Annotated in this window: 52 protein-coding genes and 3 tRNA genes (2 of these 55 only partly in view); 17 read left to right on the forward strand and 38 right to left on the reverse strand. The window is 56.3% G+C overall.

Translation table 11 applies throughout. The features are described from left to right. On the forward strand, nt 1-30 hold the final stretch of the coding sequence (locus RS584_RS18400; RefSeq protein ID WP_223230135.1) for a peptidase. The gene continues 111 nt to the left of window position 1, outside the view; the window shows 30 of its 141 coding nt (coding positions 112-141); its start codon lies beyond the left edge, outside the window; it ends in the stop codon at nt 28-30. Between the two features lie 94 nt (nt 31-124). Here RS584_RS18400 and RS584_RS18405 read toward each other — a convergent pair whose 3' ends face one another. The 11 genes from RS584_RS18405 to cysG form a co-directional block, all read right to left on the reverse strand. After that, the gene (locus tag RS584_RS18405) at nt 125-751 is read right to left on the reverse strand and encodes a protein-L-isoaspartate(D-aspartate) O-methyltransferase (RefSeq protein ID WP_015571709.1); all 627 of its coding nucleotides are present in this window, start codon (nt 749-751) and stop codon (nt 125-127) included. Then, nucleotides 745-1,506 (reverse strand): 5'/3'-nucleotidase SurE, encoded by a 762-nt coding sequence (gene surE / locus RS584_RS18410; RefSeq protein WP_032619144.1) that lies wholly within the window; start codon nt 1,504-1,506, stop codon nt 745-747. The genes RS584_RS18405 and surE overlap by 7 nt, the downstream gene beginning before the upstream one ends. After that, on the reverse strand, nt 1,487-2,536 hold the full coding sequence (gene truD, locus RS584_RS18415) for a tRNA pseudouridine(13) synthase TruD (protein WP_017692760.1): 1,050 nt from the start codon (nt 2,534-2,536) through the stop codon (nt 1,487-1,489). The genes surE and truD overlap by 20 nt, the downstream gene beginning before the upstream one ends. Continuing rightward, nucleotides 2,533-3,012, reverse strand: a complete 480-nt coding sequence (gene ispF, locus RS584_RS18420) for a 2-C-methyl-D-erythritol 2,4-cyclodiphosphate synthase (protein ID WP_015571711.1) — start codon at nt 3,010-3,012, stop codon at nt 2,533-2,535. Before ispF ends, truD begins: the two co-directional genes overlap by 4 nt. After that, nucleotides 3,012-3,722 (reverse strand): 2-C-methyl-D-erythritol 4-phosphate cytidylyltransferase, encoded by a 711-nt coding sequence (gene ispD / locus RS584_RS18425; protein ID WP_045911275.1) that lies wholly within the window; start codon nt 3,720-3,722, stop codon nt 3,012-3,014. The genes ispF and ispD overlap by 1 nt, the downstream gene beginning before the upstream one ends. Nucleotides 3,723-3,741: 19 nt before the next feature. Further along, nucleotides 3,742-4,053, reverse strand: a complete 312-nt coding sequence (ftsB, locus tag RS584_RS18430; protein WP_003862095.1) for a cell division protein FtsB — start codon at nt 4,051-4,053, stop codon at nt 3,742-3,744. 79 nt (nt 4,054-4,132) lie between these two features. Next, nucleotides 4,133-4,459: a DUF3561 family protein gene (locus RS584_RS18435; protein WP_032649313.1), complete on the reverse strand. Its 327-nt coding sequence runs from the start codon at nt 4,457-4,459 to the stop codon at nt 4,133-4,135. A gap of 58 nt (nt 4,460-4,517) precedes the next feature. Next, nucleotides 4,518-5,123 (reverse strand): adenylyl-sulfate kinase, encoded by a 606-nt coding sequence (gene cysC / locus RS584_RS18440; RefSeq protein ID WP_015571713.1) that lies wholly within the window; start codon nt 5,121-5,123, stop codon nt 4,518-4,520. After that, complete coding sequence (cysN, locus tag RS584_RS18445; RefSeq protein ID WP_315748430.1) at nt 5,123-6,547, reverse strand: sulfate adenylyltransferase subunit CysN; 1,425 nt, start codon at nt 6,545-6,547, stop codon at nt 5,123-5,125. Before cysN ends, cysC begins: the two co-directional genes overlap by 1 nt. A 9-nt stretch (nt 6,548-6,556) precedes the next feature. Further along, entirely contained in the window at nt 6,557-7,465 is a 909-nt protein-coding gene (cysD, locus tag RS584_RS18450; protein WP_006811770.1) for a sulfate adenylyltransferase subunit CysD, read from the reverse strand. Nucleotides 7,466-7,474: 9 nt separating this feature from the next. Continuing rightward, nucleotides 7,475-8,833, reverse strand: coding sequence for a siroheme synthase CysG (gene cysG, locus RS584_RS18455; RefSeq protein ID WP_315748431.1), 1,359 nt, complete (start codon nt 8,831-8,833; stop codon nt 7,475-7,477). Nucleotides 8,834-9,070: 237 nt separating this feature from the next. On the opposite strand from cysG, the gene RS584_RS18460 reads away from it, so the two are divergent. Further along, nucleotides 9,071-10,114: an aminopeptidase gene (locus RS584_RS18460; protein ID WP_015571715.1), complete on the forward strand. Its 1,044-nt coding sequence runs from the start codon at nt 9,071-9,073 to the stop codon at nt 10,112-10,114. Between the two features lie 93 nt (nt 10,115-10,207). Here the strand turns inward: RS584_RS18460 and cysH are convergent, their stop codons facing one another. From cysH to cysJ, 3 genes are all read right to left on the reverse strand, one after another. After that, nucleotides 10,208-10,942, reverse strand: a complete 735-nt coding sequence (gene cysH, locus RS584_RS18465; protein WP_193042611.1) for a phosphoadenosine phosphosulfate reductase — start codon at nt 10,940-10,942, stop codon at nt 10,208-10,210. A gap of 76 nt (nt 10,943-11,018) precedes the next feature. Next, nucleotides 11,019-12,731: an assimilatory sulfite reductase (NADPH) hemoprotein subunit gene (cysI, locus tag RS584_RS18470; RefSeq protein WP_315748432.1), complete on the reverse strand. Its 1,713-nt coding sequence runs from the start codon at nt 12,729-12,731 to the stop codon at nt 11,019-11,021. Beyond that, a complete protein-coding gene (gene cysJ, locus RS584_RS18475) occupies nt 12,731-14,536 on the reverse strand; it encodes an NADPH-dependent assimilatory sulfite reductase flavoprotein subunit (RefSeq protein ID WP_032619140.1) in 1,806 nt (601 codons plus the stop codon). The genes cysI and cysJ overlap by 1 nt, the downstream gene beginning before the upstream one ends. 303 nt (nt 14,537-14,839) lie before the next feature. Between cysJ and queD the strand changes: the two genes are divergently transcribed. Then, on the forward strand, nt 14,840-15,205 hold the full coding sequence (queD, locus tag RS584_RS18480) for a 6-carboxytetrahydropterin synthase QueD (protein ID WP_006811776.1): 366 nt from the start codon (nt 14,840-14,842) through the stop codon (nt 15,203-15,205). On the opposite strand, the gene RS584_RS18485 is transcribed toward queD, so the two are convergent. Continuing rightward, nucleotides 15,190-17,544: a helix-turn-helix domain-containing protein gene (locus RS584_RS18485; RefSeq protein ID WP_315748433.1), complete on the reverse strand. Its 2,355-nt coding sequence runs from the start codon at nt 17,542-17,544 to the stop codon at nt 15,190-15,192. The two genes, queD and RS584_RS18485, sit on opposite strands and share 16 nt — an antisense overlap. A gap of 171 nt (nt 17,545-17,715) precedes the next feature. Between RS584_RS18485 and RS584_RS18490 the strand changes: the two genes are divergently transcribed. Beyond that, nucleotides 17,716-18,885, forward strand: coding sequence for a M20 aminoacylase family protein (locus RS584_RS18490; RefSeq protein WP_315748434.1), 1,170 nt, complete (start codon nt 17,716-17,718; stop codon nt 18,883-18,885). A 27-nt stretch (nt 18,886-18,912) separates the two neighbouring features. After that, a complete protein-coding gene (locus tag RS584_RS18495; RefSeq protein ID WP_315748435.1) occupies nt 18,913-20,310 on the forward strand; it encodes an MFS transporter in 1,398 nt (465 codons plus the stop codon). 17 nt (nt 20,311-20,327) lie between these two features. Here the strand turns inward: RS584_RS18495 and queE are convergent, their stop codons facing one another. The 3 genes from queE to RS584_RS18510 are packed head-to-tail and all read right to left on the reverse strand — an operon-like array spanning nt 20,328 to nt 23,320. Beyond that, a complete protein-coding gene (gene queE, locus RS584_RS18500; RefSeq protein WP_006811780.1) occupies nt 20,328-20,999 on the reverse strand; it encodes a 7-carboxy-7-deazaguanine synthase QueE in 672 nt (223 codons plus the stop codon). Nucleotides 21,000-21,053: 54 nt separating this feature from the next. After that, nucleotides 21,054-21,761: an N-acetylmannosamine-6-phosphate 2-epimerase gene (locus RS584_RS18505; RefSeq protein WP_315748436.1), complete on the reverse strand. Its 708-nt coding sequence runs from the start codon at nt 21,759-21,761 to the stop codon at nt 21,054-21,056. Beyond that, a complete protein-coding gene (locus tag RS584_RS18510) occupies nt 21,761-23,320 on the reverse strand; it encodes a maltose/glucose-specific PTS transporter subunit IIC (protein WP_017382825.1) in 1,560 nt (519 codons plus the stop codon). The genes RS584_RS18505 and RS584_RS18510 overlap by 1 nt, the downstream gene beginning before the upstream one ends. Nucleotides 23,321-23,486: 166 nt before the next feature. On the opposite strand from RS584_RS18510, the gene RS584_RS18515 reads away from it, so the two are divergent. Then, the gene (locus tag RS584_RS18515) at nt 23,487-24,311 is read left to right on the forward strand and encodes a MurR/RpiR family transcriptional regulator (protein WP_193042445.1); all 825 of its coding nucleotides are present in this window, start codon (nt 23,487-23,489) and stop codon (nt 24,309-24,311) included. A gap of 52 nt (nt 24,312-24,363) precedes the next feature. Here RS584_RS18515 and eno read toward each other — a convergent pair whose 3' ends face one another. The 5 genes from eno to rlmD all read right to left on the reverse strand — a co-directional run bounded on the left by eno (nt 24,364) and on the right by rlmD (nt 32,046). Then, on the reverse strand, nt 24,364-25,662 hold the full coding sequence (gene eno, locus RS584_RS18520) for a phosphopyruvate hydratase (RefSeq protein WP_006811784.1): 1,299 nt from the start codon (nt 25,660-25,662) through the stop codon (nt 24,364-24,366). Between the two features lie 82 nt (nt 25,663-25,744). Then, a complete protein-coding gene (gene pyrG / locus RS584_RS18525; protein ID WP_003862718.1) occupies nt 25,745-27,382 on the reverse strand; it encodes a glutamine hydrolyzing CTP synthase in 1,638 nt (545 codons plus the stop codon). A gap of 223 nt (nt 27,383-27,605) precedes the next feature. After that, nucleotides 27,606-28,397: a nucleoside triphosphate pyrophosphohydrolase gene (mazG, locus tag RS584_RS18530; RefSeq protein ID WP_003862720.1), complete on the reverse strand. Its 792-nt coding sequence runs from the start codon at nt 28,395-28,397 to the stop codon at nt 27,606-27,608. Between the two features lie 67 nt (nt 28,398-28,464). Then, a complete protein-coding gene (gene relA / locus RS584_RS18535) occupies nt 28,465-30,696 on the reverse strand; it encodes a GTP diphosphokinase (protein ID WP_003862722.1) in 2,232 nt (743 codons plus the stop codon). A 51-nt stretch (nt 30,697-30,747) separates the two neighbouring features. Continuing rightward, nucleotides 30,748-32,046 (reverse strand): 23S rRNA (uracil(1939)-C(5))-methyltransferase RlmD, encoded by a 1,299-nt coding sequence (rlmD, locus tag RS584_RS18540; protein WP_219378453.1) that lies wholly within the window; start codon nt 32,044-32,046, stop codon nt 30,748-30,750. A 57-nt stretch (nt 32,047-32,103) separates the two neighbouring features. On the opposite strand from rlmD, the gene barA reads away from it, so the two are divergent. After that, nucleotides 32,104-34,863 (forward strand): two-component sensor histidine kinase BarA, encoded by a 2,760-nt coding sequence (gene barA, locus RS584_RS18545; protein WP_133983167.1) that lies wholly within the window; start codon nt 32,104-32,106, stop codon nt 34,861-34,863. Between the two features lie 50 nt (nt 34,864-34,913). On the opposite strand, the gene RS584_RS18550 is transcribed toward barA, so the two are convergent. From RS584_RS18550 to syd, 8 genes are all read right to left on the reverse strand, one after another. Next, complete coding sequence (locus RS584_RS18550; RefSeq protein WP_039269892.1) at nt 34,914-36,059, reverse strand: glycerate kinase; 1,146 nt, start codon at nt 36,057-36,059, stop codon at nt 34,914-34,916. A 77-nt stretch (nt 36,060-36,136) separates the two neighbouring features. After that, nucleotides 36,137-37,474 carry a glucarate dehydratase gene (gudD, locus tag RS584_RS18555; RefSeq protein WP_032619132.1) on the reverse strand — a complete coding sequence of 446 codons (1,338 nt, stop codon included), beginning with the start codon at nt 37,472-37,474 and terminating at the stop codon, nt 36,137-36,139. A 15-nt stretch (nt 37,475-37,489) separates the two neighbouring features. Then, the gene (locus tag RS584_RS18560) at nt 37,490-38,830 is read right to left on the reverse strand and encodes an enolase C-terminal domain-like protein (protein ID WP_315750011.1); all 1,341 of its coding nucleotides are present in this window, start codon (nt 38,828-38,830) and stop codon (nt 37,490-37,492) included. Continuing rightward, entirely contained in the window at nt 38,830-40,185 is a 1,356-nt protein-coding gene (gene gudP / locus RS584_RS18565; RefSeq protein ID WP_003862734.1) for a galactarate/glucarate/glycerate transporter GudP, read from the reverse strand. Before gudP ends, RS584_RS18560 begins: the two co-directional genes overlap by 1 nt. A 308-nt stretch (nt 40,186-40,493) precedes the next feature. Further along, on the reverse strand, nt 40,494-40,943 hold the full coding sequence (locus RS584_RS18570; protein WP_047734878.1) for a flavodoxin: 450 nt from the start codon (nt 40,941-40,943) through the stop codon (nt 40,494-40,496). A gap of 15 nt (nt 40,944-40,958) precedes the next feature. Beyond that, nucleotides 40,959-41,744 carry a tRNA pseudouridine(65) synthase TruC gene (gene truC, locus RS584_RS18575; RefSeq protein WP_023295347.1) on the reverse strand — a complete coding sequence of 262 codons (786 nt, stop codon included), beginning with the start codon at nt 41,742-41,744 and terminating at the stop codon, nt 40,959-40,961. Next, complete coding sequence (locus RS584_RS18580; RefSeq protein ID WP_315748437.1) at nt 41,741-42,070, reverse strand: YqcC family protein; 330 nt, start codon at nt 42,068-42,070, stop codon at nt 41,741-41,743. Before RS584_RS18580 ends, truC begins: the two co-directional genes overlap by 4 nt. 632 nt (nt 42,071-42,702) lie before the next feature. Continuing rightward, nucleotides 42,703-43,248 (reverse strand): SecY-interacting protein, encoded by a 546-nt coding sequence (gene syd / locus RS584_RS18585; RefSeq protein WP_032669304.1) that lies wholly within the window; start codon nt 43,246-43,248, stop codon nt 42,703-42,705. A gap of 69 nt (nt 43,249-43,317) precedes the next feature. On the opposite strand from syd, the gene queF reads away from it, so the two are divergent. From queF to xni, 5 genes are all read left to right on the forward strand, one after another. Beyond that, nucleotides 43,318-44,160 (forward strand): NADPH-dependent 7-cyano-7-deazaguanine reductase QueF, encoded by an 843-nt coding sequence (queF, locus tag RS584_RS18590; protein WP_032669303.1) that lies wholly within the window; start codon nt 43,318-43,320, stop codon nt 44,158-44,160. A 116-nt stretch (nt 44,161-44,276) separates the two neighbouring features. Beyond that, the gene (gene ppnN / locus RS584_RS18595) at nt 44,277-45,641 is read left to right on the forward strand and encodes a nucleotide 5'-monophosphate nucleosidase PpnN (RefSeq protein WP_003862748.1); all 1,365 of its coding nucleotides are present in this window, start codon (nt 44,277-44,279) and stop codon (nt 45,639-45,641) included. 504 nt (nt 45,642-46,145) lie between these two features. Next, entirely contained in the window at nt 46,146-47,435 is a 1,290-nt protein-coding gene (locus RS584_RS18600; protein WP_003862749.1) for an HAAAP family serine/threonine permease, read from the forward strand. A gap of 62 nt (nt 47,436-47,497) precedes the next feature. Further along, nucleotides 47,498-48,865, forward strand: a complete 1,368-nt coding sequence (locus RS584_RS18605) for an L-serine ammonia-lyase (RefSeq protein WP_015571736.1) — start codon at nt 47,498-47,500, stop codon at nt 48,863-48,865. A 112-nt stretch (nt 48,866-48,977) separates the two neighbouring features. After that, entirely contained in the window at nt 48,978-49,733 is a 756-nt protein-coding gene (xni, locus tag RS584_RS18610; RefSeq protein WP_023295348.1) for a flap endonuclease Xni, read from the forward strand. A 57-nt stretch (nt 49,734-49,790) separates the two neighbouring features. Here xni and rlmM read toward each other — a convergent pair whose 3' ends face one another. The 4 genes from rlmM to RS584_RS18630 all read right to left on the reverse strand — a co-directional run bounded on the left by rlmM (nt 49,791) and on the right by RS584_RS18630 (nt 52,816). Beyond that, nucleotides 49,791-50,891: a 23S rRNA (cytidine(2498)-2'-O)-methyltransferase RlmM gene (gene rlmM / locus RS584_RS18615; RefSeq protein WP_003862754.1), complete on the reverse strand. Its 1,101-nt coding sequence runs from the start codon at nt 50,889-50,891 to the stop codon at nt 49,791-49,793. Then, nucleotides 50,884-51,279, reverse strand: a complete 396-nt coding sequence (locus RS584_RS18620) for a DUF423 domain-containing protein (protein ID WP_003862756.1) — start codon at nt 51,277-51,279, stop codon at nt 50,884-50,886. Before RS584_RS18620 ends, rlmM begins: the two co-directional genes overlap by 8 nt. 39 nt (nt 51,280-51,318) lie before the next feature. Beyond that, nucleotides 51,319-52,236, reverse strand: coding sequence for a glycine cleavage system transcriptional regulator GcvA (gcvA, locus tag RS584_RS18625; RefSeq protein ID WP_003862758.1), 918 nt, complete (start codon nt 52,234-52,236; stop codon nt 51,319-51,321). Nucleotides 52,237-52,588: 352 nt separating this feature from the next. After that, on the reverse strand, nt 52,589-52,816 hold the full coding sequence (locus tag RS584_RS18630; RefSeq protein WP_015571738.1) for a YgdI/YgdR family lipoprotein: 228 nt from the start codon (nt 52,814-52,816) through the stop codon (nt 52,589-52,591). A gap of 191 nt (nt 52,817-53,007) precedes the next feature. Here RS584_RS18630 and csdA point away from each other — a divergent pair, with 191 nt between their 5' ends. Both csdA and csdE read left to right on the forward strand, forming a co-directional pair. Continuing rightward, the gene (gene csdA, locus RS584_RS18635) at nt 53,008-54,213 is read left to right on the forward strand and encodes a cysteine desulfurase CsdA (RefSeq protein ID WP_086626075.1); all 1,206 of its coding nucleotides are present in this window, start codon (nt 53,008-53,010) and stop codon (nt 54,211-54,213) included. Then, entirely contained in the window at nt 54,213-54,659 is a 447-nt protein-coding gene (gene csdE / locus RS584_RS18640; protein WP_193042450.1) for a cysteine desulfurase sulfur acceptor subunit CsdE, read from the forward strand. Before csdA ends, csdE begins: the two co-directional genes overlap by 1 nt. Here the strand turns inward: csdE and tcdA are convergent. Further along, nucleotides 54,650-55,456 carry a tRNA cyclic N6-threonylcarbamoyladenosine(37) synthase TcdA gene (gene tcdA / locus RS584_RS18645; RefSeq protein ID WP_193042451.1) on the reverse strand — a complete coding sequence of 269 codons (807 nt, stop codon included), beginning with the start codon at nt 55,454-55,456 and terminating at the stop codon, nt 54,650-54,652. The two genes, csdE and tcdA, sit on opposite strands and share 10 nt — an antisense overlap. Before the next feature lie 75 nt (nt 55,457-55,531). Then, a complete protein-coding gene (mltA, locus tag RS584_RS18650) occupies nt 55,532-56,629 on the reverse strand; it encodes a murein transglycosylase A (RefSeq protein WP_015571742.1) in 1,098 nt (365 codons plus the stop codon). A gap of 208 nt (nt 56,630-56,837) precedes the next feature. Here mltA and RS584_RS18655 point away from each other — a divergent pair. From RS584_RS18655 to RS584_RS18665, 3 genes are all read left to right on the forward strand, one after another. Then, nucleotides 56,838-56,914 (forward strand) — tRNA-Met (locus tag RS584_RS18655). A 44-nt stretch (nt 56,915-56,958) separates the two neighbouring features. Beyond that, nucleotides 56,959-57,035, forward strand: a tRNA-Met gene (locus RS584_RS18660). Nucleotides 57,036-57,079: 44 nt separating this feature from the next. Beyond that, nucleotides 57,080-57,156: transfer RNA gene (locus tag RS584_RS18665), tRNA-Met, on the forward strand. Between the two features lie 89 nt (nt 57,157-57,245). Here the strand turns inward: RS584_RS18665 and amiC are convergent. After that, nucleotides 57,246-57,671: the final stretch of an N-acetylmuramoyl-L-alanine amidase AmiC gene (gene amiC, locus RS584_RS18670; protein WP_017382840.1), read on the reverse strand. The gene runs 828 nt beyond the window's last position; the window shows 426 of its 1,254 coding nt (coding positions 829-1,254); its start codon lies beyond the right edge, outside the window; it ends in the stop codon at nt 57,246-57,248.

Raw genomic sequence — 57,671 nt, forward strand, 5'->3', positions numbered from 1 at the left:
GCGCTCATTTATCCCCCAGGAATGTGTTAACTACCAGTGACTTAAAAATAACCGTGATGGCACGAACCTATCGCGCCACACCATACGCTGAATTTGCCTCAATAACCCTGGAAAAATCCGAGTCTCAGGCCAGCTCGCCCTTAACCAGGGGCACAAAGCGCACGGCTTCCACGGTATCGATAATAAACTCGCCGCCGCGTCGACGAACGCGCTTTAAAAGCTGCTGCTCATCGCCGACGGGCAAAACTAGAATGCCGCCCTCGTCCAGCTGCGAGAGAAGTGCAGCGGGAATTTCAGGTGGCGCTGCCGTGACTATTATGGCGTCAAACGGGGCGCGAGCCTGCCAACCCTGCCATCCATCGCCGTGGCGTGTCGATACATTATGTAAATCAAGCTGTTTCAGACGACGGCGCGCCTGCCACTGCAAGCCTTTAATCCGTTCCACGGAACAGACATGGTGCACAAGGTGGGCCAGGATCGCGGTCTGATACCCTGAACCGGTGCCAATTTCCAGCACCCGGGAGTCTGGCGTTAACTCCAGAAGCTCCGTCATACGCGCCACCATGTAAGGCTGCGAAATCGTCTGGCCTTGCCCGATGGGCAGCGCCACGTTTTCCCACGCTTTGTGTTCAAACGCCTCATCTACAAACTTCTCACGGGGAACCTGGGCAAGCGCATCCAGCACCTGCTCGTTGGCGATCCCCTGTGCGCGTAATTGTTCCAGAAGAGTTTGTACACGTTTACTTACCATTGCGCGTTCACTCCGACCCGATCTAACCAGTCCGACACCACATCATGCGCGCTATAAGCGGTTAAATCTACGTGCAACGGCGTAACGGAAACGTAACCCTCATCCACCGCAGCGAAGTCGGTGTCTGGCCCGGCATCGCATTTATCTCCCGGCGGGCCGATCCAGTACAGGGTATTGCCGCGCGGATCCTGCTGGGGAATAACCTGATCGGCCGGATGGCGACTGCCGCAGCGCGTCACGCGGATCCCTCTAATCTCGTCCAGCGGGAGATCCGGCACGTTAATATTGAGGATACGTCCGGTACGCAGCGGCTCGCGGCCAAGCGCACGGAGAATGGAGCAGGTCACCGCGGCGGCAGTGTCATAGTGGGTGTGGCCGTTTAACGAGACCGCCAGCGCCGGGAAACCCAGGTGACGCCCCTCCATCGCCGCGGCCACGGTGCCGGAGTAAATCACATCATCGCCAAGATTCGGCCCGGCATTGATGCCGGAGACCACAACATCCGGCCGCGGGCGCATCAGCGCATTTACGCCCAGAAACACGCAGTCGGTCGGCGTCCCCATCTGGACGGCAATATCGCCATTCTCAAAGGTAAAGGTGCGAAGTGAAGACTCCAGCGTCAATGAGTTAGACGCGCCACTGCGGTTACGATCGGGAGCCACGACCTGCACATCCGCAAATTCGCGGAGGTGTTTCGCCAGCGTCTGAATACCTGGCGCATGGATCCCGTCATCGTTACTCAGCAATATTCGCATAATCACCCGACGTGTTGATAAGTTCCCTGACAACACTGGTGGCAAAGCTACCTGCCGGCAGCCAGAAGCGTAACTCGACGGTTACGTCATCCCACCAGTTCCAGCTCAGCTGTTGCGGGTAGAGGAGCATCGCACGGCGCGCCGCCTCGACTTTTTCCCGCACCAGCAATGATTGTAATTCTGGCGCATCCGCCACCGCTGACTGCTCAGCGGCCAGCGCCTCGCCCTGGGTTCCCCAGTCGCCTGAGCCCGGCAAGGCGGCGGTAATCATCAGCGCTTTAGCGTCCACGCGCGACTGGGCATCGGCCATCTCATCGGCCGTTGCCACAAACCAGCTTCCGCGTCCCGCTAATTGTAGCGCATCGCCGACAACAACTTGATTCGCGTCCGGTTTTTTCAGCCGTTCGCTCACAATCTGATTAAACAACGCACTGCGGGCTGCCGACAACCAAAAACTGCGTTTATTCCTGTCGCGTACCGGCGCACTGCTTTGCGCCCAGCGCAGCGCGCCCAGCAGGTTGCTGCCACCAATGCCAAAGCGCTGTGCGCCAAAATAGTTTGGCACGCCGCGTTCGGTAATGGCCTTCAGGCGTTTTTCAACGTCATCGCGGTCGGTCACTTCACGCAGCACCAGCGTGAAATCGTTGCCTTTCAACGCTCCCGGACGCAATTTGCGTTTGTGGCGGGCATACTCCAGTACCTTACAGCCCTCAAGCTCAAATTTGCTTAAATCGGGCATGGCATTGCCGGGCACGCGGGCGCAAAGCCACTGTTCGGTCACGGCATGTTTATCTTTTTGACCGGCAAAGCTCACCTCACGGGCGTGAATTTTGAGGAATTTTGCCAGCGCGTCCGCCACGAAGCGGGTGTTGCAGCCGTTTTTCAGAATGCGCACCAGGATGTGCTCGCCTTCGCCGTCCGGCTCAAAACCCAGATCTTCCACTACCACGAAATCTTCAGGGTTGGCTTTCAGCAGACCCTTGCCCTGCGGTTTACCGTGCAGATACGTCAGGTTGTCGAAATCCGTCATTTGACCGCCTTCACCAGCAGCGCCACGGCTTCACAGGCAATGCCTTCGCCACGACCGGTAAAGCCCAGCTTCTCCGTGGTGGTCGCTTTGACGTTGACGTCGTCCATATGGCAGCCCAGATCTTCAGCGATAAACACGCGCATCTGAGGGATGTGCGGCAGCATCTTCGGTGCCTGAGCAATGATCGTCACATCAACGTTGCCGAGGGTGTAGCCTTTGGCCTGAATACGACGCCAGGCTTCGCGCAGCAGTTCGCGGCTGTCTGCGCCCTTAAAAGCAGGATCGGTGTCCGGGAACAGTTTGCCAATGTCGCCCAGCGCGGCGGCACCCAGCAGCGCGTCGGTCAGCGCATGCAGCGCCACGTCGCCATCAGAATGCGCCAGCAGACCTTTTTCGTAAGGAATGCGCACGCCGCCAATGATAATTGGGCCAACGCCGCCAAAGGCGTGTACATCAAAACCGTGTCCAATACGCATTATGCCTTCTCCTGAGGGGTCGTACGGGTAAGATAAAATTCCGCGAGCTGTAAGTCTTCCGGGCGCGTCACTTTTATATTATCAGCGCGCCCTTCAACAAGCGTTGGGTGGAAACCGCAATACTCCAGCGCCGAGGCTTCGTCCGTAATGGTCGCACCTTCTTTAAGCGCACGCGTTAAGCAGTCGTGGAGTAATTCGCGGGGAAAAAATTGTGGCGTCAGCGCGTGCCATAAATCCACGCGCTCGACGGTGTGGGCAATCGCCGGTTTACCCGGTTCGGCACGCTTCATGGTGTCACGCACCGGGGCGGCCAGAATGCCGCCCACGTTACTGGTTTCACTCAGGGCCAGCAGACGTGACAGATCGTCGTGATGCAGACAGGGACGCGCGGCATCGTGCACCAGCACCCACTGCGCGTTCCCGGCAGCCTGAATGCCCGCCAGAACAGAGTCGGCCCGCTCGGCGCCGCCGTCAACAACGGTAATCTGAGGATGATGTGCCAGCGGGAGCTGCGCAAAACGCGCATCGCCGGGGCTGATGGCAATAACCACGCGTTTCACCCGGGCATGCGCCAGCAGCGCTGCCACGGCGTGCTCGAGGATCGTTTTATCACCAATTGAGAGGTACTGCTTGGGACACTCTGTCTGCATGCGCCGGCCAAAACCTGCGGCCGGCACCACGGCACAGACGTCCGAAAAAGTTGCTGCCATGTCGTAATCCTGGGCCTGATTATCGATTGTTTTGTGCGGAGCCCTGATTGCGTTTAGACGCATCCGGAACCAGGCGATAAAACGTTTCGCCCGGCTTAGTCATACTGAGTTCATTGCGTGCGCGCTCCTCAATCGCCTCCTGGCCGCCATTGAGGTCATCAATTTCAGCAAAAAGTTGATCGTTACGTGCTTTAAGTTTGGCGTTTGTAGCCTGCTGTGCCGCGACGTCATCGCTCACCCGGCTGTAGTCGTGCAGTCCGTTTTTGCCGAACCACAGTGAATATTGCAGCCAGACCAGCAAAGCCAGCAACAGCAGCGTTAGTTTACCCATCCTGCCCCCTGAAAAAACGGCATCATCATCCCATAACTTTCCGCTGGACTCTACTGCGGGGTTTTAATTATGCCGTAAGTTAGCCCATCAGCCATAAAAACAGCAGGCCAAAGATGACCACAACGGTGGCGATAGTGATGAACGTACTATACAGGAGCTTGCCGTTGAAAAGGGAGTGCAGCGCCACGCCCACAACTACCGCAACGGGCATCAGCGCCAGAAAGAAAGGCCAGGTATAGAGGAAGAAAAAGAGGGTGTTACCACCGTAGATCAAAAACGGGATACCCAGCGCCAGTAACCACGACGCGAAGCCGACTATCGCCCCAGGGAAGGACCAGGTCGTCTCGTCGTCGGTCGTTAACGGTTCCGACCCGGTGGTAATCATGTAGTTTTCACTGTTGCGCATAGCTAATCCTGTGACCGTGACTCATCGCTCGGGAAGACAGCTCCCGAACGATACCGTCTCAGGATCTGATAATATCGTCCCGTCTGAGCAGGTCTAATAATTGGCTTACTAAATTTGTTACCAATTGTTGGCCTTCCAGATGAATCTCAGGGGATTCAGGCGCTTCGTAAACCGAGTCAATACCGGTGAAGTTTCGCAGCTCTCCCGCGCGGGCTTTTTTGTACAGCCCTTTTGGATCGCGCGCTTCGCAGATTGCCAGCGGGGTATCCACAAACACTTCAATAAAGCGATTCTGCCCCACGCGCTCACGCACCATCTGACGTTCGGCGCGGTGCGGTGAGATAAACGCCGTTAGCACCACCAGCCCGGCATCCGCCATCAGGCTGGCGACTTCCCCTACCCGACGAATGTTCTCTTTACGGTCTTCATCGCTGAACCCTAAATCGCTGCACAGGCCGTGACGCACGTTGTCGCCGTCCAGCAGGTAGGTGCTCACCCCCTGCTGATGCAGCGCCTCTTCCAGTGCGCCTGCCACCGTGGATTTACCGGAGCCAGACAGCCCGGTAAACCACAGCACAACCCCACGGTGACCGTGGAGCTGTTCGCGCTGGGCGACGGTGACCGGATGAGGATGCCAGACGACGTTCTCATCATGGGCGGCCATCACTTGCCTCCCAGCAGATCGCGTGCGCCCCAGTGCGGGAAGTGCTTACGCACCAGCGCGTTCAGTTCCAGCTCGAAGGCGCTGAACTCAGACGTCACGCTCGCCTGTGCGTCAGGCTCGCGGACCATGCCGGCACCGACGGTGACGTTGGTCAGGCGGTCAATGAAGATCAGCCCGCCCGTCACCGGATTCTGCTGATACGGATCCAGCACCAGCGGCTCGTCGAAGGTCAGATCCACCAGGCCGATGCCGTTCAGCGGCAGCTCGCTCACGTCACGGTGGGTCAGGTTGTTGATGTCCACCTGGAACTGAATGCCGTCCACGCGGGCGCGGGTTTTCTTGCCGGCGATTTTAATGTCATAGCTCTGGCCTGCGGTCAGCGGCTGTTCGGCCATCCACACTACATCCACGGATGCGCCCTGCACCGCCGCCAGCGTTTCCTGCGCGTCGACCAGCAGGTCGCCGCGGCTGATATCAATTTCGTCTTTCAGTACCAGGGTTACCGCTTCACCTGCCCCGGCTTCGTCCAGATCGCCATCAAAGGTGACGATACGGGCGATGGTCGATTCCACGCCGGATGGCAGCACCTTGACGCGCTGACCCACCTTCACGGAGCCTGAAGCGAGAGTACCGGAGAAGCCGCGGAAATCGAGGTTCGGACGGTTCACGTACTGCACCGGGAAGCGCATCGGCTGGGTATCGACCACGCGCTGAATTTCAACGGTTTCCAGCACTTCCAGCAGCGTCGGGCCGCTGTACCACGGCATGTTCGCGCTCTGAGAGGCGACGTTATCCCCTTCCAGCGCCGACAGCGGCACAAAGCGAATATCGAGGTTGCCCGGCAGCTGTTCAGCAAAGGTCAGGTAGCTCTGGCGGATCTCGTCGAAACGCGCTTCGCTGTAGCCCACCAGATCCATTTTGTTCACCGCCACCACCAGATGCTTGATCCCCAGCAGCGTAGAGATAAAGCTGTGACGACGAGTCTGATCCAGCACACCTTTACGGGCGTCGATCAGCAGGATCGCCAGGTCACAGGTGGACGCGCCGGTCGCCATGTTACGGGTGTACTGCTCGTGCCCCGGGGTGTCGGCGATAATAAATTTGCGCTTTTCGGTAGAGAAGTAGCGATAGGCGACATCAATGGTAATGCCCTGCTCGCGCTCCGCCTGCAAGCCGTCCACCAGCAGCGCCAGGTCGAGTTTTTCGCCCTGGGTGCCGTGGCGTTTGCTGTCATTGTGCAGGGAAGAGAGCTGATCTTCGTAGATCTGGCGCGTGTCGTGCAGCAGACGACCAATCAGGGTACTTTTCCCGTCATCCACGCTGCCGCAGGTCAGGAAACGCAGCAGGCTTTTGTACTGTTGGGCGTGCAGATAAGCTTCTACGCCGCCTTCATCGGCAATTTGTTGGGCAATAGTCGTATTCATGGCGGCTCCTTAGAAATAACCCTGACGTTTCTTCAGCTCCATGGAGCCTGCCTGGTCGCGGTCAATCACGCGGCCCTGTCGCTCACTGGTGGTCGACACCAGCATCTCCTCGATGATCTCGGGCAGCGTCTGCGCACTGGATTCCACCGCGCCGGTCAACGGCCAGCAGCCGAGAGTACGGAAACGGACCATCTGTTTTTTGATCACTTCGCCCGGCTGTAAATCAATGCGATCGTCGTCGATCATCATCAGCATGCCGTCGCGCTCCAGCACCGGGCGCTCGGCCGCCAGATACAGCGGAACGATCTCAATATTTTCCAGATAGATGTACTGCCAGATATCCAGCTCGGTCCAGTTGGAGAGCGGGAAGACGCGAATGCTTTCGCCCTTGTTGATCTGGCCGTTGTAGTTGTGCCACAGCTCCGGACGCTGGTTTTTCGGGTCCCAGCGGTGGAAGCGGTCGCGGAAAGAGTAGATACGCTCTTTGGCGCGGGATTTCTCTTCGTCACGTCGCGCGCCGCCGAAGGCCGCATCAAAACCGTATTTATTCAGCGCCTGCTTCAGCCCTTCGGTTTTCATGATGTCGGTATGCTTGGCGCTGCCGTGCACGAACGGGTTGATGCCCATCGCCACCCCTTCCGGGTTTTTGTGCACCAGCAGCTCGCAGCCGTAGGCTTTGGCGGTACGGTCACGAAACTCGTACATCTCGCGGAATTTCCAGCCGGTATCCACGTGTAACAGCGGGAACGGCAGCGTACCCGGATAAAACGCTTTACGCGCCAGGTGCAGCATGACGCTGGAATCTTTACCGATGGAGTACATCATCACCGGGTTAGAAAACTCGGCGGCCACTTCGCGGATAATGTGGATACTTTCCGCTTCGAGCTGCCGCAGGTGAGTAAGTCGTTTTTGGTCCATAACCGTTCCTTAAGCCAAATTTATAACAGAAGCGCCAAAGCCTTCTGTGTCGGTTGTGTGTTGGAACCAGGCGAGCGTGCTGTGCAGCTGCACCACTTCTCCCACCACGATCAGGGCGGGCATTGGGGCGTCTTTCGCCAGGGTTGCAAGGTCTTGTAAGGTGCCGATGGCGACATGCTGATCGACGCGTGTCCCGCGGGAGATCACCGCTACCGGCGTCGTCGCATCGCGACCGTGCTGAATAAGCTGTTCGCTGATGTCAGCCGCTTTCATCGTGCCCATATAAATCGCCAGCGTTTGTCGGCTCTGGGCGAGATGCGACCAGTCAAACGGCGTGCTGTCGGCTTTATAGTGCCCGGTCACAAAGGTCACGCTCTGGGCGTAATCGCGATGGGTCAGCGGAATACCGGCGTAGGCCGTGACGGCAGACGCCGCCGTAATGCCGGGAACCACCTGGAACGGGACGCCCGCTTCGGCTGCCGCCTGCAACTCCTCGCCACCACGACCGAAGATAAACGGGTCGCCCCCTTTCAGGCGCACCACGGTCTTGCCCGCTTTCGCGGCGGCAATCAGCATCTGGTTGGTGTCGTGCTGGGGCACGGAGTGCTCGCCGGCACGTTTGCCGACGCAAATTTGCTCCGCGTCACGGCGGATCAGCTCGCGAATACCGTCGGTGACCAGGTGGTCATAGAACACGACATCCGCATCCTGAAGAACCTGGAGGCCACGCAGCGTGAGCAGCCCGGCATCGCCCGGCCCGGCGCCCACCAGAATGATCTCCCCGCCCGTACTGCCGGGGTTATCCAGTTCGTCTTCGAGAATTTTTTGCGCCGCCGTCTCGTTACCGGCCTGCATCAGGCTGGCAAAGCGGCCGCGAAACACACGCTCCCAGAAGCGACGGCGTTCCGTCACGCTGGTCAGACGCGTTTTCAGGTGGTTGCGCCAGTAGCTGGCCTTCTCCGCCATGCGTCCGAGGCTGGTCGGCAGCAGCGCTTCGATTTTTTCTCTCAGCACGCGCGCCAGCACCGGGGCGGTGCCGCCGGAGGAGATCGCCACCAGCAGCGGCGAGCGGTCGACAATCGACGGGAAGATAAATGAACATAACGGCTGGTCGTCTACCACGTTCACCAGACGGTGACAGGCCTGGGCTGCGTCGGAGATGCGGCGGTTGAGCGCCCGATCTTCGGTTGCCGCAATCACCAGCACCACGCTGTCGATCTGAGACTCTTCAAAATCCGCCTCTGCAACAATCTGCACCTGCGCCCCGGCGCGTTGCAGGAAGGCGATTTTGCGATCGGCAATTTCACCTGTCCCGACAACCAGTACCGGTCGGTCTTTTAAGGTGGCAAAAAGGGGGAGATAGTCCACAGGCAACAACTCACTAACAACCACGAATAAAGGGACTATAGGGGGCGGCTTAGATCGAATGAAATTACGAATTGGAATGAGTAGTTACTCAATGGAATAACGCCGTGGAAAAGCAAATATCAAAAAGTGCTTAACACGCGAAATTTCGGGCATTTAGGAGCAATTCAAATTGTGTCTACCCGATCACAGTTTCATACTATGCGGGTTAAAATTTTGCTCTGTTTTTAAGGACTCACTATGTTTTCCGCAATGCGCCACCGATTCGTTGCCCTGGCGCTCGGCGTTTGCTTTATCCTTCCGGCTCAGGCAAAAAATCAATCTTACGGTGAAATAGCCAGTATGCAGGCGCGGCATATTGCGACGGTCTTTCCGGGCCGTATGACCGGAACCCCAGCCGAGATGCTCTCGGCAGACTATATCCGTCAGCAGTTTGCGGATATGGGCTATGAGAGCGACATTCGCGCTTTCCACAGCCGCTACATCTATACCACACGCAATAAAACGCAAAACTGGCATAACGTAACCGGCAGCACGGTCATTGCCGCGCACGAAGGAAAGGCGGCTGAGCAGATTATTATTATGGCGCACCTTGATACCTACACGCCGTTGAGCGACGCCGATGTCGATAATAACCTCGGCGGGCTGACGCTTCAGGGACTGGATGACAATGCGGCGGGGCTGGGCGTGATGCTTGAGCTGGCCGAACGCCTGAAGAATATTCCGACGAAATACAGCATTCGCTTTGTTGCGACCAGCGGCGAAGAAGAAGGAAAACTCGGCGCTGAGAATCTCCTTAAGCGCATGAGCGCTGAGGAGAAGAAAAATACGTTGCTGGTGATTAACCTCGATAATCTGATCGTGGGGGATAAGCTCTATTTTAATAGCGGACAGAGCACGCCGAGCAGCGTACGTAAACTCACCCGCGACCGCGCGCTGGCGCTTGCCCGCACGCATGGCGTCTATGCCGCGACAAATCCGGGCGGTAACCCGCAGTATCCTAAAGGCACAGGCTGCTGTAATGACGGTGAAGTGTTTGATAAGGCGGGCATTCCGGTGCTGTACGTCGAGGCGACGAACTGGGCGCTGGGCAAAAAAGATGGCTATCAGCAGCGCAGCAAATCGAAAGCCTTTCCGGACGGGACCAGCTGGCATGATGTGCGGCTGGATAATCAGCAGCACATTGATAAAGCGCTGCCGCAGCGGATTGAGCACCGCAGCCGGGATGTCGTGAAAGTGATGCTGCCGCTGGTGAAGGAGCTGGCGAAAGCGGGGAAAGCCTGAGGCAATTAAGCCCGGTGGCGCTGCGCTTACCGGGCCTACAACGGCACGAAACGTAGGCCCGGTAAGGCGTAGCCGCCACCGGGCGAAACGACATTACCCTTCGTGCAGCCCGCACTCGCGCTTCAGCCCAAAGAATCGCGTCTCTTCTTCCGCCATTCCCGGTTCCCATTTACGCGTGGTGTGGGTGTCGCCTACCGACAGGTAGCCTTGATCCCACAGCGGATGGTACTTCAGCCCGTGCTTTTGCAGATACTGGTACACCGTGCGGTTATCCCAGTCGATGATCGGCAGCACTTTGAACACGCCGCGCTGCACCGCCAGCACCGGCAGCGTTGCCCGGCTCCCGGACTGCTCGCGGCGCAGGCCCGCGAACCAGGTCTGAGCGTTCAGCTCTTTCAGCGCCCGGTTCATCGGCTCGACCTTGTTGATCTCATTGTATTTCTCAATGCCCTCAACGCCCTGTTCCCACAGCTTGCCGTAGCGCGCCTCCTGCCAGGCCGCGCTTTCCGTCGCGCGGTAAACTTTGAGGTTCAGCTTGAGCTTGTCCGTCAGCTCGTCAATAAACTGGTAGGTCTCCGGGAACAGATAGCCGGTATCGGTGAGGATCACCGGTATGTCCGGGCGGATCCGATTCACCAGGTGCAGGCTGACCGCCGCCTGGATGCCAAAGCTTGACGACAGCACATAGTCACCCGGCAGGTTTTCCAGCGCCCACGCCACGCGCCCTTCGGCGTCGAGTTTTTCCAGCTGGGCGTTGGTTTCTGCCAGGGCCAGAATGCGTTCGACTTTTGGCTGGTCATTAAGGGCGTTTAGATCGAGTACGGACATAAGAACCTCGTTTGCCTGTTTTGCCGGGCGGCACTGCGTTTGCCCGGCCTACAAAAGCGGTGAAACCGCCGGGATGTTACTCCCAGAAATCCCTTGCGGGATCGAGCACCGGGCGAATGATGCCCGCACGTACCGTAAAGTCGCCGAAGCCTTCATCCGCTTCGCGCTCTTTCGCCCAGCGTCCGATAAGCACGTCGAGGGAATCGAGAATTTCCGGCTCGGTGATGTTCTCGCGGAACATACGCGGAATACGCGTCCCGATACGGTTACCGCCCAGGTGCAGGTTATAGCGACCCGGCGCTTTCCCTACCAGACCGAGTTCGGCCAGCATCGCGCGACCGCAGCCGTTCGGGCAACCCGTCACGCGCATAACAATATGCTCGTCCGGAATACCGTGTTTTTCCAGAATCGCTTCCACTTTATCAGTGAAGGACGGCAGGAAACGCTCCGCTTCGGCCATCGCCAGCGGACAGGTCGGGAACGACACGCAGGCCATCGAGTTTTCGCGCTGCGGTTTGACTGCATTCATCAGCCCATGATCGCGCGCCAGCTTCTCGATTTTAGCCTTCTGGCTTTCCGGCACGCCGGCAATAATCAGGTTCTGGTTGGCGGTAATGCGGAACTCGCCTTTATGGATCTTAGCAATTTCCAGCAGACCGGTTTTCAGCGGGCGGCCCGGATAATCCAGAATACGACCGTTTTCAATAAACAGCGTCAGGTGCCATTTATTATCGATACCTTTCACCCAGCCAATGCGATCGCCGCGACCGGTGAATTCGTAAGGGCGGATCGGCTCAAACTTGATCCCCGCGCGACGCTCCACTTCTTCTTTGAACGTCTCGACGCCTACACGCTCCAGGGTGTATTTGGTTTTCGCGTTTTTACGGTCGGTACGGTTGCCCCAGTCGCGCTGGGTAGTAACCACCGCCTCAGCCACGGCCAGCGTGTGCTCCAGCGGCAGGAAGCCGAACTCGCTCGCGGTGCGGGCGTAGGTTTTCTTGTTCCCATGCTCAATGGACAAACCGCCGCCCACCAGCAGGTTAAAGCCGACCAGCTTGCCATTTTCGGCAATCGCCACGAAGTTCATGTCGTTGGCGTGCAGGTCGATATCGTTCTGCGGCGGGATAACCACCGTGGTCTTGAATTTGCGCGGCAGGTAGGTCTGACCGAGGATCGGCTCTTCGTCCGTGGTCGCGACTTTCTCCTGATCGAGCCAGATTTCCGCATAGGCACGCGTGCGTGGCAGCAGGTGCTCGGAGATCTTCTTCGCCCACTCGTACGCTTCGGCGTGCAGCTCGGACTCATACGGGTTCGAGGTGCAAAGCACGTTACGGTTCATGTCGTTGGCGGTCGCCAGCGCGTCCAGCCCCACGGAGTGCAGCATCTGGTGCACCGGCTTGACGTTCTTCTTCAGAATGCCGTGAAACTGGAAGGTCTGACGGTTGGTCAGACGGATGCTGCCGTAAATCGTGTTTTCACCGGCAAACTTGTCGATCGCCTGCCACTGTTTGGTGGTGATCACCCCGCCCGGCAGGCGGCAGCGCAGCAGCATCGCATGACGCGGCTCCAGCTTCTGTTCGGCACGTTCGGCGCGGATATCGCGGTCGTCCTGCTGGTACATACCGTGGAAACGGATCAGTAGGAAGTTGTCGCCTTTGAAACCGCCGGTCAGGCCGTCATTTAAATCTTCGGCAATGGTACCGCGCAGGTAGTTGCTCTCTACCTTCATGCGCTCGGCATCAGACAGTTTGCCTTCGACCACCAGTGGGCCAGGATGTTTTTCGCTCATTAGTAGACATCTCGCTGATAACGGCGCTCTACGCGCAGCTCACTTAAAAATTCATCCGCCGTTTCGGCATCCATACCGCCGAATTCGGCAATCACTTCCAGCAGTGCCTGCTCAACGTCTTTCGCCATGCGATTGGCGTCGCCGCAGACATAAATGTGGGCGCCGTCATTGATCCAGCGCCACAGCTCTGCGCCCTGTTCGCGCAGTTTGTCTTGTACGTATACTTTTTCTTTCTGATCGCGGGACCAGGCCAGATCGATGCGGGTCAGCACGCCCTCTTTGACGTAGCGCTGCCATTCAACCTGGTAGAGGAAATCTTCAGTAAAATGCGGGTTGCCGAAGAACAGCCAGTTTTTACCCGGTGCCTCGTCCGCTGCACGCTGCTGCATAAAGGCGCGGAACGGTGCGATGCCGGTGCCCGGGCCAATCATGATCACCGGTGTTTCCGGGTTCGCCGGCAGACGGAAGTTGTCATTGTGTTCGATAAAGACGCGCACCTCGCCCTCTTCTTCCACGCGGTCGGCTAGGAAGCCCGACGCCCCACCCGCCCGCGCGCGGCCTTCGATGTCGTAACGCACCACGCCAACGGTGATGTGGACTTCGTTTTCCACTTCCGCCTGCGAGGAGGCGATGGAGTAAAGACGCGGCGTCAGCGGACGCAGCAGGCCGATCAGCGCGTCGGCATCCAGCTGTGCCGGGGAGAAACGCACCATGTCGACAATCGGCGTCGTCGCGGCGTAATGCTGTAACTTCACTTTGTCCCCCACCAGCGGCAGAAGGGACTCGCTGCGCGTTAAGGTGGCGTAGTTTTCAACGATATTGGCGGTGTTCACCGTCAGCTCGAAATGCCACTGAAGCGCCTCAGAGAGCGGTAAGGTTTTACCTTCCACCTGGACCGGCTCCGTGCCTTTCAGCCACAGCAGCTCGACCAGCTCTTTCACCAGCGCCGGATCGTTCTGATACCAGACGCCCAGCGCATCGCCAGGCTGATAACGCAGGCCGGAGTCACCGAGGTCGATTTCGATATGGCGCACGTCTTTTTCCGAATCACGGCCCGTGATTTTCTGGTTTACCGACAGGCTCGCCGTCAGCGGCGCCTCTTTCGTGTAAGGGCTGGTGTGGATTTCGTTGACGGTGCCCGCTGCGGTAACGGCGGCTTGCGCTGGCGTCTCTTTCGGGACGCGGGCCTTCAGCACCTCAACGATGCGCGTCCGCCATTCGGCGGCGGCGGCCTGGTATTCAACATCAGCGTCTACGCGATCCAGCAGGCGCTCTGCACCCAGCTCCGCCAGCTTGCTGTCGAAGTCTTTACCGGACTGGCAGAAAAATTCATAGGATGTATCACCGAGGCCGAAGACGGCAAAGGCGGTGCCCTCCAGCCTGGGCGCTTTTTTCGAGAACAGGAACTTATGCAGCGCGACGGCTTCTTCCGCAGGCTCACCTTCCCCCTGCGTTGACGCCACCACCACCAGCAGTTTTTCTGACGCGATCTGTTTGAATTTATAATCCCCGGCGTTGACCAGGTTAACGTTCAGCTTCGCGGCGAGCAGGTCATCACGCAGCGCTTCGGCCACACGACGGGCATTCCCCGTTTGCGAAGCGGAGATAAGCGTGATGGCAGGAATTTCAACGGCCGTTGGCGGGACGCCAGCCACAGCACCCGGCTGCTGATTGAGCATTCCCCAGAAATAGCCGGAGACCCAGGCGAGCTGGGTGGGTGAAAAATCGGAAGTCGCGGCCTGGAGGCGCGCCAGTTGCTCCGGGTTAAGGGGAAGCAAATTTGAAGGTGGGGCCTGTGTTGTCATGCGTCGTTATGTTCCAGTAGCAAAGCGGACTTTAAGCGAATAAATCCAAACTGAAGATAAGGTTAACGGCGGGGATAATAACAATTAAAGAAGGGATGGAAATAATAAATAACCAAATGGACTAACCTGTTTTAGTTATCGTTCTTAACGATAAAAGCGATTAAATAACTATCTGAAATAAAACAATAAAGTCCGATAAACACCATGAATACGAGGCGGTGACCGTTCAGAGCCGTTTTAGTTAATGATAAAAATTGTGCTTTCCGGTACTATGCGGCGGTTTTTTCCGCATTCCTGAGAGCTATGATGTCCACCACACTGTTTAAAGATTTCACCTTCGAAGCCGCACACCACCTTCCACACGTTCCTGCCGGGCACAAATGTGGCCGCCTGCATGGACACTCGTTTATGGTGCGTCTTGAAATCACCGGTGAAGTCGATCCCCATACGGGCTGGATCATGGACTTTGCCGAACTGAAGGCTGCGTTTAAGCCGACCTACGATCGTCTCGATCACTACTACCTGAATGATATTCCGGGCCTTGAAAACCCGACCAGCGAAGTGCTGGCGAAATGGATTTGGGATCAGATGAAACCGCTGGTGCCGCTGCTGAGCGCGGTGATGATCAAAGAGACCTGCACGGCAGGCTGCGTCTACCGCGGGGAGTGAATCTCCTCCGTTGCGGTCTCACGAGGCACGAGCGGCGTAAACTCGTAGAGCACCAGCGCATTACTCTCCAGTGATTCACTCAGTTGCCAGCCGTCATAAAGGCGTTCATCGCGTACGGAAAGCGTTGGACGCGCTTTATGCGCTATCCAGCGCCACATCTCTTCATCAGGGCCGCTTTCGCTGCCAACCCCTTCAAGTAACGGATAGAGCGCGCCGTTGTGCTGATCAAACAGATGACATTTAATTCGCCATTTACCGCGCATTCCCTTCAGGTGTAAATGATACTGCTGGCGAAAACGCTGGATGAATGCTTCTTCACTGGAAAGGAGCGGATTAAAAACCACCACATTACGCAGCAACAGCTGATAACCATGGCGATGGCGCGTAAGCAGGACACGCTTATCATTAACCAGCACCTCGCCCCGCAGACGTTGCCAGAGCCAGAGTACCCAATAAACCGGACGCGGCAGACCATGGTTATACTGTAGCGCCAGGCTTGAGGTATCGATGGTGTTGTTCGCACGGGCTTCTCCCTGAAGGCCTGAATTGAGCCAGAATCCCGCCAGCCAGACCTGCTCCGAAAGTCCGAGCAGGTTCTGCATCAGCAACGCCCCACGAAAAAACCAGCCGTTTGTCGCCCGCGTGTTGCCGGTGAGGGTATTCCAGGAGAGAAGCCAGACGGGAAGCGAACATTTACGCAAGCGAAGGGCAGCGAGGATCTGGCGGACCTTCAGTATCGGATAATTTTCCGTTGAGGAGAGAGGGGTTGCCTCCAGCTGCGCGGGATCGAGAAGCTCATTGGCATCGGCCGAACAGGCAAGAAAATCGGCCTGCATCAGGATGGCTGAACTGAACAGGGTATCGTCGCTTACGCCCGCGCTGACGGGGGCAAATCGGTGCCATAAACCAAACTTTGCCTGCGGAAGATAAGTTCGTATTGCCTTTTGCTGGGCCAGCCAGACCTGCTCCCGGGTCTCCTCACTTGCCTGTGTTGACCAGTGCATGACGAAGTGCCAGCCTGCGGTGATCTCTGGCGAAAAATGATTAACCGACTGTTGTAAAAAACGGGTAAGAAGATCGCGACGGGTCGTTACGCCGGTGTGCAGTAGCACCGTCCACTGCTTTTTTGCCAGCCAGGTGAAGAGCTGATGCAGATTGTACCAGCAGGCGTAGCCCGCCATCTGGGGGTCATCCCACCCGGTGGCAAACAGACGACTGCTGAGAAAAGGCTCGGCGATATCAATCCCCTCAATGGGAATGGCCTCATTTATCGCCTCCAGATTTTGTCGAACGTCCTCACGCAGCAAATCGTCGAGCTCACGCAGGGTAATGACCACCCGCATACGGCGCAGCGAGGCAGAAAGAGGATTAAGCTGCTCAAGATCCAGGCTCTGCTCCTGCTGCGGATGAACGATGAGCGGCGAGGCTCCCCAACCGCGCGCCACCGGTTCATTGAGCAGGCTAAACAGCTTGTCCACGGCGACCGGATAGCGCTGCTCACGCCTGTCCGTCCGAATACGTGCCGCCTCCGGGTGCTGGCGCCGGGCCTTACGAAACTCACCCGGAGACATATTGTGAACACGCCTGAACCGATCGCTCATCATACGCGTGCTGGCGAAACCCTGCTCAAGCGCAATCTGGTGCAGCGGTCGGTTCGTCAGCCGGAGAGCGTCGGCCGCCTTTTCCAGCCGCAGGTGGGTGATGTACTGCATGAAACTGATCCCCACCTCCTTGCGAAAGAGACGAGAGAGCCAGGCTTCAGAGACATATTCACTCGCGGCGATTTCCGCAAGCGTAATACGGCGGGAATAACTGGCATTGATCCGCTCTATCACCCGGGCGATGCGTTTGCTGTGCGCTGATGAAAGTTCCCGGGACAGCATACGGGCGGGCTGTTGAAAGCGGCTGGTCAGCAAGAGCAATATCTCGCTCAGCCAGCGGTACGCCTCCAGCCGGTAGCGGTGCGGGTCGTTGATGAGGGTGACCACAAGAAGCTGGCGCAGCAGATCGCGAAGCGCATCGCATTGGGGCCAGACGCCTCCGGCTTCTGCCGGTACAGCATAATCATGGGCAAAAAAATCATTGCAGAGCTGGATGACCCAGCGCCCGGAAAGGGTTACGCGCAGGGTGACATTTGCCGTTTCGCTCGTGAACTGCCAGCGCCGATGACGGTTGATGATAGCAAGGGTATTGGCCTCCAGGATGTCATGTCCCACATCGGTGTTCAGCTCTGCCCGCCCTTCCAGCACCCAGAGCAACGTTAGCGTATCGCCTTCATCCTCCACGCAGTGGCGAATGTCCTGAATCTCTATCCAAAATTCATCTCCCCGTTGCGCCATCTTACCCCTCACCAAAGACAAAAAATGACCTGATCTTTTTTGTCATAACTGAATTGTATGAAAAACAATCAAAATAAAGCCGTCGCTTTACAACAAAAAAATGCATTTTCAGGCGGGACGATCGTCATAGACTCGAAATTATCATCGTTTGGCAGAAAAAGGATAACAAAAATGACACATCCAATTATCGAAGCTCTGCGTGGCAACGAAGCTAGGTTCACTGAATTACGTCGCTATTTTCATCAGCATCCTGAAATTGGTTTTGAGGAGCACAACACGAGCGATCGCGTTGCAGCGCTGCTTCAGGAATGGGGATATGAGGTTCATCGCGGCCTGGCGAAAACCGGTGTGGTCGGCACACTGAAGGTGGGTAACGGGCATAAACGCCTGGGCCTGCGCGCCGATATGGATGCGCTGCCAATGCAGGAAAACAACGGCAAGGCGTGGAGCAGTACCGTTGAGGGTAAATTCCACGGCTGCGGTCATGACGGCCACACCACAACGCTCCTGTATGCAGCGGAGTACCTGGCACGCACCCGCAATTTTAACGGCACGCTGCACCTTATTTTTCAGCCCGCGGAAGAACTTCTGTATGGCGGACGCGTTATGGTAGAGGACGGTTTGTTTGACCTGTTCCCCTGCGACCACATCTTCGGTCTGCACAATATGCCGTCACAGCCCCTCGGAAAAATTGGTCTGCGCGATGGCGCCATGATGGCCTCTTCCGACACCCTTCATATTGAGGTTAACGGCGTGGGGGGGCACGGCGCGGTGCCAGAACATACCGTTGACGCCACCCTGGTTGCCTGCCATATCACTATCGCTTTGCAGTCGATTGTTTCGCGCAACATTACCCCCTTCCAGCCAGCCGTCGTTACCGTAGGCAGCATTCAGGCCGGGCACGCTCCCAACATTATCAACGACAAGGTATTGATGAAACTTACCGTTCGCACGCTGGATGAACGCGTGCGACAAACCGTGCTACAGCGTATCCATAATATCGCCGTTGCACAGGCGGAAAGTTTCAATGCGACGGCCACCATTCGACACATTAACGGCAGCCCGGTGCTGAAAAACAATCCGCAAGCCAACGAGATGGTGCGCAGCGTCGCCACCGATCTGTTCGGTCAGGATGCCGTCGCGGAGGTCAATGCGTTTATGGGCAGCGAGGACTTTGCTTTCATGCTCGAGAAAAATCCCAATGGCTGCTATTTCACGCTTGGCGCCGGGGATGAGCCTGACCGCTGCATGGTACATAACCCGGGCTACGACTTTAACGACAACATTCTCCTCACCGGCGCGGCGCTGTGGGCCGCACTGACCGAACACTATCTGCGCTGATTCGCACCTTCCCGGGAGGGCTGCACTATGAGTACCGTTTCCCTGACAGGCGCATCCGCCTACGCCGGTAACGATCGGCTGCTGGCGGGTATCGTCATGAGCGTTCTGACATTCTGGCTGTTTGCCCAGTCGGTTATCAACGTGGTTCCGGCCATGCAGAATAGCCTCGATATTGCCCTCGAAACCCTTACGCTGGCCGTCAGCCTGAGCGCGTTGTTCAGCGGCTGTTTTGTCGTCGCCTGCGGTGGGTTTGCCGATAAGTTTGGGCGCATGCGCCTGACCATGATTGGCCTGATCCTGAGCATGATCGGGAGTGGTCTGCTGTTCATTTCATGGGAGCCCATCCTGTTTCTGTTGGGAAGAGCGATACAGGGGCTATCAGCGGCGTGCATCATGCCCGCCACGCTGGCGCTGATTAAGACCTGGTATGAAGGTAAAGCACGCCAGCGCGCAATCAGTTTCTGGGTTATCGGTTCATGGGGCGGGAGTGGCCTGAGCTCGTTTGTGGGAGGTGCCATTGCCACCACGCTGGGCTGGCGCTGGATTTTTATTCTGTCGATGGTGGTGGCTCTGGCCGCGCTATTGCTTATCCGCGCCACGCCGGAAAGCCGCAGCCCTGATGCGTGTCGACACAAACTGGATATCAGCGGCCTGGTGAGTTTTGTCCTTATGCTGGTGCTGTTCAATCTGTTTATCAGCAAAGGACACCGCTGGGGCTGGAGCAGCAGTTTATCGCTTCTTGTACTGTGTGGAGCCGTGATTGCACTGATGTGCTTTATCGTTACCGGGCGGCGGAAAGGCGATGCGGCGCTGATCGATTTCGCCCTGTTTAAAAACCGGGCCTATAGCGCCTCGGTATTCTCAAATTTCCTGCTCAACGGCTGCATTGGCACCATGATGATCGCCAGCATCTGGTTGCAGCAGGGCCATCATCTGTCACCGCTACAGACCGGCATGATGACGCTGGGGTATCTGGTTACCGTACTGGCGATGATCCGGGTGGGTGAAAAACTGCTTCAGCGCTATGGCGCCAGGCTGCCGATGATGACCGGCCCGCTGCTGACCGCAACAGGTATTTCGCTGATTTCATGCACCTTCTTAAGCAAAGAGGTCTACATTGTTACCGTTTTTCTGAGCAATATTTTATTCGGGCTGGGGCTCGGATGTTACGCCACGCCCTCAACGGACACGGCGGTAATGAATGCCCCTGAAAACAAAGTGGGGGTGGCTTCAGGGATCTATAAGATGGGCAGTTCCCTGGGCGGCGCAATGGGGATCGCGGTCACCGCATCGCTGTACGCGCTATGGCTGCCGATGGGAACGGCCAGTGCCGCGCAGTATGCCTTGCTTTTCAACAGTGCGATTTGCCTTGGGTCGGCAGTCGTGACCTGGGCTTTACTGCCAACAACAAAAGCCCCGCGTTAAGCGGGGCCACAAAAGTATCAGGCAATGTTCAGATATTTGTGCGTCTGCATCGACAGCCGCCAGTTGCGGGCGATACAGGTTTCAATGCACAGACGGGTCGCATCGTCTTTCTGGCTGATAGGCTGTAGCGCGATCACGCGCTGCTTTTCGTCCGTCAGCGTCGCCAGCAGTTCATCCAGCGCTTCGATGTCACGCACGCGCCCCACCGGATGTTTGATCTCATCAGCACGCTCAAGCGCCTGCGACAGTACGTCATACCCACCACGCATATTCACTTTCGGTGAAACCGTTACCCACGTTGAATGGGAGCAGCGCACTTCATGGGTGCCGCTGGTTTCGATCTGACAGCTATAGCCGTTCTTCTCGAGCAGTTCGGTGAGCGGCATCAGATCGTGAATGCAGGGTTCCCCACCGGTGATCACCACGTGCCGCGCCGTCCAGCCCTGACGACCAATAATGGCAAGCAGATCTTCCGCGCTGCCCGCGCCCCATTTATCGCTCTCTTTGGTTTTCGCCAGAATGCTGAACAGCGACACTTCCCGATCTGCGAGTTTATCCCACGTATGTTTGGTATCACACCAGGCGCAGCCAACCGGGCATCCCTGTAAACGAATAAAAATAGCGGGAACGCCGGTAAAGTAACCCTCGCCTTGCAGGGTCTGGAACATCTCGTTAATCGGGTACTGCATAGTCAACTCTGTTAAGGGGATAAACGATAAGTATCGCAGATCCCCGTCAGATGATCATGCTCCATCGGTGCTTTGCGCGCCAATTGCCGCCATAAACCGTTCCGTAATTTGCTGCGGTCGGGTGATCGCCCCGCCGACGACAACCGTGTGCGCCCCCAGCGCCAGACACCTGGCCGCGCGTTCAGGCGTATCCACGTTACCTTCGGCAATCACGGGGATCGTGACGGCAGACAGCACCTCTTTCAAAAACGCGCAGTCATTTTCCGGTAGCGAATGGCCCGCGGTCTCCGCCGTATAACCGTAAAGGGTGGTTCCGACGCAATCAAACCCCAGCGCCTGCGCGGCCACAGCCTCCTGCACGGTGGCAATATCCGCCATCAGCAGCAGCGAAGGGTAACGAGCGCGGATCTGCGCGATCAGCATGTCCAGCGATCCGCCACCGGGCCGTTTCCGGGCGGTCGCATCCAGCGCAACGATCTCCGGGGCGACCGCCATCAGCTCATCCACTTCTTTGAGCGTTGCGGTGATGAACACCTCGCTGTCCGGATAGTCTCGTTTGATGATGCCGATTACCGGCAGTGAGACCAGCCCTTTGATAGCCTCAATATCCACCACGCTATTGGCGCGGATCGCAGCGGCACCGCCCTGGGCCGCCGCCAGCGCCATTCGCGACATAATAAACGGGCTGTGCAACGGTTCGTTTTCCAGCGCCTGGCAGGAGACGACCAGTTTTCCTTTCAGGTTATCCAGTACAGTTTTCATTACGATAAGATCTCTTCTACTTCGTTTTTGATAATGGTGACGTGCGGTCCATAGATGACCTGGACACCGTTGCCGCGGACGATTACGCCGCGGGCGCCGGTCGCTTTCAGTGCAGATTCATTGACTTTGCTACCGTCTTTCACCGTGACGCGAAGGCGCGTGGCGCAGCAGTCAACGTCATCCAGATTGTCTTTTCCTCCCAGCCCGGCGATCACCGCCGCGGCGCGCTCGCTTTGCGGCAGGGTAGCCTCGTCAGCCAACGCCTCCTTTTCACGGCCCGGCGTGGCAAAATCAAAACGTTTGATCAGATAGCGGAAGGTACAGTAGTAAAGGAAGAACCACGGTACGCCCACCAGCGGGACGAACATCCAGTTAGTTTTCGCTTCCCCCTGCAAAATGCCGAACAGCACGAAATCAATAAACCCGCCGGAGAATGTTTGTCCGATGGTGATGTGCAGCATGTGCGCGAGCATGAACGCCAGCCCGTCAAACAGCGCATGAATGACGTACAGCACCGGGGCAATAAACAGGAATGAGAACTCTATGGGCTCGGTAATTCCCGTCAGGAATGAGGTTAACGCCGCAGAGAGCAGCAGCCCGGCAACCCGCTTTTTGTTCTCCGGCCTGGCCGTGTGGTACATCGCAAGGCAGGCGCCGAGCAGACCAAACATCATGGTAATAAAGCGCCCGGACATGAAGCGCGACGTGCCCTCATAGAAATGCTGCGTGTTCGGGTCGGCGAGCTGGGCGAAGAAGATCCGCTGCGTGCCCTCAACCAGGTGACCGTTAACAATTTCACTGCCGCCAAGCGCGGTGGTCCAGAACGGAAGATAGAAGATGTGGTGCAAACCAAACGGGCCAAGCATGCGCAGGATGAAGCCGTACAGCAAAGTCCCCAGATAGCCGGTGGCATCCACCAGCCCGCCGAGGCCAAAGATCAGCTTCTGAAAATGCGGCCAGACCACGGTCATCAGCGCGCCGACGAGTATCGCCGCCAGTGAGCTGATAATGGGAACGAAGCGTGAGCCGCCAAAAAAGCCCAGGAATTGCGGAAGCGCGATTTTATTAAACCGATGATGCAGTGCGCAGGTCACCAGCCCAATAACTACCCCACCAAACACGCCCGTTTCAAGCGTCTGAATACCCAGCGTCATGCCCTGCCCTACGGCGCCCGGGTTCTCATGCGCCAGTTTTCCGGTCAGGATCAGCAGCGCATTGATAGTGGCATTCATCACCAGATAAGCGAGCAACGCCGCCAGCCCTGCCGTGCCTTTATCATTTTTCGCCAGCCCAACGGCGACCCCAACAGCAAACAGTACCGACAGGTTTGCAAACACAATCGAGCCTGCGCTGCTCATGATGGTAAAGATGGCCTGTAGCCAGCCAACGTCTAAAAATGGATACGCAGTAAGCGTATTTGGATTCGATAGCGCCCCGCCGATCCCCAGCAACAGACCTGCTGCGGGCAGTATGGCGATGGGTAACATAAAGGATTTGCCGAAGCGCTGCGCTTTTTCAAACCATCCGCCGGAAGACGCTCCGCTGAACATTTGCATCATTTTTTTATCCCCCTGGTTATTGATGAAAATTTTTACCACATATATTTTTAATTGTGAAAATTACCACCAAAAACCAGGACGCCGATCATACTTTTTCGAAATGACTGGCATCTCTCCCCCGCTTTCCGCCACACTAGTTGGCAGAGAAACGCATTAAGGATCTAGCATGTCGGACCATGAAAACCTGCTGCTGAAGCTACGCCAGGAGGCTTCCGGGTACAGCCCAACGCAACAAAAACTGGGGGAGTTTGTCCTCAACGATCCTGCCAGGGTGCTCTACCTGACGATCACCGAGCTGGCGCGTGAAAGCGGCACCAGCGAGGCCAGCGTCACACGCCTTTGCCGCACGCTGGGCTGTAAGGGATATAACGAATTTAAAATGGCGCTTGCGCTGGATATTCAGCAGGGTTTGCCGGAGCGTCAGGCAGGAGATGCGATAGATAACGTGGTGGATGAGTCTGTCCAGGCGCTGCAAGATACCGCAAAACTCCTCGACCGGGCCCAGCTTGAACAGGCGACACTGGCCCTTCATCTGGCGCAGTCAGTGCAAATTTACGGAGTGGCAGCCAGCGCAATTCTGGGGGAGTATTTGCATTACAAGCTGCTGCGACTCGGCAAACCTGCACAGCTGTTTAGCGATATGCATCGCGCCGCCATGAATGCGACGACGCTCTCGAAAGAGACGCTGGTGGTGGCCATCTCAAGTTCCGGCTCTACACGGGATCTGCTTCACGTGGTGAAACTCGCACGCAAGCGGGGCGTTAAGGTACTGGCGCTCAGCAATACGCCTCGCAGCCCGCTGGCCTCCCTGAGCGATTTACAGCTGGTTGCAGCTAAGCCAGAGGGACCGCTGAGCGCGGGTGCGCTCAACGCCAAGGTTGGCGTGATGCTGCTGGTTGAACTGCTAACCACTTCCCTTATTGCAGTAGACAGCCATTACGGTGACGTCAGTCAGCAAACGGCAAGCGCCACGTTGCCGCTTCTGCTATAGAAAACAAAAAACCCGCCGAAGCGGGTTTTTTCATAAGAACGAAGGTTCGGGCTTATGCCTGGCCTTTGATCTCTTTACGACCGTTGTAAGGTGCTTTTTCGCCCAGCGCTTCTTCGATACGAATCAGCTGGTTGTATTTAGCAACACGGTCAGAACGGCTCATAGAACCGGTTTTGATCTGGCCAGCAGCGGTACCAACAGCCAGGTCAGCGATGGTAGCGTCTTCAGTTTCGCCAGAACGGTGAGAGATAACCGCGGTGTAGCCAGCGTCTTTCGCCATTTTGATCGCAGCCAGCGTTTCGGTCAGAGAACCGATCTGGTTGAATTTGATCAGGATGGAGTTAACGATGCCTTTCTCGATGCCTTCTTTCAGGATCTTGGTGTTGGTTACGAACAGATCGTCACCAACCAGCTGGATTTTGTCGCCCAGTACTTTGGTCTGGTATGCGAAACCATCCCAGTCAGACTCGTCCAGACCGTCTTCGATAGACACGATTGGGTACTGTTTGGTCAGGTCTTCCAGGAAGTGGGTGAACTCTTCAGAGGTGAACGCTTTGTTGCCTTCGCCAGCCAGAACGTATTTACCGTCTTTGTAGAATTCAGACGCTGCACAGTCCATCGCCAGGGTGATGTCTTTGCCCAGCTCGTAGCCTGCTGCTTTAACCGCTTCAGCGATAACAGCCAGTGCTTCTGCGTTAGAACCCAGGTTTGGCGCGTAGCCGCCTTCGTCACCCACAGCCGTGTTCATGCCTTTAGCTTTCAGAACTTTAGCCAGGTTGTGGAACACTTCAGAACCCATACGTACCGCTTCTTTCAGGGTTTTCGCGCCAACTGGCTGAATCATGAATTCCTGAATATCAACGTTGTTGTCTGCGTGCTCACCACCGTTGATGATGTTCATCATTGGTACAGGCATGGAGTATTTGCCTGGGGTGCCGTTCAGTTCAGCGATGTGCTCGAACAGTGGCATGCCTTTAGCTGCCGCTGCCGCTTTGGCGTTCGCCAGGGAAACCGCCAGGATTGCGTTCGCACCGAAGTTAGATTTGTTTTCAGTACCGTCCAGATCGATCATGATCTTGTCGATGCCAGCCTGATCTTTAGCATCTTTGCCAACGATAGCCTGAGCAATAGGACCGTTAACAGCGCCAACCGCTTTCAGTACGCCTTTGCCCATGAAACGGGATTTGTCGCCATCACGCAGTTCCAGCGCTTCGCGGGAACCTGTAGAAGCACCTGATGGAGCCGCTGCCATACCGACGAAACCACCTTCCAGATGAACTTCAGCTTCAACGGTCGGGTTACCACGGGAGTCGATGATTTCACGACCGATGACTTTAACGATTTTGGACATTAGATTTTCCTCAGTACAAGTTAAACTAAAACTCCAGACAAACAACGCGTACCAAAGGTACGCGTTGCCGTTCTAACTTTTTTTACTTCGCCTGACGCTTCTGGTACTCGCTGGCGGCTTTCACGAAGCCTGCAAACAGCGGATGCCCGTCACGCGGCGTTGAAGTAAATTCCGGGTGGAATTGGCAGGCCACGAACCACGGATGGTTAGGCACTTCGATGATCTCGACTAACTGATCATCCCCGGAACGGCCCGCAACACGCAGACCCGCAGCTTCAATTTGTTTCAACAACATGTTGTTGACTTCATAGCGGTGACGATGGCGCTCGGTGATGACCGGCTCGCCGTACAGCTTGCGTACCACGCTATCGTCGGACAGCTGGCAGGCCTGTGCGCCAAGACGCATGGTGCCACCCAGATCGCTCTTCTCGGTACGGACTTCGACGTTACCGTCTTCGTCGCGCCATTCCGTAATCAGCGCCACAACAGGGTACTTACAGTCTGGCACAAATTCCGTAGAGTTCGCGTTTTCCATTCCCGCTACGTTGCGCGCAAATTCAATCAGCGCAACCTGCATACCCAGGCAGATACCGAGGTATGGAATATTGTTTTCACGCGCATAGCGTGCAGTGGCGATCTTGCCTTCAACACCACGGTAGCCGAAGCCGCCAGGGATGAGAATCGCATCCAGATCTTTAAGAATTTCAACGCCGCGCGTCTCCACATCCTGCGAATCAATCAGCTTGATGTTCACAGAGACGCGATTCTTCAGACCACCGTGTTTCAGCGCTTCGATAACTGACTTATAGGCATCTGGCAGTTCGATGTACTTGCCGACCATACCGATAGTCACTTCGCCGCCCGGATTGGCTTCTTCGTAAATCACCTGCTCCCATTCAGACAGGTTAGCTTCCGGACAGTTCAAGCTGAATCGTTTACAAATATAATCGTCCAGACCCTGTGATTTCAACAGGCCCGGGATTTTATAAATGGAATCGACATCTTTCATTGAAATAACGGCTTTTTCAGGCACGTTACAGAACAATGCAATTTTCGCGCGTTCGTTCGCCGGAATCGCGCGATCGGAACGGCAAACCAGGATGTCAGGCTGAATACCGATGGAGAGTAGCTCTTTAACAGAGTGCTGAGTCGGTTTGGTTTTCACTTCACCTGCTGCCGCCATGTAAGGCACCAGCGTCAGGTGCATGAACAGCGCGTGCTCACGACCAATATCTACCGCCAGCTGACGAATCGCTTCGAGGAACGGCAGGGATTCGATATCCCCTACGGTACCGCCGATTTCAACCAGCACAACGTCATGCCCTTCGCCACCGGCAAGGACACGCTCTTTAATGGCGTTAGTGATGTGTGGGATGACCTGCACGGTCGCGCCCAGGTAGTCACCACGGCGCTCTTTACGCAGAACGTCAGAGTAGATACGGCCAGTCGTAAAGTTGTTACGACGGGTCATTTTGGTACGGATGAAACGCTCGTAGTGGCCAAGATCCAGATCGGTTTCAGCGCCGTCTTCAGTAACGAACACTTCCCCGTGTTGGGTTGGGCTCATGGTGCCAGGATCGACGTTGATGTACGGATCCAGTTTCATCATGGTCACATTGAGGCCACGGGCTTCAAGAATGGCTGCGAGGGAGGCTGCGGCAATGCCTTTACCCAGAGAGGATACGACCCCGCCGGTCACAAAAATATAGTTCGTTGTCATGCTGAACCTGAGAAGTTAGGGTGAAACGATGGAATAACCAGGACGGGAAAGTAGTATACCCGAACACGACGAGCGCCACAAACTTTCATTCTCCGTCTCCACTCCAGGCCATGACAAACATAAGGAGTGAGAAAATAGCCCCTTTTGGGTAAATGTTTTTGACGCAAATCAAGCGCTTGTCATTTAAAAAATCACACAAATTGCGCTTGATCGCAAAATCTCGTTAGAGATCATGTTCCTGGCGTTTTACTTCCTGCCAGACTTCTTCCATCGCGTCGAGGTCAATCCCGCTCATTTCCAGGCCGCGCGAGGCCACAATCCGCTCAACTTCGCGAAAGCGTCGTTCGAATTTAATGTTCGCTTTTTGCAGGGCGGTTTCCGCTTTTACACCGAGGTGGCGCGAAAGGTTGACGGTCGCAAACAGCAGATCGCCCATCTCCTCTTCCAGCTTTGCTTCATCCACAACGGCCTGCTGCGCTTCATGCATCACTTCGTCGATCTCTTCGTGCACTTTTTCCAGCACCGGGCCGAGAGAGGTCCAGTCAAACCCTACCGCCGAGCAGCGCTTTTGAATTTTGTGCGCGCGCATCAGCGCGGGAAGGTTCAGGGGAATGTCGTCCAGCGCCGAGTGCTGGGATTTTTCAGCGCGTTCGGCGCTTTTGATCTGCTCCCAGCGCGCCAGCACTTCCGCACTGTTGCCTGCGGAGGCATCGCCAAAAATATGCGGATGACGACGCTCCAGCTTGTCGCTGATAGCGGCGCAGATATCGTCAAAGTTAAAGCGCCCCTCTTCCTGCGCCATCTGCGCGTAGAACACAACCTGAAACAGCAGGTCGCCCAGCTCACCGCGCAGGTCGTCGAAATCTTCGCGCGAAATCGCGTCCAGCACTTCGTAGGTCTCTTCCAGCGTGTAAGGCGCAATGGTGGCGAAAGTCTGCTCTTTATCCCACGGGCAGCCGTTTTCCGGGTCGCGCAGGCGTTTCATGATGCCAAGCAGGCGGTCGATTTGAGTCATAACAGATTCCATTAAATGCCTGAGCCGGGTGGCGGCGTTGCCTTACCCGGCCTACAGAAGAGGATGTTTAGCCGCCGTGCAGACGACGCGCGTCAATCACATCCGGCACCTGGTTCAGTTTGCCGAGTACGCGGCCCAGCACCTGAAGGTTATAGATTTCGATAGTCATATCGATGGTGGCAAGCTGCTCGCGGGTATCGCTGCGGCTGGCAACGCCCAGCACGTTGACCTTCTCGTTGGCGAGAATGGTGGTGATGTCGCGCAGCAGGCCGCTGCGGTCGTTGGCAGTGACGCGCACCACCAGCGAGTAACCCGCCGAGTAGCTCTCCCCCCAGACGGCTTCCACGATACGTTCCGGCGCATGCGATTGCAGCTCTGCAAGCTGATCGCAGTCGGAGCGGTGAATCGAGATCCCACGCCCCTGGGTGATAAAGCCGACAATATCGTCTCCCGGGATCGGCTGGCAGCAGCGGGCAATATGGTGCATGAGGTTACCCACCCCTTCAACCACCACGCGGCCATTGTCCTTGCTGCGCTGCTGCGGAGCGTAGGTTTTCTGCTGGAGCTGTTTCAGCGCCGCCGCATCCTGCTCCGCTGCGCTTGGCTTGTTGAACTGCGCTTGCAGGAAGTTCACCATCTGGTTCAGGCGGATATCGCCGCCACCAATCGCCGCTAACAGTTCGTCGAGCTCGTTGAAGTTGTAGCGCGGCAGCAGGAATTTCTCCGCCTCTTTCAGGCTTATCCCGATATGTTCCAGCTCGTCGTCCAGGATCTGACGACCGGCAAGGATGTTCTTGTCACGATCCTGCTTGCGGAACCAGGCGTGGATTTTAGAGCGCCCACGGCTGGTGGTAACGTAACCGAGGTTCGGATTCAGCCAGTCGCGGCTTGGGTTTGGCTGCTTCTGGGTGATGATTTCAATCTGATCGCCCATCTGGAGCTGGTAGGTAAACGGTACGATACGTCCGCCGATCTTCGCCCCGATGCAACGGTGTCCCACATCGCTGTGGATGTGGTAGGCGAAATCGAGCGGCGTGGAGCCTGCCGGCAAATCAACAACATCCCCTTTCGGGGTAAAGACGTAGACGCGATCGTCGAAGACCTGACTGCGCACTTCGTCGAGCATTTCGCCGGAGTCGGCCATCTCTTCCTGCCACGCAATCAGCTTACGCAGCCAGGCGATACGGTCCTCGTGACCGGAGCGACCGCCGCCGGAGGTACCCTCTTTGTATTTCCAGTGCGCCGCCACGCCCAGCTCGGCGTCTTCGTGCATCTGTTTGGTACGGATCTGAATTTCCACCGTTTTGCCGCCAGGGCCGAGCACCACGGTATGAATAGACTGATAGCCGTTTGGTTTGGGGTTGGCGACGTAGTCATCGAACTCATCCGGCAGATGGCGGAAGTGAGTATGCACTATCCCCAGCGCGGCATAGCAGTCCTGGAGACGCTCCGCCACGATACGTACGGCGCGCACGTCAAACAGCTCGTCAAAGGCGAGATGTTTCTTCTGCATTTTGCGCCAGATGCTGTAGATGTGCTTTGGACGCCCGTAGACCTCGGCGCGCACATTCTCCTCTTTCATCGACTGGCGCAGCCCGCTGACAAATTCCTCGATATAGTGCTCGCGGTCAATGCGGCGTTCGTGCAGCAATTTTGCAATGCGTTTGTATTCCGCCGGATGCAGATAGCGGAAGCAGTAATCTTCCAGCTCCCACTTCAGTTGCCCGATACCGAGACGGTTCGCCAGCGGCGCATAGATATTCGTACACTCTTTAGCGGCCAGGACGCGCTCGTCTTCCGGCGCATCCTTCACTTCACGCAGATGGGCAACCCGTTCGGCCAGCTTGATCACCACGCAGCGGAAATCATCTACCATCGCCAGCAGCATGCGACGGACGTTATCCACCTGCTCGGAAGAGACAGAGTCCGTTTGCGCGGCTTTAAGCTGACGAATGGCTGCCATGTCACGCACGCCGTGGATAAGCGCCACGACGGACTGGCCGACGCTTTCACGCAGGACGTCTTCCGTCACCACGTCGGCGTCCGCCAGGGGGAACAGCAGTGCGGCCTGTAGCGTTTCGATATCCATGTTCAGCATGGAGAGAATTTCAACCATCTCCACGCCGCGCCACAACAGCAGTTCAGCGTCCGGATGCCCCTGCGTTGTGCGTAAACAATAGGCCCAGGTTTCGGTTAAGCGTTCACACGACTGCTGGCTGGAAATCCCCAGACTTGCGATCCATTTTTGAGGGTCAAACTCACCAGCTTTATTTAAATGTGCACTTCTTACCGCAACCATCGTCCTCTCCTTTAGGGACAAGGGCCTGTCGAAGTCGACAAGCCAAACTCATTAGATGTGCTCGAACAACACCATCGATTCCAGATGACCAGTGTGCGGGAACATGTCCAGCATTGCCAGACGTCGAATCTGGTAACCCCCGCTCAATAATGCTTCGCTGTCACGGGCAAGCGTCGCCGGGTTACAGGAAACATAGACCACGCGTTCAGGCGCGAGTTTAATTATATGCTGCATCACGCCCGGCGCACCTGCGCGCGCCGGGTCGAGCAGGATCTTATCAAAGCCCTGCTTAGCCCACGGTTGCTGAGTAACATCATCCTCAAGATTTTGATGAAAGAATGTCACATTTTGCAAGCCGTTCTGTTGGGCGTTTTCCTGGCCTTTCACCACCAGCGCCTCAACGCCTTCCACCCCGACCACGCTTGCTGCTTTGCGGGCCAGCGGCAGGGTAAAGTTCCCCATACCGCAGAACAGATCGAGCACCCGGTCAGTGGGCTGTACGTCCAGCCACGCCAGCGCGTTCGCCACCATCTGCTGGTTCACGCCGTCGTTAACCTGGATAAAATCCCGCGGGCTGAACGTTAAGCGTAGCCCGTCTGACGCATACCAGGGCGCTTCTCCGCTGACCTGCTCAAGTATCTCGCTTTGCGGCGCGAGGAAAAGCGCAAGCTCATGAGAATGCGAAAAGCGTTCCAGTTTTTCGCGATCCGCCTTTGACAGCGGCGCGGTGTGGCGCAGTACCATCAGCGGGCCACTGTTGGCCAGCACCAGTTCGACATGGCCCAGCGAACGCACGCCATCCAGCGATGCAAGACAGTGGTGCACGTCCGGGAGCAACGCCTCAAGATGGGGCACCAAAACAGGGCACTGCGTGACAGAGACGATATCGCTGGAGCCGGCTTTGCGAAAACCCATCTCCAGCCGCTCGGTTTTGGACTGGTAGCTGAGGCTCAGGCGAGCGCGGCGACGGTAGCCCCAGGGCCGATCGGCAATGATGTCATTCACGTCGTGTCCGACCAGGCGGGCCAGCGCGCTGCTTTTACTTTTTTGCTGTAATTCTGTGCTGGCATGCTGTTGCTGGCAGCCACCGCAGACGCCAAAATGGGGGCAGCGAGGCATCACGCGCTCCGGGCTATCATTAAGACGGCGCTTGACCTGACCGCGCGCATACTGACGTTTGTCTTCCGTCAGCGTAATATCTGCGCGTTCTCCTGGCAGCAAACCTGTGATAAACAGTGTCTTACCCTTGTGACGCGCCACCCCCTGTCCAAAAGGATCGAGGTCCGTGGCTTCAACAGTTATGATCTGACGCGTCGTCACGCGTCGTTTTGCAGAGTAGAATTGCGCCATCGCCGAGATTGTTCTCAAATAAACATAATTAGCCTGATTGTCCCATAACGGAACTCCATGACCAACTACAGCCTGCGCGCGCGCATGATGATTTTGATCCTCGCTCCTACCGTTCTCATCGGTTTGCTGCTGAGCATTTTCTTTGTGGTGCATCGCTATAACGATTTGCAGAGACAGCTTGAAGATGCCGGGGCCAGCATTATCGAACCGCTGGCCGTCTCCAGCGAGTACGGTATGAACCTGCAAAACCGTGAATCCATTGGTCAGTTAATCAGCGTGCTGCACCGCCGTCATTCAGAGATTGTGCGCGCCATTTCCGTTTACGATGAGCATAACCGTCTGTTCGTCACCTCGAATTTCCATCTGGATCCCACGTCGCTGAAAATCCCGGATGGTACCCCCTTCCCGCGTCATCTTACGGTGTTGCGGCGCGGCGATATCATGATCCTGCGCACGCCGATTATCTCCGAAAGCTATTCACCCGATGAATCCGCCCAGTCCGATGCGAAGTCCAGCAATAATATGCTGGGATATGTGGCGCTGGAGCTGGATCTCAAGTCGGTGCGGCTCCAGCAGTACAAAGAAATATTCATCTCCGGCGTGATGATGCTGTTCTGTATCGGCATCGCGCTGATCTTCGGCTGGCGGCTGATGCGCGACGTCACGGGGCCTATCCGCAACATGGTGAATACCGTTGACCGCATCCGCCGGGGTCAGCTCGACAGCCGCGTGGAAGGCTTTATGCTCGGCGAGCTGGATATGTTGAAAAACGGCATCAACTCAATGGCGATGTCGCTGGCGGCTTATCACGAAGAGATGCAGCACAACGTTGACCAGGCCACCTCTGACCTGCGCGAAACGCTGGAGCAGATGGAGATCCAGAACGTGGAGCTGGATCTGGCGAAAAAACGTGCGCAGGAGGCGGCACGTATTAAGTCTGAGTTCCTGGCGAACATGTCGCACGAGCTGCGCACGCCGCTGAACGGGGTGATTGGCTTCACCCGTCTGACGCTCAAAAGCGAGCTGAACCCGACCCAGCGTGACCATCTGCATACCATTGAACGCTCAGCCAACAACCTGCTGACCATTATTAACGACGTACTGGACTTCTCGAAGCTGGAAGCGGGCAAGCTGATTCTGGAGAGTATTCCCTTCCCGCTGCGCAGCACGCTGGATGACGTGGTCACGCTTCTTGCCCACTCATCGCATGATAAAGGTCTGGAACTGACGCTCAATATTAAAAATGATGTGCCGGATAACGTCATTGGCGACCCGCTGCGCCTGCAACAGGTCATTACCAATCTGGTGGGCAACGCGATTAAGTTCACCGAGAGCGGCAACATCGATATTCTGGTCGAAAAAAGGGCGCTCAGTAATAACAAAGTCCAGATTGAAGTGCAGATCCGGGATACCGGAATTGGTATTCCGGAGCGCGATCAGACGCGTCTGTTCCAGGCTTTCCGCCAGGCCGATGCGAGCATTTCCCGTCGTCACGGCGGAACGGGCCTGGGGCTGGTGATCACCCAAAAGCTGGTGAAAGAGATGGGAGGCGATATCTCCTTCCACAGCCAGCCTAACCGGGGCTCAACCTTCTGGTTCCATATCAACCTTGATCTTAACCCGAACGTGCAGACCGACGGCCCGGTCACCGGCTGCCTGAAAGGGATGCGTCTGGCCTATGTGGAACCGAATGCCGCGGCGGCGCAGTGTACGCTGGATGTATTAAGCAGCACGCCGCTGGAGGTCATCTACAGCCCGACCTTCTCCGCGCTGGCGAACGATCATTACGATATCCTGTTGTTGGGGATTCCGGTGACGTTTACCGGAGAACTGACCATGCAGCAGGAACGCCTGGCGAAGGCGGCCTCAATGACGGACTACCTGCTGCTGGCGCTGCCGTGCCACGCCCAAATCAACGCCGAAGAGCTGAAAAACGACGGAGCGGCGGCGTGTCTGCTGAAACCCCTCACCGCCACACGACTGTTACCTGCGTTGACCGAATATTGCCGTCTGACGCATCAGTCCCTGCCGCTGGAAAACGACGAACATAAGCTGCCGATGACGGTGATGGCCGTGGACGACAACCCGGCGAACCTGAAGCTGATTGGCGTGCTGCTTGAGGATCAGGTTCAGCATGTTGAGCTGTGTACCAGCGGCGCCGAAGCCGTGGAACAAGCCAAACAGATGCAGTTCGACCTGATCCTGATGGATATTCAGATGCCGGGCATGGACGGCATCCGCGCCTGCGAGTTGATTCGCCAGCTTCCGCACCAGCAGCAGACGCCGGTGATTGCCGTGACGGCGCACGCGATGGCGGGGCAAAAGGAGAAACTGCTGGGTGCGGGCATGAACGATTATCTGGCGAAACCGATCGACGAAGAGAAGCTGCACAGCCTGCTGCTGCGCTACAAGCCGGGGCACATTGGCGGGACATACACCATTACAGCTGAATCGCCGGAGATCAGCATTAACCAGAATGCCACGTTTGACTGGCAACTGGCGCTGCGCCAGGCGGCGGGCAAACCCGATCTGGCCCGCGATATGCTGCAAATGCTGGTGGACTTCCTGCCTGAGATCCGTAACAAGGTTGAAGAACAGCTGGTGGGTGAAAACCCCGAAGGACTGCTGGAAGCCATTCATAAACTGCATGGCAGCTGCGGCTACAGCGGCGTACCGCGGTTGAAAAATCTCTGCCAGTTGCTTGAACAGCAGCTCCGCGCGGGTACGCCAGAATCCGATCTCGAACCGGAGTTCCTGGAGCTGCTGGACGAGATGGACAACGTGACGCGGGAAGCAATGAAGGTGTTGGGGAGCTAAGACCAAAGCCCGGTGGCGCTTCGCTTACCGGGCCTACAGGAGCACGAACGTTAACGCGACATCCCCTGCCCCATCTTTATCACCGCCGCAATATTCCTTGCGGCCAACTGTACATTCTGTTGCGCATTTTCCAGCGCATCCTCCAGCGAGCAGATGGTGTAGATCACGCTGAATACGGCATCCAGTCCATGCTCATGCACCACGCCAACATCCGCCGTCAGGCTGCCGGCAATGCCGATAACTGGCTTGTTATAGCGTTTCGCGACTCTCGCCACGCCAACGGGCACTTTGCCGTGGATCGTCTGGCTGTCGATACGCCCTTCGCCCGTGATCACCAGATCGGCGTCCGCGACCTGTTCATCAAGATGCAGGGCATCGGTGACAATCTCAATCCCCTGACGGAGCTGTGCGCCGCAAAATGCATACAGCGCCGCCCCCATTCCGCCAGCCGCACCGCCGCCCGCCAGGTTTAAGACGTCAATATCCAGATCCCGGGCGATAATTTTTGCGTAATGCGCCAGCGCGTTGTCCAGCGTCCTGACCATCTCCGGTGTCGCCCCTTTCTGCGGACCAAATACCGCAGAAGCGCCAGCTTCGCCGATCAGGGGGTTGGTCACATCGCAGGCCACTTCAATTCGACAGTCTGCCAGCCGCTTATCCAGCCCGCTAAGATCGATATGCGCAAGGCTTGCCAGTTCGCCGCCGCCCGGCCCTACGGGCTGCGCTTTCGCATCCAGCAGTTTTACGCCCAGCGCCTGCACCATGCCTGCGCCACCGTCATTGGTCGCGCTGCCTCCAATGCCAATAATGATATGCTTAACGCCCGCATCCAGCGCATGGCGGATCAGTTCCCCGGTTCCCCAGGAGGTGGTGATTAACGGGTTACGCTTTGCCGGAGCAACAAGCTCCAGACCGCTCGCTGCCGCCATCTCGATAAAGGCGCTTTTCCCGTCTCCGGATAACCCGAAAAACCCTTCCACGCGTTCACCCAAAGGCCCGGTAACGGGAACATGGACAAGACGCCCATGCGTGGCTGCCACCATCGCTTCCACCGTCCCTTCGCCACCATCGGCAACCGGTAATTTGACATAGTCCGCTGACGGGAAAATGTCGCGAAAACCGACCTCTATCGCTGTCGCCACCTCCAGCGCGCTCAAGCTTTCCTTATACGAGTCCGGAGCGATAACAATTTTCATAAGCCATCCTTACGCATGTTAGTTACGTTAAGCATACACCACGTAAGGGACCACTCATGGGAGCGGTCCCAATGCGCTTATCGTACCATGCACGGACGTTTATTGTCGAATGTCCACTCTGGGATCAGGTATTGCATCGCCAGCGCGTCATCACGCGCCCCCAGGCCGTGTTTCTGGTATAGCTCATGCGCTTTCATGACCTGGTCCATATCCAGCTCAACGCCCAGACCCGGCGTAGCAGGAACCTGCACCATACCGCCTTTGATTTCAAACGGCTGTTTGGTCAGGCGCTGGTTGCCCTCCTGCCAGATCCAGTGGGTGTCGATGGCGGTAATGTTGCCCGGCGCGGCAGCCGCCACGTGGGTGAACATCGCCAGCGAAATGTCGAAGTGGTTGTTGGAGTGCGAGCCCCAGGTCAGGCCGAACTCATGGCACATCTGCGCCACGCGAACCGAGCCCTGCATCGTCCAGAAGTGCGGGTCTGCCAGCGGAATGTCCACCGATTGCAGCGAGAGCGTGTGCCCCATCTGACGCCAGTCGGTCGCGATCATGTTGGTGGCGGTTGGCAGCCCGGTGGCGCGACGGAACTCCGCCATCACTTCACGTCCGGAGAACCCCTGTTCTGCACCGCACGGATCTTCCGCATAGGCCAGCACGCCTTTAAGCTGCTTACCGATTTTTATCGCCTCATCAAGCGACCAGGCACCGTTCGGATCCAGCGTGACGCGCGCCTGCGGGAAGCGCTTCGCCAGCGCGGCGATCGCCTCTGCTTCTTCTTCACCCGCCAGTACACCGCCTTTCAGCTTGAAGTCATTAAAGCCATATTTTTCATACGCGGCTTCCGCCAGGCGCACCACCGCGTCCGGGGTCATCGCTTCATCGTGACGCACACGATACCAGTCGCATTTTTCGTCCGGCTGGCTCTGGTACGGCAGCGGGGTGAGTTTGCGGTTGCCGATAAAGAACAGGTAGCCGAGCATTTCCACTTCGCTGCGCTGTTGGCCGTCGCCCAGCAGGGAGGCGACATTGACGCCAAGATGCTGGCCCAGCAGATCCAGCATCGCGGCTTCAATGCCCGTGACCACATGGATAGTGGTGCGCAGATCAAACGTTTGCAGACCACGGCCACCCGCATCACGATCGGCAAAGGTCGTACGCACGCGAGTCAGCACATTTTTGTACTCGCCCAGCGTTTTACCCACCACCAGCGGAATGGCGTCCTCCAGCGTTTTACGGATCTTCTCCCCGCCCGGGATTTCACCGACACCGGTATGCCCTGAGTTGTCCTTGATCACCACAATATTACGGGTGAAGAACGGCGCATGGGCGCCGCTCAGGTTCATCAGCATGCTGTCATGTCCCGCGACAGGAATGATCTGCATGGAGGTGACTACAGGGGTAGAAAATGTGCTCATCGTTCGATCCTTTTATCAGTGACGTCCAAATACAGGGCGCTTACGGTCAAATGTCCAGCCGGGGATAAGGTACTGCATCGGGCCTGCGTCGTTGCGCGCGCCGCCCGGCAGTTTTTTATACGCTTCATGCGCCTTGTGGATCTGATCCCAGTCAAGCTCTACGCCCAGCCCCGGCGCATCCGGTACGGCAATTGTGCCGTTTTTGATTTCAAGTGGATTTTTGGTCAGGCGCGCTTCGCCTTCCTGCCAGATCCAGTGCGTATCGATGGCGGTCGGGTTGCCCGGCGCCGCCGCGCCAACGTGGGTAAACATCGCCAGCGAAATGTCGAAATGGTTATTGGAGTGGCAGCCCCAGGTGAGCCCCCAGTCATCGCACAGCTGCGCCACGCGCACCGCGCCGGAAAGGGTCCAGAAGTGCGGGTCCGCCAGTGGTATGTCCACCGCATTCAGCATCACCGCATGGCCCATTTCACGCCAGTTGGTGGCGATCATGTTGGTCGCAACCGGCAGCCCGGTAGCGCGGCGGAATTCGGCCATCACCTCGCGGCCAGAAAATCCCTGCTCGGCGCCGCACGGATCTTCCGCGTAGGTCAGCACGTCGCCCAGCCCTTTGCACAGCGTGATAGCTTCATCCAGCAGCCAGGCGCCGTTCGGATCGACGGTGATGCGTGCCTCCGGGAAGCGTTTTTTCAACGCGCGCACGCTGTCAATCTCCTGCTCGCCGGGCAGAACGCCGCCTTTCAGCTTGAAGTCTTTGAAGCCGTAGCGATCCTGCGCCGCCTCTGCAAGGCGTGCCACCGCCTCGCCAGAGAGCGCCTCCTGATGACGCAGGTGATACCACTCGTGGCTGCCCGGCGAGCGTTCCAGATACGGCAGATCGGTTTTCGTCCGGTCGCCAACGTAGAACAGATAGCCCAGCACCGTTACCGCATTACGCTGTTTGCCTGGCCCCAGCAGTTCGCAGACCGGCACGTTCAGCGCCTTGCCCAGTAAATCGAGGAGAGCCGCCTCCAGCGCCGCCACCGCGTTAACGCGCAGTTCAAACGTCCAGGCGCCTTTGCCGAAGGTATCAAAATCCGCCGACTGGTTACCCTTATGCACCCGCTGAACCACCTTGTTCAGGCGGGCGACCTCCTGCCCAACCACCTGCGGGATGGCGTCGACCAGCGTCTGGTAAATCACCTCTCCGCCAGGCGCTTCACCGACGCCGGTATTCCCTGCGCTGTCGGTCAGCACCACAATGTTGCGGGTGAACCAGGCGTTATGCGCGCCACCAATGTTGAGCAGCATGCTGTCCTGCCCCGCCACCGGAATGACCTTCATCTCCGTCACGATCGGGCTTGATTGCGTTGTCATCATCCGCGCTCCCCAACAGGTTTCAGTTCGATTCGTTTGATGTCACCCACCAGCACCAGATAACTGAGTACCGCCACCAGCGCATGGACGCCTACATAAATCAGCGCGCCGTTGAAGGAGCCAGTGGTGCCGACGATGTAACCGATAGCGATTGGGGTGACAATGCCGGAAATGTTGCCAAACATGTTGAACAGACCACCGCTCAGGCCGCTGATCTCTTTCGGCGCGGTATCTGCCATCACCGCCCAGCCCAGTGCGCCAATGCCTTTACCGAAGAAGGCCATCGCCATAAAGCCGATAATCATCCACTCCGCGCTGACGTAGTTACAGAACACCATGGTCATGGAGAGCAGCATGCCGAGTACGATTGGCGTTTTACGCGCAATATTCAGCGAACCGGTACGACGCATCAGCCAGTCGGAGATGACCCCGCCAAGCACCCCACCCACGAAGCCGCAGATGGCCGGGACGGAGGCGACAAACCCCGCCTTCAGAATCGACATCCCGCGCGCCTGTACCAGGTAAACCGGGAACCAGGTGATAAAGAAGTAAGTTAAGGCGTTAATGCAGTACTGGCCGAGATAGATACCGATCATCATCCGTGAGCCGACGAGCTGTTTGATCTGCCCCCATTTCTGGCTGAACGGAACTTTAGCTTTCTGGGTTTTCTGATCCATGTTGATCAGCGCCCCACCTTCAGCAATGTAGTCCAGCTCTTTCTTGTTCACGCCCGGATGCTGGTTTGGTTCGTGGATCACTTTCAGCCAGATGAAGCTGATGACGATCCCCAGCCCGCCCATGAAGAAGAAGACGTGCGACCAGCCCACTTCGTGCGTCAGCCAGCCCATGATTGGCGCGAAAATAACCGTCGCAAAGTATTGCGCCGAGTTAAAGATGGCTACCGCCGTTCCCCTCTCCTGCGCCGGGAACCAGGCGGCCACAATACGGCTGTTGCCAGGGAATGATGGCGCTTCCGCTAAGCCCACCAGGAAGCGGAGGGTAAAGAGCGCAATGATAATGCCGAAGCCGCTGAAGATATCCACGAAGCCCTGTAACAGGGTAAACATCGACCAGATGAAAATGGACCAGAAATAGACCCGTTTTGAACCAAAGCGGTCCAGCAGCCAGCCGCCAGGGATTTGGCCGATTACGTAGGCCCATGAAAATGCGGAGAAAACATAACCCATACCTACCGGATCAAGTCCGATGTCCTTTGCCATCTCAGAGCCGGCAATGGATAACGTGGCACGGTCGCCGTAGTTGAAAGAGGTGACGATAAACAGCATCACCACTATCCAGTAGCGGGCGTTGGTGCGCTTCTCAGCGCTGCTCGCCGCGTGGCTTAATGTACTCATTGTTGCACTCCTGAAACATAGCTTTCGCCTGGTTCATTCTGTACAGCACCTGTAGGGTAATCAGAATGAGAGATTTGTGTTTGGTTTTGGTACGGCCAGAAGCCGTTTTATAGTGACGGGAAAAGTATATGAAGGAGTGCCTCTTCACCTCACCGTGCAAAAACACAGTATTGAAGGGCGTGAGGGAGGTTGTTTAGGGCATAAGCCCAGAGGAGTGGAAGGTGGTTCACGGAAATGGCGTTTGGGGCGGGGTGTAATGCCGGGTGGCGGCTACGCCTGACCCGGCCTGGCATTGGTATAGCGCAGGGTTATTTAAGCAGCGTTGCCCAGTGCTCGACCCACGGGTTTGACTCGCTTTCTGGCTCAGGGTGTTCACCCGCATCAATCAGCAACATCTCTCCGACGCGCTGAGCGCTCTGTTCCTGCAACAGCGCGTCGAACTGTTTACCGCCGCCGCAGAAATTAGCGTAAGAGCTATCGCCGAGGGCGATGATGCCATAGTGAACATCTGGCTGATAGCCGAGCTGGTCTTTAATGCCCTGGAAAAGCGGGACGATGCTGTCCGGCAGATCGCCCTGCCCGGTGGTGGAGGTCACCACCAGAATGTATTTATCTTTATACTTTTCCCAGTCCGCCAGCTCCGGATCTTCATAGACCGTTGCTTTATGGCCCCGGTTTACGAGGATTGCTTCCGCTTCCTCCGCCACCAGCAGCGAGTTGCCGTACATCGTGCCGACAAAAATGCCTACTTCAGCCATGCTTTGCTCCCGTAATTATTGCGCTTGCTGTTCATCCTGAACGTTGCCTGCGGCAAACTCAACCCTTTCATTTTCGGGGAGTTGTCCCAGCCAGCCAAACTGTGACAACGCCTGCATCCAGACCTCGTCCAGCCCCGCGCGAATAGTCAGCGGTTCGCCGGTAAACGGGTGCGTCAGGCGTAGCTCGCTGGCGTGCAGCATCAGCCGGTTACAGCCAAAGTGCTCGGCCGCGCTGCGGTTCTGGCGCAGATCGCCGTGCTTGCTGTCGCCGATAATCGGGTGGCGCAGATGTGCAAGGTGGCGGCGAAGCTGGTGCTTGCGCCCGGTTTTGGGCAAAAGCTCAACCAGACTGTATCGCGTGGTCGGAAATTTGCTGGTCGCCACCGGCAGTTCTGTGGTCGCCATACCGCGATAGTCGGTCACCGCAGGCTGCGGGCCTTTATCTTCGCGGGCAAATTTATCGGCGATTTTATCCAGTTCCTCCACCAGCGGATAATCAAGCGTGGCGGAATCCGTCAGCCAGCCACGCACGATGGCGTGGTAGCGCTTTTGCATCTGGTGGTGCTCAAACTGCTGCGAAAGCAGTCGACCCGCCTCACTGGAAAGCCCCATCAGCAGAACGCCAGAGGTTGGCCGATCCAGACGATGGGCAGTAAAGACGTGCTGACCGATCTGATCGCGCACGGTTTGCATGACCACGACTTTCTCATCGCGATCGAGCCAGCTACGGTGCACCAGCCAGCCGGACGGTTTATTCACCGCCACTAACCACTCATCCTGATAAAGGATCTCAAGCGTCATGCATCGTCACCGGAGAAAAGCGCATCCAGCTTTTCCAGCTCCACCAGCATCATGGCACGCGCCGGGTGGGTCGCTTCCAGCGCCATTTCGTAATAGGGAGAGACGGCAAAAGACGCGGGCAACGCGTGGCCACCTTCCAGCAGCGCGTGCATACGCGGAATTAAAACCCACTGGAGCCACTCGAAGGGGGCCAGCGTATCCAGACAAAACGGTTGGGTGCTGGCGAACGCGTCTGGCTGCGGCGCATTATCCTGCCACAGCTGATGCTGGCGCATAAGGGCTTCGATGGCGTGCAACTGCGCACGAACGCTGTCGTGATGCGTCATAGTAACCTCAACTGAAAAACGGAATGGCGCGAAGCATAGCATTGCGGAAGACAGAAATAAAAAAAGGGAGCACTGTAAAAACAGTGCTCCCGGTTCGTTTCGCAGCATTCCAGCTACAATACGTGCTCCCTGCTCATCCGTGACAACTTTTCCTGATGCCCGAAGGCCTGGTCATCCCTTTACCTTTTGCTTCCTGCTCACATCGTCCTGATGTGTAGGTTTCATCCTGAAACGTCCTGGCCATCCTGACCCACCGACCATCCTGACCGGCTCTCGTTCTCCTTCCTGGAGGTGTCCCTTACGCATCCTGCGTGATCCACTTTGCTTCATCCTGAAGCCTTCCTGCGGCGTCATCCTGACGTGTCCCTGGTAAGAAACGCCATCATCCTGATGTTCGTTTCTCGTGTCGGCATCCTGTCGACACAGATAGAATCCGCTATTCTGCTTCGTCTTACAACCCACCTTGTAAGCAATGTAAGCCAGGCGAAACGGGGGATTTCCTTTCAGAAAAACACTAACCTGTTGAAAGAAAAGTTAATATTAATCTGAAATTCCTAAGGCAACGCTAACTGTTTCGGCGATGTCTCACAGAGCGTGTAAGAGATCTCTCACACGTCCAGTAGCATCATGGATTACAGAAGCGGCTCAATTTGGGTAAGAAAATCCGCAAGTGAAGGCGCGAGAACGTCGCGATTGCGGGTGCCGAGCGTCTCTTTGATGACCTCACCAGACAGGTTGCAGACAGAAATGACGTCCAGTTCACTGTCGAGTGTCGCAATAAAAAGAGTCGGAGAGAGCTTAAGGCGTTTTTGCGTGACCAGGTGACCAATGAGGTTTTCCTGAACGCGTTGCAGATCGTCTTCGCTCCAGGTTTGCAGCAGCGTCAACGGCTGTCCTGCAAAACATGCAGTCATATCCCCGGCAAACTGCGTGGTATAAAATGCATGAAGCGCAGGTTGTATCACAATGTCCATCGCGCGTTCAACCGCATTTACATTCTGCTCGCCCGTGAACGGTTTCGGTTGCCAGATAACGTAATCATCCTGCGAAGCGATAATGCACGGTGACGGCACGCCATATAAGTCAGTACTTTGCGGCCACGTCCCCCGCTTTTCATGCCAGGCATCGCAATAGCGGGTCGTGAAGGACGTCAGGGCATTTGCAGTTTCGATATCCACCGATTTCTCTCTTCTTGTAAGACAGGATAAACTCAGCCCATAAGTGTACCTGTAAAGTGGCTATGAAACATGTCTTACGAAAATCATCAGGCGTTAACGGGCTTAACGCTGGGTAAATCGACCGATTACCGCGACACCTACGATGCAAGCCTGTTGCAGGGCGTGCCGCGCAGTCTGAACCGCGATCCGCTCGGGCTGCACGCTGACGCGCTGCCGTTTGTCGGCGGCGACATCTGGACGCTGTACGAACTCTCCTGGCTGAATGCGCGCGGTCTGCCGCAGGTGGCCGTGGGCCACGTCGAGCTGGATTACGCCAGCGTAAACCTGGTCGAATCCAAGAGCTTTAAGCTCTATCTCAACAGCTTTAACCAGACCAAATTCAACAGCTGGGACGAGGTACAACAGACGCTTGAACGTGATTTAAGCGCGTGCGCGCAGGGCAACGTAACCGTCTCGTTATACCGTCTGCATGAGCTGGAAGGACAGCCCATTGCCCATTTCCACGGCACCTGCATCGACGATCAGGACATTGAGGTGGAAAGCTATGAATTTAGCACCGACTACCTGGAAAACGCGGCGGGCGGAAAAGTGGTCAGCGAGACGCTGGTCAGCCATCTGCTGAAATCCAACTGCCTTATCACCCATCAGCCGGACTGGGGCTCGGTACAGATCCAGTACCGCGGCCCGCAGATTGACCGTGAAAAGCTGCTGCGTTACCTGGTGTCATTCCGTCATCACAACGAATTTCACGAGCAGTGCGTGGAGCGCATCTTCAACGACATCCAGCGTTTCTGCCAGCCCGAAAAGCTGAGCGTTTATGCCCGCTACACCCGTCGCGGCGGTTTGGATATCAATCCGTGGCGCACCAATACCGATTTTGTGCCTGCCACCGGACGGCTGGTGCGCCAGTAAGATAAATATTTTCACAATATGCGGGCGGTATTCCGCCCGAAGTGTTGTGAAACGTCATAAGCCAGGGCTATTGTAATCAACAGGGAAAGACGATAATCGTCCCATAAGGAGCTCACTTGATTACACATATTAGCCCGCTTGGCTCTATGGATATGTTGTCGCAGCTGGAAGTGGACATGCTTAAACGCACCGCCAGTAGCGACCTTTATCAACTGTTTCGTAACTGTTCACTTGCCGTACTGAACTCCGGAAGCCTGACCGACAACAGTAAAGAGCTGCTGTCCCGCTTCGAAAGTTTTGATATCAACGTGCTGCGCCGCGAGCGCGGGGTGAAGCTGGAAGTGATCAACCCGCCGGAAGACGCTTTTGTCGACGGGCGTATTATTCGCTCACTTCAGGCCAACCTGTTTGCCGTGCTGCGCGACATTCTGTTTGTTAACGGACAGATCAGCAACGCCGGACGTTTCCAGCATCTTGACCTGGAAAGTTCCGTTCATATCACTAACCTGGTCTTCTCTATTCTGCGTAACGCCCGCGCCCTGCACGTGGGCGAAGCGCCGAACATGGTCGTCTGCTGGGGTGGTCACTCTATTAACGAAACCGAATACCTGTATGCCCGCCGCGTGGGGACGCAGCTCGGCCTGCGCGAACTGAATATCTGTACCGGTTGCGGTCCTGGCGCGATGGAAGCACCAATGAAAGGCGCGGCAGTAGGTCACGCGCAGCAACGCTATAAAGAAGGCCGTTTTATCGGCATGACCGAGCCGTCGATCATCGCCGCTGAGCCGCCTAACCCGCTGGTTAACGAACTGATTATTATGCCGGATATCGAAAAACGTCTTGAGGCGTTTGTCCGTATCGCGCACGGCATTATTATCTTCCCGGGCGGCGTAGGTACGGCGGAAGAGCTGCTTTATCTGCTCGGGATCCTGATGAACCCGGCCAACAAAGATCAGGTTCTGCCGCTGATCCTGACCGGCCCGAAAGAGAGCGCCGACTACTTCCGCGTGCTGGACGAGTTTATCGTGCATACGCTGGGCGAAGACGCGCGCCGTCACTACCGCATTATTATTGACGATGCCGCAGAAGTGGCCCGTCAGATGAAAAAAGCAATGCCGCTGGTGAAAGAGAATCGTCGTGATACCGGGGATGCCTACAGCTTTAACTGGTCCATCCGTATCGCACCGGATCTTCAGATCCCCTTCGAGCCGTCGCATGAGAACATGGCGAACCTCAAACTCTATCCGGATCAGCCGGTGGAAGTGCTGGCTGCCGACCTGCGTCGCGCCTTCTCTGGCATCGTGGCGGGGAACGTGAAAGAGGTGGGGATACGCGCAATTGAAGAGTTTGGCCCGTATAAGATCCACGGTGATCCGGAGATGATGCGCCGCATGGATGATATGTTGCAGGGCTTTGTCGCTCAGCACCGCATGAAGCTTCCAGGCTCTGCCTATATTCCGTGTTACGAAATCATCAAGTAAAGCGACATTCCTCTCCTCTCAAGCCGGATCGTCATCCGGCTTTTTTATTCGTGTTGCAATTCATAGCGATCTTCAATGTTATTAACAAATCTGACGCCTGCGCAAACGATTACCTCGTTTTTGAAACCGTAAATAATCAGTCTTAATCGAAATTACCCGCCAGAAAATCCTAAAATCCCATTTCTTTACAGCGAAAGACACCTATCTCGCGGGTCGACCTTTTCGAAAACATGTCGTTAATGGTAGCCTTCGCGCCCGTAAATTCTCTTTGATGTTTTTTTAACAGATAAATGGTCTAAAGATACCCACATCACAAGTGGATTATTGCATTTGGGATCGCGATCACTGATAGATTCATAACTAGAATGTATCTTTCCGCCCGCCAATAGTTACGGGCAAAAATTATTAAAAAACCGTCACTGAACGAATTTCATATTACCGTCAGGCGCTTTTTCATCGGATTTGACTAAAAACCTGACAATTTGCTTCCTCCAGGAGATACAGATGGAAACCACTCAAACCAGCACCGTTGCTTCGATTGAATCCCGAAGCGGTTGGCGCAAAACGGATACCATGTGGATGCTTGGCCTGTACGGCACAGCAATCGGCGCTGGTGTACTGTTCCTTCCTATCAACGCAGGTGTCGGCGGTATGATCCCGCTGATCATCATGGCCCTCATTGCCTTCCCGATGACCTTCTTTGCGCACCGAGGCCTGACCCGCTTCGTGCTGTCCGGTAAAAACCCGGGCGAAGACATCACTGAAGTCGTCGAAGAACACTTCGGCGTCGGCGCAGGTAAGCTGATTACCCTGCTCTACTTCTTCGCGATTTACCCGATTCTGCTGGTGTACAGCGTTGCTATCACCAACACCGTAGAAAGCTTTATGATGCACCAGCTTCAGATGACCCCGCCGCCGCGTGCGATTCTGTCCCTGATCCTGATCGTCGGTATGATGACCATCGTGCGCTTCGGCGAGCAGATGATTGTGAAAGCGATGAGCGTGCTGGTGTTCCCGTTTGTTGCGGCTCTGATGGTGCTGGCTCTGTACCTGATCCCACAGTGGAACGGCGCTGCGCTGGAAACCCTGTCTCTGAGCAGCGCATCCACGACCGGCAACGGTCTGCTGCTGACCCTGTGGCTGGCGATCCCGGTGATGGTGTTCTCCTTCAACCACTCGCCAATCATCTCTTCCTTCGCAGTAGCGAAGCGTGAAGAGTACGGCAATGGCGCAGAGAAGAAGTGCTCCAGCATCCTGGCTCGCGCGCACATCATGATGGTACTGACCGTAATGTTCTTCGTGTTCAGCTGCGTGCTGAGCCTCTCCCCGGCGGATCTGGCGGCGGCGAAAGAGCAGAACATCTCTATTCTGTCTTACCTGGCAAACCACTTTAACGCACCGCTGATTGCGTGGATGGCGCCGATCATCGCAATTATCGCCATCACCAAATCCTTCCTGGGCCACTACCTGGGCGCACGTGAAGGCTTCAACGGCATGGTGATTAAATCTCTGCGTGGTAAAGGCAAGACCATTGAAATCAACCGTCTGAACAAAATCACTGCGCTGTTCATGCTGGTGACCACCTGGGCGGTAGCCACCCTGAACCCAAGCATTCTGGGCATGATTGAAACCCTGGGCGGCCCGATTATCGCGATGATCCTGTTCCTGATGCCGATGTACGCGATTCAGAAAGTGCCTGCGATGCGTAAATACAGCGGCCATATCAGCAACGTGTTCGTTGTTGTGATGGGCCTGATTGCCATCTCCGCTATTTTCTACTCGCTGTTCAGCTAATACCTCCTGCGCCGTCTGCGGACGGCGCACTTCTCCCCTCTGACTGAAGCAATGGACGCATCATGATTAGCGTATTCGATATCTTCAAAATCGGTATTGGTCCTTCCAGCTCTCACACCGTCGGACCAATGAAAGCCGGTAAACAATTCACGGATGACTTGATTGCACGCGGCATTTTGCACGACATCACCCGCGTGGTTGTCGATGTATATGGTTCCCTTTCCCTGACCGGTAAAGGCCACCATACCGATATTGCCATTATCATGGGGCTGGCGGGTAATCTGCCGGATACCGTTGATATTGATGCAATACCTGGCTTTATCCAGGACGTGAACACCCACGGTCGTTTGCTGCTGGCGAACGGCGAGCATGAGGTTGAATTCCCGGTTGATCACTGCATGAATTTCCATGCGGATAACCTGTCGCTGCACGAAAACGGCATGCGCATTACCGCGCTGGCCGGCGACAAAGCGGTTTACAGCCAGACGTATTACTCCATCGGCGGCGGGTTTATCGTCGACGAGGACCATTTTGGTCAAAGCACCAATTCTGCCGTTGATGTGCCGTACCCTTACAAAAACGCGGCCGACTTACAGCGTCACTGCCAGGAGACAGGGCTTTCTCTCTCCGGCCTGATGATGAAAAACGAGCTGGCCCTGCACAGCAAAGAGGAGCTGGAACAGCACTTCGCTAACGTCTGGGAAGTGATGCGCAGCGGCATTGAGCGCGGGATCACCACCGAAGGCGTGCTGCCGGGTAAACTGCGTGTTCCGCGTCGTGCGGCTGCGCTGCGCCGCATGCTGGTCAGCACCGACAAAACCACCACCGACCCGATGGCCGTCGTCGACTGGATCAACATGTTCGCGCTGGCGGTGAACGAAGAGAACGCCGCGGGTGGCCGCGTCGTCACCGCGCCAACCAACGGGGCGTGCGGAATTGTTCCGGCGGTTCTGGCGTATTACGACAAGTTTATCCGTGAAGTGAATGCAAACTCACTCGCGCGGTATATGCTGGTCGCCAGTGCGATTGGCTCACTGTACAAGATGAACGCCTCGATTTCCGGCGCGGAAGTGGGCTGTCAGGGTGAAGTGGGCGTCGCCTGCTCTATGGCGGCGGCGGGTCTGGCCGAACTACTGGGCGCAAGTCCTGCGCAGGTTTGTATTGCGGCGGAAATCGGCATGGAACATAACCTGGGGCTGACCTGCGATCCGGTCGGCGGACAGGTCCAGGTGCCATGCATCGAGCGTAACGCCATCGCCTCTGTGAAAGCGGTGAACGCGGCCCGTATGGCGCTGCGTCGTACCAGCGAACCGCGCGTCTGCCTCGACAAGGTTATCGAAACCATGTACGAAACCGGTAAAGATATGAACGCCAAATACCGCGAAACCTCCCGCGGTGGCCTGGCGATGAAGATCGTCACCTGCGATTAAGCCTCTCAGGAAGCCTCGTTTTGCGAGGCTTCTTCCTGTTTTCCCCACCATTCATAGTTTCATGCTGCGCTCAGTGTTACCCTTCACCCATTAGACAGAAGGGAGATTATCTGTGGCCGTTCATTTGCTTATCGTCGATGCACTTAACCTGATTCGCCGTATTCATGCGGTACAGGGCACCCCCTGCAAGGACACCTGTTTACACGCGCTGGAGCAGCTCATTCGCCATAGCGAACCCACCCACGCTGTTGCCGTATTCGACGATGAAGCACGCAATACCGGCTGGCGGCACCAGCGCCTGCCGGACTACAAAGCCGGACGTGCGCCGATGCCGGACGATCTGCACGCAGAAATGCCCGCTATCCGCGCGGCCTTTGAGCAGCGCGGCGTTCCGTGCTGGGGCGCCCACGGTAATGAGGCTGACGATTTAGCCGCAACGCTGGCGGTTAAAGTCGCGAGCGCCGGGCATCAGGCAACTATCGTTTCAACCGACAAAGGCTACTGCCAGCTGCTCTCACCAACGATCCGCATCCGGGACTACTTTCAAAAACGCTGGCTGGACGCGCCATTCATTGCCAGCGAGTTTGGCGTATCGCCTGAGCAACTGCCGGATTACTGGGGGCTGGCGGGGATCAGCAGCTCTAAAGTGCCGGGTGTCGCCGGTATTGGACCCAAAAGCGCCGCACAGTTGCTGACGGAGTTTCAGAGTCTGGAAGGAATTTACGCCAGGCTTGATGAAGTGCCGGAAAAATGGCGCAAAAAGCTGGAGGCGCATAAAGAGATGGCGTTTATCTGCCGGGAGGTGGCGACGCTACAGACGGATTTACAGCTGGACGGGAATTTACAGCAGTTAAGGTTAGAACGTTAAAACAACTACACGATTTTGTAGGCCCGGTAAACGCAGCGCCACCGGGCGTTACAAACGTTATCGTTCGTCGCGACGCCCACCCACGGCCGCCCACCAGCGACGGATATGGACCGTCACTTCTTCGCGGTCGTGATAAAGCTGGCGCGCCTGGATTTCCGCGTTAATCCCGTGTTCGTCCAGCTGCTGCTGAATATAAGCCAGGTTCTGCGACACCTCTTCGTAGCGCTTTTTCATCGGCAGCTTGAGGTTGAAAATCGTCTCACGACACCAGCCGTTCACCAGCCAGGAGGCCATCAGCGCCGCGACTTTCGCCGGTTTTTCTACCATGTCGCACACCATCCAGGAGATGTTGTTGCGGTTCGGGCGATAGCGGAAGCCGTCCTCACGCAGCCAGGTGACCTGCCCGGTATCCATCAGGCTTTGCGCCATCGGGCCGTTATCCACAGACGAAACCCACATATTGCGTTTCACCAGCTGATAGGTCCAGCCGCCCGGGCACGCGCCAAGGTCGACGGCATACATGCCGTTTGCCAGACGTTCGTCCCACTCGTCCGCCGGGATAAAGACGTGAAACGCCTCTTCCAGCTTCAGGGTTGAACGGCTCGGCGCGTCTGCCGGGAAGCGCAGACGCGGGATCCCCATAAAGAACGGCGAATTATTGGTGGTATACGAGTAGCCGGCGTAGCAACATCCTGGCGCAATAAAGAAGATATGCACGACCGGGCGCTTTGGCGTTTCGTAGTTTGTCAGCACACCCGCATCACGCAGCGCCGCGCGCAGCGGCACGGTGAACTTACGGCAGAACTTCATCAGCTCTTTGCTTTCGTTGGTGTCGGCCACTTCCACGCGCAAATCGCCGCCCTTCTCCACCACGCCCTGCAACAGGCCAACAATCGGCGTGATGCGATCTTCCGGCGGAAGATCTTTCAGCAGTTCGCCCGCGACAAACATCTGACGGGCGAAAATCAATGAGCTGAACGGCAGTTCGCGCGCCAGCTTGTCGGCATCATCAGGCTGATAGCATTCAAATACCACATAGCCCGCGTTCTCTTTGACGCGAGCGAATCCGAAGACTTCACGCTTCGCCGCTTTATCGGTGATTTCCGCGGCGCACTCTTTCTCAAACCCCGGGCGACAATATAAAACAACCTTATTCATGAACAACGCCCTTGCGTTTCAGACGGATAGCTCCGATAAACATTAACACCCAACCCGCCAGGAAGCTGACGCCGCCGACAGGTGTAACAAACGCCCACAGGCGTAAATGCGACAGCGCCAGACAGTAAAGACTGCCGCTGAACAGTACGGTACCCAGCGCCAGAAAGACGCTGCTCCAGTAAAACCAGATGCTGATGCGGCGCTGCATCGCCACCGCCAGCCCAAAAATTGCCAGCGTGTGGAACGCCTGATATTCAAGGCCGGTCTGGATCCAACCCATCTCCACAACGCCCAGAGATTTGCTTAAGACATGCGCGCCAAACGCGCCCAGAGCTACAAAAATAAAGCCACTCACCGCGGCGAAAATCAGCATGAATCGGCTGGTCATGTTTAAGTCCTGAATTGATGCGTGCCCGACACACAAACGTTATTGTTCATACCTGAAGCGGAATTTTTCTTGCTCGCTTGCCGCTTTCGCCAGTATCCACTGCCGGAAAGCGGCTATTTTACCCAGTTCTGCCTGACTGTCATGGCAAACCAGATAAAATGCATTCTTGCTGACCAGTACATCGTTAAATGGGCAAACCAGACGGCCTGCCTCAATTTCGGACTGCGCCATAACGTTGTTTGCCAACGCCACGCCCTGCCCGTGAATGGCAGCCTGTAGCACCATCGCGCTGTGGCTAAAAATGGGCCCCTGCTGCACGTTTATATGATTAAGACCTAACTGGCGGGTATAAGTTTGCCAGTCGCGACGCGAAGCATCGTGCAAAAGCGTATGTTGCGCCAGATCGGCGGGCGTTTTGAGCGCTTTATCCCCCGTCAGCAGCAGCGGTGAACAGACCGGCAACAGATATTCTGCGTATAATTTTTCCACACGCAAGCCCGGCCAGTTACCTCGACCGTAAAAAATCGCTACGTCCACATCATCTGCCAGCTTGTCTTCCTGACGGTCCACCGCCTGGATTCGGACATCGATTCCCGGATAAGTTGAGTTAAAGCTTGAGAGTCGCGGCACCAGCCACTGAATGGCAAAACTGGGCAATAAACTCACAGTCAGAGCGCCTTTTGCGCTCCGGGCCTGAAGCTTGCGAGTGGCTTCCGTCAGCTGGGAAAAAATCTCTTTAATATCCTGAAAATAGCTCTGCCCCTCTTCGGTCAACAGCAACGAACGGTTGCGTCGACGGAACAGCTTAAGCCCCAGAAAATCCTCCAGAGACTTGATTTGATGACTTACTGCGGCCTGTGTCACAAAAAGCTCATCGGCTGCGCGGGTGAAGCTGAGGTGGCGTGCTGCTGCATCAAAAACACGTAATGCATTTAGGGGTGGCAATCGCTTGGACATGGTTATCTGGCTTAGATGTTAACGAGATTTAACATATAGGAAACAACGTTTAACCTATTAGTTTTTTTTATCTGAGCCATTATAATTTGTCCGTTGAGGAACTACCAGCAAATACCTATAGTGGCGGCACTTCCTGAGCCGGAACGAAAAGCTTTTTTTGGAATGCGTGTTCTGAAGGGCTTTTGGCTTACGGTTGTGATGTTGTGTTGTTGTGTTTGCAATTGGTCTGCGATTCAGACCACGGTAGCAACGCTACCAATTTTTCACTTCCTGTACATTTACCCTGTCTGTCCATAGTGATTAATGTAGCACCGCCAACTTGCGGTGCTTTTTTTTTTCGCTTATCTAACTGTTAATGCTCGATTTCCTTCATCTCTTTCACATCACTGCGGTTGATCTGCTGTTTGTTCCCGTTAGCATCTTTGTATGAAATCATCCCGGTATCATTATCGGTTGTCGGTTTCCCTTCAGAGACGATAGATCGACCATCGTTGGTATGCATTACGTAGTTATTACCAGAACAGGCGCTCAGGGCAAAGGTCAACGCACAGGCAGAAATGATTGCAGCTGTCTTTTTCATGATTATCTCCTTTAGCAATTAATGCTATTCAAACCTCGATTTATAACAGGCTAAAACATCCGCCTAACACTATTTAGCATAACCTGCTTTTTCAGACTCGCCAGGATAAGCAGACAAATCTGATAGATATCAACTTCCTTGCCCTGCCGATGAATTTGCGCGACGATCGTAGAATCGATATGAGGAATTCCATGAACGCTTTCAGTCCTGCGCAGTTTCGCGCACAGTTTCCTGCGCTGGCCGATGCCGGCATTTATCTTGATAGCGCCGCCACGGCCCTTAAACCGCAGGCGGTGATTGAGGCAACCCGCCAGTTTTACAGCCTGAGCGCCGGGAACGTGCACCGCAGCCAGTATGCCGACGCGCAGCGCTTAACGGCGCAATACGAAGCCGCACGGGATCAGGTCGCGCGCCTGATCAATGCTGACAGCGGTAAGAACATCGTCTGGACGCGGGGCACCACCGAGGCCATTAACATGGTGGCGCAATGTTACGCGCGTCCGCTGTTGCAGCCCGGGGATGAGATCATCGTCAGCGAGGCGGAACACCACGCCAACCTGGTACCCTGGCTGATGGTGGCCGAACAAACCGGGGCACAGGTTGTAAAGCTCCCGTTGGGTGCGGACTTCCTGCCTGACGTGGCGCGTCTGCCTGAGCTGATTACGCCGCGCAGCCGTATTCTGGCGCTGGGGCAGATGTCCAACGTCACCGGCGGCTGCCCGGATCTGGCGCGTGCCATTGAGATTGCCCATGCCAGCGGCGTGGTGGTGATGGTCGACGGTGCGCAGGGTGTGGTGCATTTTCCGGCTGACGTTCAGGCGCTGGATATCGACTTCTATGCCTTCTCAGGACACAAATTGTACGGGCCAACCGGTATCGGCGCGCTGTACGGCAAAGCTGAACTGCTGGCCCGGATGACGCCGTGGCTCGGCGGCGGCAAGATGATTACCGAAGTCACCTTCGACGGTTTTAAAACGCAGGATGTACCCTACCGCCTGGAAGCCGGTACCCCAAACGTGGCCGGGGTTATCGGTCTGAGCGCAGCGCTCGAATGGCTGGCAGAAACGGACGTGGTTCAGGCTGAAAGCTGGAGCCGGGGTCTGGCGACGCTGGCGGAAGAAGAACTGAAAAAACGTCCGGGTTTTCGCTCGTTCCGCGTCCAGGACTCCAGCCTGCTCGCCTTTGATTTCGCGGGCGTGCACCATAGCGACATGGTGACGTTGCTTGCCGGATATGGCATTGCCATGCGTGCCGGACAGCACTGCGCCCAGCCGCTGCTGGCGGCTATTGGCGTGAGCGGTACCCTGCGCGCCTCGTTTGCACCGTACAATACAAAAAGCGACGTCGATGCGCTGGTTTCCGCCGTCGACCGCGCCCTGGAATTACTGGTGGATTAATGACAAGTTCAGCTTTAGCCGGACACCCGTTCGGCACCGTTATTACTGAAGAGACGTTAAAACAGACCTTCGTCCCGCTCACGCAGTGGGAAGATAAATATCGTCAGCTGATCCTGCTGGGCAAACAGTTGCCCACGCTGTCAGACGAGCTGAAATCACAGGCGAAGGAGATCGCAGGCTGCGAGAACCGCGTCTGGCTTGGGTTTAGCGTATCCGGTGAGAAACTGCATTTCTTCGGCGACAGCGAGGGACGCATTGTTCGCGGTCTGCTGGCGGTGCTGTTGACCGCAATCGAAGGGAAAAGCGCCGCAGAGCTGCTGGCGCATTCTCCGCTGGCGCTGTTTGATGAGCTGGGACTTCGCGCGCAGCTTAGCGCCTCACGCGGTCAGGGACTGATTGCGCTAAACGACGCGGTGCTGGATGCCGCCCGTCAGACTCAGGTCTGACGTTCCGCCTTCGCCATCATCTTCTTCAGGGCGTGAGAGACCGCCACAAAGCCGAAGGTGGCGGTCACCATGGTGGCCGCTCCAAACCCTGAGGCACAATCCATCCGCTTTGGCCCTTCCGCCGTGCTTTTCATTGCACAGACCGAACCATCCGCCTGCGGATAAACCAGCGCTTCTGTCGAGAACACACAGTCCACGCCCAGCTTGCCTTTGCTATTTTTCACCACGTTGAAGTCGCTTTTTAAGCGCTCGCGCAGCTTAGCGGCCAGCGGATCCTGAATGGTCTTCGCCAGATCCGCCACCTGGATCTGCGTCGGATCAATTTGTCCACCCGCGCCGCCCGTTGTCACCAGCGGCACCTTGTAACGACGACAGTAAGCGATCAGCGCCGCTTTTGGCCGCACGCTGTCGATGGCATCAATCACATAGCTGTAGCCTTTGCTCATGTACTCCGCGACGTTATCTGCCGTCACAAAGTCGTCGATCACCGTCACCCTACACTCCGGGTTGATGAGACGAATACGCTCCGCCATCACCTCGGACTTCGCCAGACCGACGTTATCACGCAGGGCGTGGATCTGACGGTTAGTGTTAGTGACGCAGACGTCATCCATATCAATCAACGTAATTGCGCCAATGCCGGTTCTCGCCAGCGCTTCTGCCGCCCACGAACCCACACCACCAATGCCCACCACGCAGACATGCGCATCCGCGAACAGTTGCAGGGCTTTTTCACCATATAACCGTGCCGTGCCGCCGAAACGCTGGCGCCAGGCATCGCTGATTACCACAGACATAAAACCTCAGATGTAAAAAGGGTGAGGTATTCCTCACCCTGAACCGTAATCCGTCTTGCCCTCAGAATACCACAATCAGCCGCTGAATACGTTTCCGGTACCCGGCGCTGCCTTCAGCACCCACACGCGTCCGTAGTGGTTATACCAGCCTGCACGATGGCCGGCATCCGGGCCGATGCCCTGATAAATGTCGAAGTGCTGGCCTTTGATCGCCCCACCCACGTCCAGCGCCACCATCAGGCGTAATTCATACTTGCCGTTGAATTTGCCGTTGTTGTCGAGGAGTGGAACTTCCGCCAGCAGCGTAGTACCTGCCGGGATAATCGAACGATCCGATGCTACAGAAGCGCGGCCAATCAGCGGGACGGCGCTCGCCCCTTTCACCGGCGCAAAGTTCTGCGGTTTGAAGAAGACAAACGATGGGTTCTGCTCAAGCAGCTCACGCACTTCCGCTTCGCTGTGTTTTTCGCCCCACTCGCGGATCGCCTGCATCGACATATCTTCTCGTTTCACTTCGCCACGGTCGATGAGCACCTTACCGATGCTGCGATAGGCATGGCCATTTTTCCCGGCGTAGCTAAAGAAGTTCAGCGGCGAGCCGTCGCCAAAATCAATATAGCCGCTGCCCTGCACGTCCATAATGAAGTTGTCCATCAGCGAGTTGCTGTAGGCCAGCACGTAATTTTCGCTCAGCGCGCCAGCGTAGATCTCGGCGCGGGACGGCAGACGACCGCGTTTCGGCGGCATACGGTAAATGGGATACTGGAACTCGCCCTGGCGTGTGTGGCGCGCCTGGACAACCGGAGTGTAGTAACCGGTAAACTGGACGTTACCGTAGTTATCCGCCCCCTCCATCTGCCAGGCATCGATACCAAACTGGCGCATATTGCGGGTATCACCGCCTGCACGCAGCCAGTCCTGCACGGCGCTATAGACATTGTTCTGCGAACCGTATAAACGCGGAGAAGCAGTGCGGATCTGGTAAACCTGCTCGGAGAAGTCTCCGGCATTGATCGGAGCGCCCACGGCGTCTGGCTGGTTAACTAAAGAGAAAGGCTGGGATAACTTCCCGTCTTTATACTGTTGACCGCGATCGGTCGGTTTGGAAGAGCAGGCCGCAAGAATCGCCACCATTGCGCCTGTCATCAGATACTTCGCCCAACGTCCTTTCATTATATCTCGTCTTTTAGTTGCCCAATTCCGCGAGATGAAGATAACAAACCCACCGTGTTAATGAAATGCAATCGCCTTCCCTTTGGCAAATTCTGCACAAAAAATAGTCCAAAGTGGCTTTTGCCGTTCATTTTGCATACAAAATAATGAATTATGTGAAAAAGGGGTTGCATCACAAACCTATCCGAGTATAGTGCGCTTCCACGGACGCGGGGTGGAGCAGCCTGGTAGCTCGTCGGGCTCATAACCCGAAGGTCGTCGGTTCAAATCCGGCCCCCGCAACCAATTAAAATTTGATGAAGTATCTTCTACGACTGTAGAAAGACGGACGCGGGGTGGAGCAGCCTGGTAGCTCGTCGGGCTCATAACCCGAAGGTCGTCGGTTCAAATCCGGCCCCCGCAACCAATCAAATTTGAAGAAGTAAGTTTCTACAAGTGTAGAAAGACGGACGCGGGGTGGAGCAGCCTGGTAGCTCGTCGGGCTCATAACCCGAAGGTCGTCGGTTCAAATCCGGCCCCCGCAACCAACACTTCTTAAAACAATAAACACCCTGAAGGGTGTTTTTTTGTATCTGGCGTTTGTGAAAATGCCGGGCATGATACCCGGCTTAATGCCCTACCCCCGCCGCGCCAGCGTTTCCCCGTCTGAGAAGTAGGCCCGGATCCCCGCCAGAATCGACTCCGCCACTTCCTGCTGGAATTTAGCCGTCTTGAGCTTACGTTCCTCTTCCACGTTACTGATAAACGCGGTTTCGACCAGAATGGATGGAATATCTGGCGCTTTCAGTACCGCAAATCCGGCCTGCTCGACGCTGTTTTTGTGCAGCTTGTTGACCCGGCCCAGCTTGCCCAGCACCGCTTTACCAAACTTCAGGCTGTCGGTAATGGTCAGCGACTGCACCATATCAAACATCGTATGGTCGACGTAACGGTCGCCACTTTTGCTCACGCCACCAATTAAATCCGAGGCGTTCTGCGTGTCCGCCAGGTATCTCGCGGCGGTACTGGTCGCCCCTTTCGTTGACAGGGCAAACACTGAAGA

Source organism: Enterobacter sp. DTU_2021_1002640_1_SI_PRY_ASU_LCPMC_013 (assembly GCF_032389435.1).
GTDB lineage: Bacteria > Pseudomonadota > Gammaproteobacteria > Enterobacterales > Enterobacteriaceae > Enterobacter > Enterobacter hormaechei_C.

Coding starts and splice junctions, on each gene's coding strand:
- RS584_RS18405 (WP_015571709.1), bottom strand. CDS start 751: ATGGTAAGTAAACGTGTACAAACTCTTCTGGAACAATTACGCGCACAG.
- surE (WP_032619144.1), bottom strand. CDS start 1,506: ATGCGAATATTGCTGAGTAACGATGACGGGATCCATGCGCCAGGTATT.
- truD (WP_017692760.1), bottom strand. CDS start 2,536: ATGACGGATTTCGACAACCTGACGTATCTGCACGGTAAACCGCAGGGC.
- ispF (WP_015571711.1), bottom strand. CDS start 3,012: ATGCGTATTGGACACGGTTTTGATGTACACGCCTTTGGCGGCGTTGGC.
- ispD (WP_045911275.1), bottom strand. CDS start 3,722: ATGGCAGCAACTTTTTCGGACGTCTGTGCCGTGGTGCCGGCCGCAGGT.
- ftsB (WP_003862095.1), bottom strand. CDS start 4,053: ATGGGTAAACTAACGCTGCTGTTGCTGGCTTTGCTGGTCTGGCTGCAA.
- RS584_RS18435 (WP_032649313.1), bottom strand. CDS start 4,459: ATGCGCAACAGTGAAAACTACATGATTACCACCGGGTCGGAACCGTTA.
- cysC (WP_015571713.1), bottom strand. CDS start 5,123: ATGGCCGCCCATGATGAGAACGTCGTCTGGCATCCTCATCCGGTCACC.
- cysN (WP_315748430.1), bottom strand. CDS start 6,547: ATGAATACGACTATTGCCCAACAAATTGCCGATGAAGGCGGCGTAGAA.
- cysD (WP_006811770.1), bottom strand. CDS start 7,465: ATGGACCAAAAACGACTTACTCACCTGCGGCAGCTCGAAGCGGAAAGT.
- RS584_RS18460 (WP_015571715.1), top strand. CDS start 9,071: ATGTTTTCCGCAATGCGCCACCGATTCGTTGCCCTGGCGCTCGGCGTT.
- cysH (WP_193042611.1), bottom strand. CDS start 10,942: ATGTCCGTACTCGATCTAAACGCCCTTAATGACCAGCCAAAAGTCGAA.
- cysI (WP_315748432.1), bottom strand. CDS start 12,731: ATGAGCGAAAAACATCCTGGCCCACTGGTGGTCGAAGGCAAACTGTCT.
- cysJ (WP_032619140.1), bottom strand. CDS start 14,536: ATGACAACACAGGCCCCACCTTCAAATTTGCTTCCCCTTAACCCGGAG.
- queD (WP_006811776.1), top strand. CDS start 14,840: ATGATGTCCACCACACTGTTTAAAGATTTCACCTTCGAAGCCGCACAC.
- RS584_RS18485 (WP_315748433.1), bottom strand. CDS start 17,544: ATGGCGCAACGGGGAGATGAATTTTGGATAGAGATTCAGGACATTCGC.
- RS584_RS18490 (WP_315748434.1), top strand. CDS start 17,716: ATGACACATCCAATTATCGAAGCTCTGCGTGGCAACGAAGCTAGGTTC.
- RS584_RS18495 (WP_315748435.1), top strand. CDS start 18,913: ATGAGTACCGTTTCCCTGACAGGCGCATCCGCCTACGCCGGTAACGAT.
- queE (WP_006811780.1), bottom strand. CDS start 20,999: ATGCAGTACCCGATTAACGAGATGTTCCAGACCCTGCAAGGCGAGGGT.
- RS584_RS18505 (WP_315748436.1), bottom strand. CDS start 21,761: ATGAAAACTGTACTGGATAACCTGAAAGGAAAACTGGTCGTCTCCTGC.
- RS584_RS18510 (WP_017382825.1), bottom strand. CDS start 23,320: ATGATGCAAATGTTCAGCGGAGCGTCTTCCGGCGGATGGTTTGAAAAA.
- RS584_RS18515 (WP_193042445.1), top strand. CDS start 23,487: ATGTCGGACCATGAAAACCTGCTGCTGAAGCTACGCCAGGAGGCTTCC.
- eno (WP_006811784.1), bottom strand. CDS start 25,662: ATGTCCAAAATCGTTAAAGTCATCGGTCGTGAAATCATCGACTCCCGT.
- pyrG (WP_003862718.1), bottom strand. CDS start 27,382: ATGACAACGAACTATATTTTTGTGACCGGCGGGGTCGTATCCTCTCTG.
- mazG (WP_003862720.1), bottom strand. CDS start 28,397: ATGACTCAAATCGACCGCCTGCTTGGCATCATGAAACGCCTGCGCGAC.
- relA (WP_003862722.1), bottom strand. CDS start 30,696: ATGGTTGCGGTAAGAAGTGCACATTTAAATAAAGCTGGTGAGTTTGAC.
- rlmD (WP_219378453.1), bottom strand. CDS start 32,046: ATGGCGCAATTCTACTCTGCAAAACGACGCGTGACGACGCGTCAGATC.
- barA (WP_133983167.1), top strand. CDS start 32,104: ATGACCAACTACAGCCTGCGCGCGCGCATGATGATTTTGATCCTCGCT.
- RS584_RS18550 (WP_039269892.1), bottom strand. CDS start 36,059: ATGAAAATTGTTATCGCTCCGGACTCGTATAAGGAAAGCTTGAGCGCG.
- gudD (WP_032619132.1), bottom strand. CDS start 37,474: ATGAGCACATTTTCTACCCCTGTAGTCACCTCCATGCAGATCATTCCT.
- RS584_RS18560 (WP_315750011.1), bottom strand. CDS start 38,830: ATGACAACGCAATCAAGCCCGATCGTGACGGAGATGAAGGTCATTCCG.
- gudP (WP_003862734.1), bottom strand. CDS start 40,185: ATGAGTACATTAAGCCACGCGGCGAGCAGCGCTGAGAAGCGCACCAAC.
- RS584_RS18570 (WP_047734878.1), bottom strand. CDS start 40,943: ATGGCTGAAGTAGGCATTTTTGTCGGCACGATGTACGGCAACTCGCTG.
- truC (WP_023295347.1), bottom strand. CDS start 41,744: ATGACGCTTGAGATCCTTTATCAGGATGAGTGGTTAGTGGCGGTGAAT.
- RS584_RS18580 (WP_315748437.1), bottom strand. CDS start 42,070: ATGACGCATCACGACAGCGTTCGTGCGCAGTTGCACGCCATCGAAGCC.
- queF (WP_032669303.1), top strand. CDS start 43,318: ATGTCTTACGAAAATCATCAGGCGTTAACGGGCTTAACGCTGGGTAAA.
- RS584_RS18600 (WP_003862749.1), top strand. CDS start 46,146: ATGGAAACCACTCAAACCAGCACCGTTGCTTCGATTGAATCCCGAAGC.
- RS584_RS18605 (WP_015571736.1), top strand. CDS start 47,498: ATGATTAGCGTATTCGATATCTTCAAAATCGGTATTGGTCCTTCCAGC.
- rlmM (WP_003862754.1), bottom strand. CDS start 50,891: ATGAATAAGGTTGTTTTATATTGTCGCCCGGGGTTTGAGAAAGAGTGC.
- RS584_RS18620 (WP_003862756.1), bottom strand. CDS start 51,279: ATGACCAGCCGATTCATGCTGATTTTCGCCGCGGTGAGTGGCTTTATT.
- gcvA (WP_003862758.1), bottom strand. CDS start 52,236: ATGTCCAAGCGATTGCCACCCCTAAATGCATTACGTGTTTTTGATGCA.
- RS584_RS18630 (WP_015571738.1), bottom strand. CDS start 52,816: ATGAAAAAGACAGCTGCAATCATTTCTGCCTGTGCGTTGACCTTTGCC.
- csdA (WP_086626075.1), top strand. CDS start 53,008: ATGAACGCTTTCAGTCCTGCGCAGTTTCGCGCACAGTTTCCTGCGCTG.
- csdE (WP_193042450.1), top strand. CDS start 54,213: ATGACAAGTTCAGCTTTAGCCGGACACCCGTTCGGCACCGTTATTACT.
- tcdA (WP_193042451.1), bottom strand. CDS start 55,456: ATGTCTGTGGTAATCAGCGATGCCTGGCGCCAGCGTTTCGGCGGCACG.
- mltA (WP_015571742.1), bottom strand. CDS start 56,629: ATGAAAGGACGTTGGGCGAAGTATCTGATGACAGGCGCAATGGTGGCG.